Source organism: Bacillus sp. MN7755, assembly GCF_054771475.1.
This window is the reverse complement of the sequence record NZ_BTRL01000008.1, coordinates 259,929-317,599: the sequence shown is the minus strand read 5'-3', so window position 1 is coordinate 317,599 and position 57,671 is coordinate 259,929. Positions and strand designations below refer to the sequence as shown.

Annotated in this window: 66 protein-coding genes, 1 tRNA gene, 1 pseudogene and 2 other annotated features; of the genes and pseudogenes, 22 read left to right on the top strand and 46 right to left on the bottom strand. The window is 36.0% G+C overall.

Annotated elements, in window-relative coordinates; translation table 11 throughout:
• The first annotated feature begins 244 nt into the window (after window positions 1-244).
• Together ACYVEC_RS08705 and ACYVEC_RS08700 are read left to right on the top strand one after the other, a co-directional pair.
• Entirely contained in the window at window positions 245-379 is a 135-nt protein-coding gene (locus ACYVEC_RS08705; RefSeq protein WP_060630024.1) for an anti-repressor SinI family protein, read from the top strand.
• A 79-nt stretch (window positions 380-458) separates the two neighbouring features.
• A complete protein-coding gene (locus ACYVEC_RS08700) occupies window positions 459-782 on the top strand; it encodes a helix-turn-helix domain-containing protein (RefSeq protein ID WP_000578883.1) in 324 nt (107 codons plus the stop codon).
• 75 nt (window positions 783-857) lie between these two features.
• On the opposite strand, the gene calY is transcribed toward ACYVEC_RS08700, so the two are convergent.
• From calY to ACYVEC_RS08670, 6 genes are all read right to left on the bottom strand, one after another.
• The gene (gene calY / locus ACYVEC_RS08695; RefSeq protein WP_098556543.1) at window positions 858-1,451 is read right to left on the bottom strand and encodes a biofilm matrix protein CalY; all 594 of its coding nucleotides are present in this window, start codon (window positions 1,449-1,451) and stop codon (window positions 858-860) included.
• A 323-nt stretch (window positions 1,452-1,774) separates the two neighbouring features.
• On the bottom strand, window positions 1,775-2,581 hold the full coding sequence (locus ACYVEC_RS08690) for a DUF4047 domain-containing protein (protein ID WP_098556541.1): 807 nt from the start codon (window positions 2,579-2,581) through the stop codon (window positions 1,775-1,777).
• A gap of 157 nt (window positions 2,582-2,738) precedes the next feature.
• On the bottom strand, window positions 2,739-3,329 hold the full coding sequence (locus tag ACYVEC_RS08685) for a CalY family protein (protein ID WP_098556540.1): 591 nt from the start codon (window positions 3,327-3,329) through the stop codon (window positions 2,739-2,741).
• A 62-nt stretch (window positions 3,330-3,391) separates the two neighbouring features.
• On the bottom strand, window positions 3,392-3,961 hold the full coding sequence (gene sipW, locus ACYVEC_RS08680; RefSeq protein WP_000767813.1) for a signal peptidase I SipW: 570 nt from the start codon (window positions 3,959-3,961) through the stop codon (window positions 3,392-3,394).
• Between the two features lie 190 nt (window positions 3,962-4,151).
• The gene (locus tag ACYVEC_RS08675) at window positions 4,152-5,438 is read right to left on the bottom strand and encodes a D-alanyl-D-alanine carboxypeptidase family protein (RefSeq protein WP_460506167.1); all 1,287 of its coding nucleotides are present in this window, start codon (window positions 5,436-5,438) and stop codon (window positions 4,152-4,154) included.
• Window positions 5,439-5,593: 155 nt separating this feature from the next.
• Window positions 5,594-5,821 carry a hypothetical protein gene (locus tag ACYVEC_RS08670; protein ID WP_000251858.1) on the bottom strand — a complete coding sequence of 76 codons (228 nt, stop codon included), beginning with the start codon at window positions 5,819-5,821 and terminating at the stop codon, window positions 5,594-5,596.
• A gap of 365 nt (window positions 5,822-6,186) precedes the next feature.
• On the opposite strand from ACYVEC_RS08670, the gene ACYVEC_RS08665 reads away from it, so the two are divergent.
• The 3 genes from ACYVEC_RS08665 to ACYVEC_RS08655 all read left to right on the top strand — a co-directional run bounded on the left by ACYVEC_RS08665 (window position 6,187) and on the right by ACYVEC_RS08655 (window position 7,718).
• Complete coding sequence (locus tag ACYVEC_RS08665; RefSeq protein ID WP_063224544.1) at window positions 6,187-6,942, top strand: class I SAM-dependent methyltransferase; 756 nt, start codon at window positions 6,187-6,189, stop codon at window positions 6,940-6,942.
• Between the two features lie 289 nt (window positions 6,943-7,231).
• Window positions 7,232-7,456 (top strand): hypothetical protein, encoded by a 225-nt coding sequence (locus tag ACYVEC_RS08660; protein WP_098556534.1) that lies wholly within the window; start codon window positions 7,232-7,234, stop codon window positions 7,454-7,456.
• Between the two features lie 189 nt (window positions 7,457-7,645).
• Window positions 7,646-7,718: transfer RNA gene (locus ACYVEC_RS08655), tRNA-Val, on the top strand.
• Between the two features lie 496 nt (window positions 7,719-8,214).
• Here the strand turns inward: ACYVEC_RS08655 and ACYVEC_RS08650 are convergent.
• From ACYVEC_RS08650 to ACYVEC_RS08600, 11 genes are all read right to left on the bottom strand, one after another.
• On the bottom strand, window positions 8,215-8,403 hold the full coding sequence (locus ACYVEC_RS08650) for a hypothetical protein (protein ID WP_098555463.1): 189 nt from the start codon (window positions 8,401-8,403) through the stop codon (window positions 8,215-8,217).
• A gap of 50 nt (window positions 8,404-8,453) precedes the next feature.
• Entirely contained in the window at window positions 8,454-8,702 is a 249-nt protein-coding gene (locus ACYVEC_RS08645) for a DUF4176 domain-containing protein (RefSeq protein ID WP_098555462.1), read from the bottom strand.
• A gap of 2 nt (window positions 8,703-8,704) precedes the next feature.
• Window positions 8,705-8,908, bottom strand: a complete 204-nt coding sequence (locus ACYVEC_RS08640; RefSeq protein WP_000476182.1) for a hypothetical protein — start codon at window positions 8,906-8,908, stop codon at window positions 8,705-8,707.
• 6 nt (window positions 8,909-8,914) lie between these two features.
• Window positions 8,915-9,790, bottom strand: coding sequence for a WXG100 family type VII secretion target (locus ACYVEC_RS08635; protein ID WP_098555460.1), 876 nt, complete (start codon window positions 9,788-9,790; stop codon window positions 8,915-8,917).
• 132 nt (window positions 9,791-9,922) lie between these two features.
• The gene (locus tag ACYVEC_RS08630; protein WP_231428410.1) at window positions 9,923-10,213 is read right to left on the bottom strand and encodes a hypothetical protein; all 291 of its coding nucleotides are present in this window, start codon (window positions 10,211-10,213) and stop codon (window positions 9,923-9,925) included.
• 35 nt (window positions 10,214-10,248) lie between these two features.
• Window positions 10,249-10,335, bottom strand: coding sequence for a hypothetical protein (locus ACYVEC_RS08625; RefSeq protein ID WP_231428569.1), 87 nt, complete (start codon window positions 10,333-10,335; stop codon window positions 10,249-10,251).
• A 140-nt stretch (window positions 10,336-10,475) separates the two neighbouring features.
• Window positions 10,476-10,745 (bottom strand): hypothetical protein, encoded by a 270-nt coding sequence (locus ACYVEC_RS08620; protein WP_142332711.1) that lies wholly within the window; start codon window positions 10,743-10,745, stop codon window positions 10,476-10,478.
• 18 nt (window positions 10,746-10,763) lie between these two features.
• Window positions 10,764-11,123 (bottom strand): hypothetical protein, encoded by a 360-nt coding sequence (locus ACYVEC_RS08615; RefSeq protein ID WP_098555459.1) that lies wholly within the window; start codon window positions 11,121-11,123, stop codon window positions 10,764-10,766.
• Between the two features lie 136 nt (window positions 11,124-11,259).
• Window positions 11,260-11,442, bottom strand: coding sequence for a DUF3976 domain-containing protein (locus ACYVEC_RS08610; RefSeq protein ID WP_001178300.1), 183 nt, complete (start codon window positions 11,440-11,442; stop codon window positions 11,260-11,262).
• A 28-nt stretch (window positions 11,443-11,470) separates the two neighbouring features.
• Complete coding sequence (locus ACYVEC_RS08605) at window positions 11,471-11,848, bottom strand: hypothetical protein (RefSeq protein WP_063224556.1); 378 nt, start codon at window positions 11,846-11,848, stop codon at window positions 11,471-11,473.
• 2 nt (window positions 11,849-11,850) lie between these two features.
• Window positions 11,851-12,060, bottom strand: coding sequence for a helix-turn-helix transcriptional regulator (locus tag ACYVEC_RS08600; protein ID WP_000428510.1), 210 nt, complete (start codon window positions 12,058-12,060; stop codon window positions 11,851-11,853).
• 825 nt (window positions 12,061-12,885) lie between these two features.
• Between ACYVEC_RS08600 and odhA the strand changes: the two genes are divergently transcribed.
• From odhA to ACYVEC_RS08575, 5 genes are all read left to right on the top strand, one after another.
• Window positions 12,886-15,753 carry a 2-oxoglutarate dehydrogenase E1 component gene (gene odhA / locus ACYVEC_RS08595; RefSeq protein ID WP_098555457.1) on the top strand — a complete coding sequence of 956 codons (2,868 nt, stop codon included), beginning with the start codon at window positions 12,886-12,888 and terminating at the stop codon, window positions 15,751-15,753.
• A gap of 132 nt (window positions 15,754-15,885) precedes the next feature.
• The gene (odhB, locus tag ACYVEC_RS08590; protein WP_063224558.1) at window positions 15,886-17,145 is read left to right on the top strand and encodes a 2-oxoglutarate dehydrogenase complex dihydrolipoyllysine-residue succinyltransferase; all 1,260 of its coding nucleotides are present in this window, start codon (window positions 15,886-15,888) and stop codon (window positions 17,143-17,145) included.
• A gap of 125 nt (window positions 17,146-17,270) precedes the next feature.
• Complete coding sequence (locus ACYVEC_RS08585; RefSeq protein WP_460506160.1) at window positions 17,271-19,190, top strand: putative thiazole-containing bacteriocin maturation protein; 1,920 nt, start codon at window positions 17,271-17,273, stop codon at window positions 19,188-19,190.
• Window positions 19,187-21,136, top strand: coding sequence for a TOMM precursor leader peptide-binding protein (locus ACYVEC_RS08580; RefSeq protein ID WP_098555454.1), 1,950 nt, complete (start codon window positions 19,187-19,189; stop codon window positions 21,134-21,136). The genes ACYVEC_RS08585 and ACYVEC_RS08580 overlap by 4 nt, the downstream gene beginning before the upstream one ends.
• Window positions 21,137-21,151: 15 nt before the next feature.
• Window positions 21,152-22,693, top strand: coding sequence for a SagB family peptide dehydrogenase (locus ACYVEC_RS08575; RefSeq protein ID WP_460506158.1), 1,542 nt, complete (start codon window positions 21,152-21,154; stop codon window positions 22,691-22,693).
• 30 nt (window positions 22,694-22,723) lie between these two features.
• Here ACYVEC_RS08575 and ACYVEC_RS08570 read toward each other — a convergent pair whose 3' ends face one another.
• The 3 genes from ACYVEC_RS08570 to ACYVEC_RS08560 all read right to left on the bottom strand — a co-directional run bounded on the left by ACYVEC_RS08570 (window position 22,724) and on the right by ACYVEC_RS08560 (window position 25,205).
• Complete coding sequence (locus ACYVEC_RS08570) at window positions 22,724-23,134, bottom strand: DUF3908 family protein (protein ID WP_098555452.1); 411 nt, start codon at window positions 23,132-23,134, stop codon at window positions 22,724-22,726.
• Between the two features lie 146 nt (window positions 23,135-23,280).
• Complete coding sequence (locus ACYVEC_RS08565; protein WP_063224563.1) at window positions 23,281-23,769, bottom strand: GNAT family N-acetyltransferase; 489 nt, start codon at window positions 23,767-23,769, stop codon at window positions 23,281-23,283.
• A gap of 101 nt (window positions 23,770-23,870) precedes the next feature.
• Complete coding sequence (locus tag ACYVEC_RS08560; protein ID WP_063224564.1) at window positions 23,871-25,205, bottom strand: CoA-disulfide reductase; 1,335 nt, start codon at window positions 25,203-25,205, stop codon at window positions 23,871-23,873.
• Window positions 25,206-25,405: 200 nt separating this feature from the next.
• On the opposite strand from ACYVEC_RS08560, the gene ACYVEC_RS08555 reads away from it, so the two are divergent.
• On the top strand, window positions 25,406-25,837 hold the full coding sequence (locus ACYVEC_RS08555; RefSeq protein ID WP_063224565.1) for a hypothetical protein: 432 nt from the start codon (window positions 25,406-25,408) through the stop codon (window positions 25,835-25,837).
• Window positions 25,838-25,881: 44 nt separating this feature from the next.
• Here ACYVEC_RS08555 and ACYVEC_RS08550 read toward each other — a convergent pair.
• Both ACYVEC_RS08550 and ACYVEC_RS08545 read right to left on the bottom strand, forming a co-directional pair.
• Window positions 25,882-27,115, bottom strand: a pseudogene (locus ACYVEC_RS08550) (TcaA 3rd/4th domain-containing protein).
• A 19-nt stretch (window positions 27,116-27,134) separates the two neighbouring features.
• Window positions 27,135-27,920 carry a zinc ribbon domain-containing protein gene (locus tag ACYVEC_RS08545; RefSeq protein WP_460506154.1) on the bottom strand — a complete coding sequence of 262 codons (786 nt, stop codon included), beginning with the start codon at window positions 27,918-27,920 and terminating at the stop codon, window positions 27,135-27,137.
• Window positions 27,921-28,117: 197 nt separating this feature from the next.
• On the opposite strand from ACYVEC_RS08545, the gene ACYVEC_RS08540 reads away from it, so the two are divergent.
• A complete protein-coding gene (locus tag ACYVEC_RS08540) occupies window positions 28,118-28,951 on the top strand; it encodes a hypothetical protein (RefSeq protein WP_063224567.1) in 834 nt (277 codons plus the stop codon).
• Between the two features lie 14 nt (window positions 28,952-28,965).
• On the opposite strand, the gene ACYVEC_RS08535 is transcribed toward ACYVEC_RS08540, so the two are convergent.
• The 10 genes from ACYVEC_RS08535 to trpE all read right to left on the bottom strand — a co-directional run bounded on the left by ACYVEC_RS08535 (window position 28,966) and on the right by trpE (window position 38,157).
• Complete coding sequence (locus tag ACYVEC_RS08535) at window positions 28,966-29,649, bottom strand: YukJ family protein (protein WP_275718907.1); 684 nt, start codon at window positions 29,647-29,649, stop codon at window positions 28,966-28,968.
• Window positions 29,650-29,740: 91 nt separating this feature from the next.
• The gene (locus tag ACYVEC_RS08530) at window positions 29,741-31,240 is read right to left on the bottom strand and encodes an L-lactate permease (RefSeq protein WP_063224569.1); all 1,500 of its coding nucleotides are present in this window, start codon (window positions 31,238-31,240) and stop codon (window positions 29,741-29,743) included.
• Between the two features lie 115 nt (window positions 31,241-31,355).
• Window positions 31,356-31,715, bottom strand: a complete 360-nt coding sequence (locus ACYVEC_RS08525; protein WP_063224570.1) for a DUF4029 domain-containing protein — start codon at window positions 31,713-31,715, stop codon at window positions 31,356-31,358.
• A gap of 73 nt (window positions 31,716-31,788) precedes the next feature.
• Window positions 31,789-32,565: a tryptophan synthase subunit alpha gene (trpA, locus tag ACYVEC_RS08520; RefSeq protein ID WP_460506150.1), complete on the bottom strand. Its 777-nt coding sequence runs from the start codon at window positions 32,563-32,565 to the stop codon at window positions 31,789-31,791.
• Between the two features lie 3 nt (window positions 32,566-32,568).
• Window positions 32,569-33,762 carry a tryptophan synthase subunit beta gene (trpB, locus tag ACYVEC_RS08515; RefSeq protein WP_098555447.1) on the bottom strand — a complete coding sequence of 398 codons (1,194 nt, stop codon included), beginning with the start codon at window positions 33,760-33,762 and terminating at the stop codon, window positions 32,569-32,571.
• Complete coding sequence (locus ACYVEC_RS08510; protein WP_199677673.1) at window positions 33,759-34,373, bottom strand: phosphoribosylanthranilate isomerase; 615 nt, start codon at window positions 34,371-34,373, stop codon at window positions 33,759-33,761. Before ACYVEC_RS08510 ends, trpB begins: the two co-directional genes overlap by 4 nt.
• Entirely contained in the window at window positions 34,370-35,131 is a 762-nt protein-coding gene (gene trpC / locus ACYVEC_RS08505; RefSeq protein ID WP_063224574.1) for an indole-3-glycerol phosphate synthase TrpC, read from the bottom strand. Before trpC ends, ACYVEC_RS08510 begins: the two co-directional genes overlap by 4 nt.
• A gap of 1 nt (window position 35,132) precedes the next feature.
• A complete protein-coding gene (trpD, locus tag ACYVEC_RS08500) occupies window positions 35,133-36,158 on the bottom strand; it encodes an anthranilate phosphoribosyltransferase (protein WP_063224575.1) in 1,026 nt (341 codons plus the stop codon).
• Entirely contained in the window at window positions 36,155-36,742 is a 588-nt protein-coding gene (locus ACYVEC_RS08495) for an anthranilate synthase component II (protein ID WP_275718911.1), read from the bottom strand. Before ACYVEC_RS08495 ends, trpD begins: the two co-directional genes overlap by 4 nt.
• Complete coding sequence (gene trpE, locus ACYVEC_RS08490) at window positions 36,739-38,157, bottom strand: anthranilate synthase component I (protein WP_199677675.1); 1,419 nt, start codon at window positions 38,155-38,157, stop codon at window positions 36,739-36,741. Before trpE ends, ACYVEC_RS08495 begins: the two co-directional genes overlap by 4 nt.
• A 52-nt stretch (window positions 38,158-38,209) precedes the next feature.
• Window positions 38,210-38,454, bottom strand: a binding site (T-box leader).
• A 42-nt stretch (window positions 38,455-38,496) separates the two neighbouring features.
• Window positions 38,497-38,734: a binding site (T-box leader), on the bottom strand.
• A gap of 306 nt (window positions 38,735-39,040) precedes the next feature.
• On the opposite strand from trpE, the gene putP reads away from it, so the two are divergent.
• The gene (putP, locus tag ACYVEC_RS08485; RefSeq protein ID WP_098555444.1) at window positions 39,041-40,513 is read left to right on the top strand and encodes a sodium/proline symporter PutP; all 1,473 of its coding nucleotides are present in this window, start codon (window positions 39,041-39,043) and stop codon (window positions 40,511-40,513) included.
• A gap of 163 nt (window positions 40,514-40,676) precedes the next feature.
• Window positions 40,677-41,075 carry an Ig-like domain-containing protein gene (locus ACYVEC_RS08480; RefSeq protein ID WP_063224579.1) on the top strand — a complete coding sequence of 133 codons (399 nt, stop codon included), beginning with the start codon at window positions 40,677-40,679 and terminating at the stop codon, window positions 41,073-41,075.
• Between the two features lie 24 nt (window positions 41,076-41,099).
• On the opposite strand, the gene ACYVEC_RS08475 is transcribed toward ACYVEC_RS08480, so the two are convergent.
• Window positions 41,100-41,495 (bottom strand): PH domain-containing protein, encoded by a 396-nt coding sequence (locus ACYVEC_RS08475; protein ID WP_098555443.1) that lies wholly within the window; start codon window positions 41,493-41,495, stop codon window positions 41,100-41,102.
• A gap of 76 nt (window positions 41,496-41,571) precedes the next feature.
• Entirely contained in the window at window positions 41,572-42,483 is a 912-nt protein-coding gene (locus ACYVEC_RS08470) for a DMT family transporter (protein ID WP_063224581.1), read from the bottom strand.
• Between the two features lie 203 nt (window positions 42,484-42,686).
• On the opposite strand from ACYVEC_RS08470, the gene ACYVEC_RS08465 reads away from it, so the two are divergent.
• From ACYVEC_RS08465 to exsF, 6 genes are all read left to right on the top strand, one after another.
• On the top strand, window positions 42,687-43,418 hold the full coding sequence (locus ACYVEC_RS08465) for an alpha/beta hydrolase (RefSeq protein ID WP_063224582.1): 732 nt from the start codon (window positions 42,687-42,689) through the stop codon (window positions 43,416-43,418).
• Window positions 43,419-43,510: 92 nt separating this feature from the next.
• Window positions 43,511-44,029, top strand: a complete 519-nt coding sequence (locus ACYVEC_RS08460) for a YjcG family protein (protein ID WP_063224583.1) — start codon at window positions 43,511-43,513, stop codon at window positions 44,027-44,029.
• Between the two features lies 1 nt (window position 44,030).
• A complete protein-coding gene (locus ACYVEC_RS08455; RefSeq protein ID WP_242250983.1) occupies window positions 44,031-44,453 on the top strand; it encodes a GNAT family N-acetyltransferase in 423 nt (140 codons plus the stop codon).
• Between the two features lie 99 nt (window positions 44,454-44,552).
• Window positions 44,553-46,619 (top strand): ATP-dependent helicase, encoded by a 2,067-nt coding sequence (locus ACYVEC_RS08450; RefSeq protein ID WP_063224585.1) that lies wholly within the window; start codon window positions 44,553-44,555, stop codon window positions 46,617-46,619.
• A gap of 142 nt (window positions 46,620-46,761) precedes the next feature.
• A complete protein-coding gene (gene cotY, locus ACYVEC_RS08445; protein WP_063224586.1) occupies window positions 46,762-47,232 on the top strand; it encodes a spore coat protein CotY in 471 nt (156 codons plus the stop codon).
• 167 nt (window positions 47,233-47,399) lie between these two features.
• Window positions 47,400-47,903: an exosporium protein ExsF gene (gene exsF, locus ACYVEC_RS08440; protein WP_063224587.1), complete on the top strand. Its 504-nt coding sequence runs from the start codon at window positions 47,400-47,402 to the stop codon at window positions 47,901-47,903.
• A gap of 77 nt (window positions 47,904-47,980) precedes the next feature.
• Here exsF and ACYVEC_RS08435 read toward each other — a convergent pair whose 3' ends face one another.
• The gene (locus ACYVEC_RS08435; RefSeq protein WP_063224588.1) at window positions 47,981-48,166 is read right to left on the bottom strand and encodes a hypothetical protein; all 186 of its coding nucleotides are present in this window, start codon (window positions 48,164-48,166) and stop codon (window positions 47,981-47,983) included.
• A gap of 101 nt (window positions 48,167-48,267) precedes the next feature.
• The gene (locus tag ACYVEC_RS08430; RefSeq protein ID WP_063224589.1) at window positions 48,268-48,627 is read right to left on the bottom strand and encodes a DUF1360 domain-containing protein; all 360 of its coding nucleotides are present in this window, start codon (window positions 48,625-48,627) and stop codon (window positions 48,268-48,270) included.
• Between the two features lie 125 nt (window positions 48,628-48,752).
• Here ACYVEC_RS08430 and ACYVEC_RS08425 point away from each other — a divergent pair, with 125 nt between their 5' ends.
• Entirely contained in the window at window positions 48,753-49,211 is a 459-nt protein-coding gene (locus ACYVEC_RS08425; protein ID WP_063224590.1) for a CotY/CotZ family spore coat protein, read from the top strand.
• A gap of 55 nt (window positions 49,212-49,266) precedes the next feature.
• Here ACYVEC_RS08425 and ACYVEC_RS08420 read toward each other — a convergent pair whose 3' ends face one another.
• The 10 genes from ACYVEC_RS08420 to ACYVEC_RS08375 form a co-directional block, all read right to left on the bottom strand.
• Window positions 49,267-49,806, bottom strand: a complete 540-nt coding sequence (locus tag ACYVEC_RS08420; protein ID WP_063224591.1) for a spore coat CotO family protein — start codon at window positions 49,804-49,806, stop codon at window positions 49,267-49,269.
• Window positions 49,807-49,947: 141 nt separating this feature from the next.
• Window positions 49,948-50,718, bottom strand: a complete 771-nt coding sequence (fabI, locus tag ACYVEC_RS08415; RefSeq protein ID WP_000421885.1) for an enoyl-ACP reductase FabI — start codon at window positions 50,716-50,718, stop codon at window positions 49,948-49,950.
• A gap of 109 nt (window positions 50,719-50,827) precedes the next feature.
• Window positions 50,828-51,682 carry a dTDP-4-dehydrorhamnose reductase gene (gene rfbD, locus ACYVEC_RS08410; RefSeq protein ID WP_199677676.1) on the bottom strand — a complete coding sequence of 285 codons (855 nt, stop codon included), beginning with the start codon at window positions 51,680-51,682 and terminating at the stop codon, window positions 50,828-50,830.
• 11 nt (window positions 51,683-51,693) lie between these two features.
• The gene (rfbB, locus tag ACYVEC_RS08405; RefSeq protein ID WP_063224593.1) at window positions 51,694-52,662 is read right to left on the bottom strand and encodes a dTDP-glucose 4,6-dehydratase; all 969 of its coding nucleotides are present in this window, start codon (window positions 52,660-52,662) and stop codon (window positions 51,694-51,696) included.
• 15 nt (window positions 52,663-52,677) lie between these two features.
• Window positions 52,678-53,223: a dTDP-4-dehydrorhamnose 3,5-epimerase gene (rfbC, locus tag ACYVEC_RS08400; RefSeq protein ID WP_063224594.1), complete on the bottom strand. Its 546-nt coding sequence runs from the start codon at window positions 53,221-53,223 to the stop codon at window positions 52,678-52,680.
• Window positions 53,224-53,231: 8 nt separating this feature from the next.
• Complete coding sequence (locus tag ACYVEC_RS08395) at window positions 53,232-53,969, bottom strand: sugar phosphate nucleotidyltransferase (protein ID WP_336448295.1); 738 nt, start codon at window positions 53,967-53,969, stop codon at window positions 53,232-53,234.
• A gap of 14 nt (window positions 53,970-53,983) precedes the next feature.
• Window positions 53,984-54,664 carry a glycosyltransferase family protein gene (locus tag ACYVEC_RS08390; RefSeq protein WP_000654997.1) on the bottom strand — a complete coding sequence of 227 codons (681 nt, stop codon included), beginning with the start codon at window positions 54,662-54,664 and terminating at the stop codon, window positions 53,984-53,986.
• Window positions 54,665-54,676: 12 nt separating this feature from the next.
• On the bottom strand, window positions 54,677-55,363 hold the full coding sequence (locus ACYVEC_RS08385; protein WP_001271201.1) for a glycosyltransferase family protein: 687 nt from the start codon (window positions 55,361-55,363) through the stop codon (window positions 54,677-54,679).
• On the bottom strand, window positions 55,360-56,049 hold the full coding sequence (locus tag ACYVEC_RS08380; protein WP_063224595.1) for a class I SAM-dependent methyltransferase: 690 nt from the start codon (window positions 56,047-56,049) through the stop codon (window positions 55,360-55,362). The genes ACYVEC_RS08385 and ACYVEC_RS08380 overlap by 4 nt, the downstream gene beginning before the upstream one ends.
• Before the next feature lie 140 nt (window positions 56,050-56,189).
• Entirely contained in the window at window positions 56,190-57,287 is a 1,098-nt protein-coding gene (locus tag ACYVEC_RS08375; protein WP_063224596.1) for a glycosyltransferase, read from the bottom strand.
• Between the two features lie 165 nt (window positions 57,288-57,452).
• Here ACYVEC_RS08375 and ACYVEC_RS08370 point away from each other — a divergent pair.
• Window positions 57,453-57,671: exosporium leader peptide-containing protein (locus ACYVEC_RS08370; RefSeq protein WP_460506137.1), on the top strand; the 219-nt coding region annotated here is incomplete at its 3' end.

Below are 57,671 nucleotides of genomic sequence, written 5' to 3'. Positions count from 1 at the left end.
AATATATTTGTAAAAATTCCATAGTTAGCATACGAGTATATCACAATTCAACAATGTTTTCTGAAAATATTGAAAATATTTGTCAGAAACTTTATAATCGCCATAGAGGGAATTTAATGGGGATTTTATCTTTGTTTTATCTACAAAATATTTGATAATTCACTACATAAAAATACAAAATCCGATTGCATTATCACGTATTCTGTAGCAGCAGTTATGACCGATAATTAGGGAGGAATTACATTTGTACAAAGATAAGACTGACGCATTGGATCAAGAATGGATTGATTTAATACTTGAAGCTCTAGACGCTGGTATCGCTCTACAAGATATCGAACATTTTTTCCAACGTACGAAACCATCAAGCCAGGCTCAATAGGTTTGTTCTTTTTAGCGAAGTTTATGTTATAATAATGACATCATAAGACGACGACATATTGATAGAAAGGTGCGCAAATATGATTGGAGAACGTATAAAACGCCTGCGTTTACAAAAAGGTATTTCATTAACTGAACTTGCCGAAAAAGCCGGTGTTGCTAAATCTTACATTAGTTCTATAGAACGAAATTTACAAAAAAACCCTTCCATTCAGTTTCTTGAAAAGATCGCAGCAGTTCTACAAATTCCAGTTGACACTCTACTTCATGATGAAACAACAAAGGAAAATCACCTAGACTCCGAATGGACACAACTCGTTAAAGATGCGATGAGCTCCGGCGTCTCCAAAGAACAATTTCGTGAATTTCTTGAATTTACAAAATGGAAGCAAAATCAAAAATAATAAATAGAAAGAAGTGCTTACAATCGGCACTTCTTTTTTCTTTATAAAAAAAAGCGGGGGATACCCGCTTTTTTATTATTTTTCTTCTCCAGCTTCTTGGTTAGCATTGAATGTCCATTCTAAATTCAATGAATCACCTTGGAAGATATTTTGTTCTTTTCCATCATCTACAAATTCAAATTGTACCCATAAATAATCCTCTGTACCAGCTTCTAATCCACCCTTTTCTCCCCACTCAGGAGCAAAGATGTCTTTAGCTAAAAGATCTGGGTCAGTTTTTTGTAGGTCTGCTAAAGTTGTTTCATATACAGGCTCACTTTGTTTATCCCAGTTCCAAAGGAATTTCACTTTAACGTGCTTACCAAAGTCTTCACCAGCATTATCACCTTTTGCATCTTTTACAGTATACTTTGTCGCTAGTTTAACATCTTTAATTGTTAATGAACCGCTATTCTTTAATAAGAACTCTTTCTTAATAGAATCCCCTGGTTTTAAATCTTTAATATCTACAAGCGTTTTAGGGTCTAATGTAAGATCTAACGTCCCAGCTGCAAATGTATTGTTCGATACTTCTTTATCGCTAAAGTAAGCGAATGTTCCTCCACCAATTAAAGATAACCCCAATGCTGCTGATGCAACTCCCATACCTAATTTCTTTTTCAGACTCACAATCAATTCCCCCTAGCTGTTTTTTATATTTTTTATTGCTATCTCTTATTTAAAATAAGAGATATAACTAAAACTATATTAGCTTAGCTAATATTTGTTCTTTTTTAAAAACCTTATGTTCATTATAACGAACAAACCTATATAAATACAACACATATTTATTAATATTTTCAGTTATTTTCATTTCTCAATATTATTTTGATTTTTCAGTAAAATGTTGAAAAATCAAAATAATATGAAAAGGACCCGAAAAATAGGCGAGTGATAGTGCTCTCGCACCTATTTGTTTATGATCCCTATCTACTCTGGAATGTTACTATATTTTACTTGCTATCTTTATTTTTCTGTTCTTCTTGTTTTTTACTTTCTTCTAGCTTTTTCGCTTCTTCTTGTTTCTTCTTTTCTTCTAGTTTTTTCGCCTCTTCTTGTTTCTTCTTCTCTTCTAGTTTTTTCGCCTCTTCTTGTTTCTTCTCTTCTAGTTTTTTCGCTTCTTCTTGTTTCTTACTCTCTTCTAGTCTTTTCGCTTCCTCTTGTTTCTTCTTCTCTTCTAATTCCTTTTGTTTCTCAGCCTCACTCACTTGTTTTGCTGTTTCATCTACTAGTAACTTCTCAAAATCTTGAATTTGTTTATCAATCACTTGTAAATTAACTTCTTTATCAATATACTCACATTTTTCTTTCACTATATGGAAGCCAGCATTCACATACGAGAATACTTGCTTATTCGATTCAGTTGTATTTATTTTTAACTCTTCTTGTACTTGATTATAAGGTTCTTCTATTGATTTATACACTTTTTGTAATGATTCTCTCTCAGCAACTATTTTCTCACGCCCTTGCTTCCACGTAACAAGCGCCTGTTCTAATTCTTGAGCGGAGGTAACAGTTACTTTTAATTTCATCTCTTCGTACTCATGCAAAATAACTTCCTTATGTTGCTTAGCTTGTTCTGTTAATTGATCAACTGTTTTTGGAAAAATACTTGCTGTAGAAATAGTAGCCTCAACTTTCGTTTCATGAATAAAAGCTGCTTCTGTATACGTCATCATTTGAGAGCCTAAATAAAAAGTAATAGAACATATACATGGCAATAAAAGCATCTTTTTGAATTTACTAGGTGGCTTCAGCATTTTAACCTCTCCTATCGAACAACTCGTTCTTTATCAAGAACTATATCTTTATTATAATAAAGTGAATTGCAAAATGATATAAAATTATATTTCTTTTTACATTTCTCTTTTAGCATAAAAAGAGACTACCGCTTTTGATAGTCTCTTTTTGGTGTCCTTATTGTTTTCCTTCAGCATCGCCTTGTTGTGCATCAAACGTCCAAGTTAATTGCAGCTTATCACCTTGGAATTCATTTTGATCTTTTTTATTATCAACAAACTCAAATTTCACTTTGAATTTATCAGATTTACCTGCAGAAATACCTTTTTCATCCCAGAACCAAGCAGCTAAATCGTTGTTTACCGCAGTAAGTGTGTCACCCTTCAATTTATCTAGCGTTGTTTCCTTTACAATTGTTTCATGCTTGTCTACATTTTTTAAGAATGTTACTTTAATATGCTTACCAAAATCATCTTTATTATCTTTCTTCACATCTTCTACTGTATAATCTGTTTTTAATAGTACTTTTTTAATATCTAATGTCCCTTTATTTTCTAATTTAAATTCTTTTTCAACTGTATCACCAGGTTTTAAATTCGATACGTTAACAACTGTTGATGGATTTAATGCTAAATCAAGCGTACCAGCCGCAAATGTATTGTTTGACACTTCTTTATCGCTGAAAAATGCAAACGTTCCTCCGCCAACTAATGCAGCCCCTAATACTGCTGATGCGATACCCATTCCTAATTTTTTCTTTAAAGTCATGTCCATATCCCCTTAATCTATATATTTGTCAACTTCCTAACCGGAAAGTATAACCAAACAAACTAGACCGATTGTTCTACTTTTTTCTCTTTCTTTTCTCCGTCAATGCTACGAATCGCACTAAAAATAGTAATAGCGGAATAGCCTAGTAAAAAGACTCCTGGAATAATAAGAAGCAAAGCAGCTCCAGCTTTTGAATTTGCATAATTTAATGCATACCCTGCATAAGGAACTGTAATATCCGCATATTTCCCAATGACATTCTCAGCAAGTACTGGTTCTAAATCAGGACCGTTGTTGTTATCCCCTTTTGTTTCATACATTACTTTTCCATTTGTATCTTTCACACCAATAATACGGTGAGTGATAATTTTTTCATCTTTCTCTTTAAAGGTAATAACATCACCTTTTTGATATTTAGAACCATCTTTCGTCGGCTCTATCGCAATGATTGATCCTGTTAAAAATGTTGGTTCCATCGACCCTGAAAGAACGCTCTTAAATTGATATCCCATTACCGTTGGATCACCACCGCTCGCTTTTGAAGAAATAACTACAAAAGCTAAACAAACCATTAACGCAAATAAAACAAATGAGATAACGTTGCTAATCACCTTCCAAATTAATTTCATCGTTTCTCTCCCTCTCCGTTGTTTTATATTATTTGAAGTATGCAATATTCACTTTAGTTCTTTAACAAGAACACAAGTAAATAATATAACGAACAAAACTGAAATGCAATAAGAAAATTTACAATTATTAGTTATTTTAAACAAAAAAAGACTGTGACAATATCTCTTCACAGCCCTTTAAACTAGTAATTTATTTTTCTTCTGATTTCATTCCTTTTGTATTTCGGCGTAGCACTACAAATAAAATGGCTCCAAATAGTATGGCGGCACCTATTCCAATACTTATTATTTTCACGTTTGATTCGTTTACTTCAGGCTCGACCGTATCTTTTTTAGGCATCGCAAAAGTAACATCTTCCTTAGAAAGAACATTTACCGTCGCAATTGTTTGATTATTCTTCATAATATCAACTGCCCCAACTACCTCACCACGATGAATTCCTTTATGATACAAAGAATCTTTATCTAATGCAGCCGCACGGAAAGTCGTTTTCACATTTTTCCCTTCATCTTTCTTAAGCATCAGTTCTGCACTTTTTTCAAGCTCGCTATCAATATCTTTATTTAAATACGTTGTCTTTTGATGCCAACTATGTTTATCCAGTACAGTTTGCTTCACAAATTGACCAAAAGAATAGTCGGCCATCTGCTTTAAATCTTCATAAATTTCAGGTCTTTGAGAAGCCATCACTACATTTATAATACGATTTCCATCCTTCTCATTTAATAAAACGAGTGTATTACGCGCTTCATTTGTAAACCCTGTCTTACCACCAATACTAAATGGATTTTCAAAATAAGTAGATTTATTAAAAATAGACACCGTCTGCCTAGATGTCGTAACTGTCGTCCTTTTCGTATTCATCGCTTGCAAAATCTCAGGGTACTTTTGCACACCTCTCGTAATCATAGCCATATCATATGGCGTAGTATAATGATTCGGATCATGCAATCCATTCGGTGTTACAAAATGACTATCAGTAGCCCCTAATTGCTTCGCTCTCTCATTCATCATATTAGCGAAATTCTCAACACTTCCACCAATACGCTCCGCAATCGCATATGAAACATCATTCGCACTTAACACCATTAAAATTGTAAGCGCTGTATCTCTATTTATCGTCTCACCGGGTTGAAACTCAATTTGATAATTACTCTTCTCTTGATCTAATGCTAATTGTGAAAACGTAAATTGATCCTCTGGCTTCGTATGTTCCATAAGTAAAATCGCCGTTAACACTTTCGTCATACTAGCCGGAAATGCACGATGATGTGCGTTTTTATCATACAAAACATCTCCAGTTTTCGCATCAATCGTAGTTGCAAACTGACTAAAAACATTCGGCCCTTCCTTAGGTGGTGGGGCTACTTGTTCTGGATTCACTCCAATATTTGTCTCAGCACGTAACGTCATAGGTGTGGAAAAAAACAAACAAATAACGGTAATAAAAACCAAAATTTTCTTAAATTTTACCATATGACTCTCCCTTTTCACTATACTCTCACAGTTTAAAAATTGAATCTACCAATCTATATGTAATTTGTATTAAATTGGAAGAACATTCGCTGTTTTTTACTATATCATACTTTTACGATGAAGAACATAAATATACAATAAAAAATAAGAAAGAATTATTCTTTCTTATCCTTCTCATCAATCAATGAATCTATTAGATTTTGACTAGCTTCCTCAGGTGTAATCTCATCTGTCATCCCCATAAACGACCAACCTTTAGAATCGACCCACTCAACAAACTCTTGCAAAAACTCATCATGTGTAACATCCACATCAAGAATTGAGCCGTTAATTGAAATCGTCCTATTTTTAGATACACGCATCTTGAACGTTTTCCTTACCATTACAATAATTCTCCCTCTACTCTTGAATATTTATAAAATAATCTTGTATCTCTGTTATACATGATTTTAAGTAAATTGTAAAAAGGATATATTGGCCAATTTGGATATTGAAGATGGAAATCTCTTATCCTACATAACCCTCGTGCGATATACGAATGGTTATATTATTCAACAATTAGACCATTTAGATGAATAAGAAATCATGGTCTTTTGGAAGATATCATGCAAAATAGTATAATTTGAATAAGAGAACTAAGGCAGCTCCATTTAGCTGGACTTTTACGTTGTAGACTTAGAGACTGATGCGGAAATTACTATTTGGTTCCTATTTCTGCACATAATATCGCTGGAAAGAAGGTAGTACTGTGAAAACAACAGAAAATTTTACTGACAAGGCCGATATATATGCGAAATATCGCCCTAGTTATCCTAAAGAATATATTGATTATTTGCTTTCGGCTAACGAACTGAATAAGAATCAGATTGTGGCCGATATCGGTTCAGGTACGGGGATATTTAGCCACCAGCTGCTTGAAAGTGGTTTACATGTTATTGGAGTTGAGCCAAATGATGACATGAGAAAAATGGCAGAACAATCGTTAAGCCATTTTTCTCGTTTTCAATCAATAAAAGCAACTGCCGAACATACCACTTTAAAAGAAAATAGTCTGGATTTAATAACTGTTGCTCAAGCATTTCATTGGTTTAATAAAAAAGCTTTCAAAATCGAATGCCAACGAATTTTGAAACAAAAAGCAAATATTGCTCTTGTTTGGAATAGTAGAGATGTAACTAGTCCGATTATTAAAGAAAATGCAGAAATTTGCCAAAAAACCTGCCCAAACTTTAAAGGATTTAGCGGTGGAATCGAGGAAACGCCAGAAATTTTTAAAAGCTTTTTTAAAGATGGAAAGTATGAGTTTAAAGAATATCAAAATGATTTACTTTTTGACTATGAAGGTTTTCTAGGAAGAAATTTATCAGGATCCTATGCTCCGAAAGAAAATGACGAAGAATATAAAAACTTTATTTCTCTCCTATCAGAGTTATTCGAAAAATACAGTAAGAATGGAAAAATTGTTCTCCCAAACTTAACGCGAAGTTATATGGGCAATGTGTAAACAACCAGACATAAAGTAGAACTTTAAACAGTCCTCACCAATCGGGCACGATCATTGCATAACCCTTAGCTTTATTGTTATATGTTGAGTACACTATATCAAAAATTACACAACTCTATTTTAACCCCGTCCTAAATTCATAACGGGGTTATGCTTGTTTTAGGTGATTAAATGTAATAGCTTTATTATCTTTTTACAAACAAATCACATTTTACCACACCAAATACACTTGACTTTATTACAATGGAATGGAATATATTAGGAAGCAACTATAACGAGGAGGAATTTCATGGCGCGTTGTACGTATTGTAAAACGAAATGGAAAGTAAAAGATGTATGGTCGATACTCATGGCATTTGAAAAAGATTGTCCGTATTGTTTCGGAAGGCAATATTTATCAAAGAAAACCGTAAACGCTATGCCAGAACTTTTAAGCTTACCTTTACACTTCTTATTACCTTTTCTTGTTGATTTGAGTGATGAAGGTCCTTTGGATTGGTATCGAAAAAAATAATATAACCGTTTTATTCGAACCCACTTTTAATTAAACTTTCTATTTATATATTCCTTAATACACTACTAACGTGATTCCAAATACTTTCCTTTCAAAAGATTAATATAAAAATATTGTAAAATTTCATTCAATTATATATAATTACTTTAGCGTAAACATAAAAGATGCTGTTACATAAGCATTTTTGAAGATCCCGTAGCTCAGCAGGGAGAGCGCCACCTTGACAGGGTGGAGGTCGTGAGTTCGAGCCTCTCCGGGGTCATAAAACCTAATAGTATCAAGGCTTGAGAGAGTATTCTCAAAAGCTAAAACTGTGGAGGTCTCCATCAGACACCACAAGTTAAAAGAGGACTACTTCTAGTCAGCAAACCAGCTGACTCAGGGGTAGTCCTCTTTTTGTTTCCATAAAACTGAGAAAGGACTGAAAAGAAAATGCTACTTAAGTTTGCTATGAAGGATTTCAAGGAGGAAAAAGAGTTCGCTAATCTGTCCCCCTCGTACAATTGTAGTTAGCATACGAGCTGGAAAAATCTCTGAAACTCTTAGTTTTAATCTAGACGAATTAACTGAGGAGGTAAACAACGATACGTTTAATAGATAATACCTGCCGAGCCGACTCGAACATCCTAATTTAACGATACCCTACTTAGTACTTCTATACAAAAATAAAGCAAGGATTTCTCCCTGCTTCTGTTAATTTCTTTTATTGAGAAGATTAGCCACCAATATTCTTATCTGCCATTCTATACAATTTATATCTATTTTGCCCTCTTCTTTTTTCGATTTCTAAATATAATCTCTAACGCTACTACTGTGATGAATCCAACAGTTAGTTGTATGCCTGTAAATAGCAACTTATCATTTAGCGGAATATCAGGTGCACTCCACAGCAGCACTGGAGGAACAAGTATGCCAATGATTACAATAGTTCTCATTATCTTTCCCATTTTGTTTCCCCTATCGTATTTTTAAAATCTATATGTATTTTCCAACTAACCTATAATTCTACTAATTTCTCACGTAGAATCAATTCACTCTCATTCAAATACCCTCTATGTATTTCCTCTACAATCTTATCATGATTAAAGCATAACACTTTTTCATCACCTAAATAACCAACCGGATAAAGAACCCCTACATAATCAAAATCACGTTTATCCGCTGAAATGACCATTCTTCCAATAATCATAACAGGTTGGTTTAGATCTTTTAGCTTTACAACTGAACCAATCGGGAAAAGCTCCATCGTCATTCTCCGTTCTTTTTAGATATATTCTTCGACTTGTTACTCAAAATTTCTAATAGATAGGAAATTCCAATACCTATTCCACCAATAATCAATGCTGCAATAGCTGTTAAAAACCTTTTTTCCATTGGCTGCGGAAAAAAGAATGAAGAAAAAAATAAAACCGCGGTAAAAATATACATCAAAATACGTCCTTGTTTAAACATGTGTGATTACTCCTTTTTTTCAGGTTTCAAGAAAAAACCTCCTCCAAAACCTTCGTATGATGCATAAAAACCTTTCTCTTGACCCATGTGAAGCTTATACCCATAAGTCCCTACTCCCAATTCTAAGCGGATTGTTATATCGTGATCACTGAAATACGGAATAATATCCGGAACATCAATTTTCTCTAAAAGCAATTCATACTTGCGCGAACTATATTCCGCACCTACCTTCACTGTATACTCATCATAACCTACAATACTACTAAAATCGTGCATTTTTTGAGTTACAGTTATATCTTCCATATAAGGAATATCCGTTCTTACATAAGATGTTTCTTGAGCGCGTGCCTCCACTTTTCCACCAATCAAGTTACCACTAGAAGCATCTTCGCGGAGTGTTTCTTTACTATACGGAATATTTAGCTCTGCAGAACCAGTACCGAACTTTGTATTTATTTTACTATCCTTACTTAATTCAAACTCACCATTTACTACTGTACCTTCTAATTTCCCTCCAAGTCGATCTCCTTCAGCACCTTCTGCCTTACCTGTAAGATATTCGACTTTATCATTATTTTTATTAAGAATACCAGAAGCCATCGCAATGGCAACATCCATGTTATCTACTTGTTCAAATTTATTAGCAGAATCAAGAAGAAACTTCTCAAGTGGCTCCAATATGATTATAAATTGTGCCATCTTAAAGGATGAATCACGGAAATCCGTATTAAATTTCATATAGGTTGAGCCCAACCAATTACTAGAAATCATATCAATATCTCGTTTTAGTCGCTCCTGTGTTGCAGTTGCATTCGTGATAGTTGATCTAATAGTCCCTGCCACTTTTCGCAACTGTTCAGGAGTAACTTTTATATCCCCCATAGCCATTCCCCTTTTAAATATTTATATGGAATATTTTACCACAATAGAGTTTTCGCAACTATGAATATTTTATATAATCTTAAAAATCCGAAGTCTTTTTCTCCTCAGGGTTACCCTTATAGCACTTTGAAATTATAACTTATGCATTCGTGCTAACTCTGTAATATAACCTACTTTTTTTATCTTTTTAATAATAATTTCTGCCTGTCCAAATGTTCTTTGATTTATTTCTTCTCTTATTTTCTTCAATATTTCTCCCGTTTCATCTGGTCCTCTCACATCTATCACGACAGTCCTGTGTGAACCTTCGGACAAATGTTTCAATCTATCTTCAAACTGTTTTACTACAATATTTATTAATGAACGTCTACCACTAGATGTCATAGCATTGTAGTTTTTAACTTCTATTAAAACAGTAAACATTTTGGTTTTACTTCGCTAAATCTCTGATAAAATTGTTATCTACTCGCTCCATTCCATTGTGTAGCGATATTCTTAATTTGATTGCATAGGTCATTATGTAAATATTCTAAGAAGTGCCTGATGTTACTTACTGTCTTTGCAGTCTGTTCTAACCGTTCAGACGTTACTTTTATCTATACCATTCCTTCTTTGCATATTGATTTATATGTTTCTTCATTATAAATATCAAAATAAAAAAACCAGCAACTTTAAAATTACTGGCTTATCTCTTATTCATATTCGAAAACACAATCACAATTGCCCCAAGCACATAATGCCCCGCTACCATCCACATACTCCGATCAAAGATCATAAGCGATAACCAAAGCGATATATTAATAGCAGCAAATAATAAGTATAAAATGAAGTCTCTCTTTTGTAGTGCCCCTCTATTCATTGCAATGTAAATGGCACCAATAGGAGGAAGGGTAAAGCAAAGAAAAAAGACAAACATTTTTCTTAACGACCATGGATATGAAATTACTGTCTGCATACGAATCTCCTTTTCACTTTATAGTACCCTTAACATTGGCCTTACTATTCTATATTCGTCACTATAAGGCTCCTTTATCGTTAAAGATGAGTGAAGATCTTTTGCTTCTTCTATCATTGTGAATACTTCTGTTTTTTCTTGTAATATGTTGGATTCACTATTTTTAGTAGGTTTTTTACTTGTTTCAATTTTCTTTGTAACTTCTCCGAGCCTTTGCCCCACTTTTTCAGTTTTAGCAGGTTCATTCGTTACGTAGTATTCCTGCCCCTCCCATACTAACATAGGTGGCACTTGTTCTCGTTTGTTACATATTATATAGGTAGTACTAGCTACAAGTAGTAGACATGTTAATAAAAAGAAGATAGTTTTTTTATTCATATACTATTCTCCCTATCCATCATTTTATTAAATTATATAATATCCATTATATGCAGTAAATGGATTATGCGGGAATTTTCGGATTTTAAACCAAAAAGGAAAAACCTTACTAATAGTAAGGTTCCATTTTTACATTCTATAGTGACTGATTTATTAAAACGATCATTACGATAATCGCTATAAACATAACAACTAAACAGCCGATCATTTTATAAAAGCCTCTTTTCGTTAACGTCCCACCTTGCACGTCTTTACGAATAAATAAGAATACGGCTAAAAATAATACAAGCCCAATGCCAAAAGCATACATCATTTGCATATGTTAATCTTCCTTTCTCTCTTCCATCTTAATATCTTTTTGCCAAAACAACAAACGAGATAAAGACGGTACTCATCGTGAGTGCCATAAGTATATTCAATAGTTCAGTAGCAGATAGTGTAATTATTTTTAAGTTTAAGCCGATAGAGAAAAGAAGATAATATGCTGTTAACGCAAAAAAGCTGAAGAACATGCCTTTATAACGAATTAATTTCATCCGCTCGTCTTTTTCTTTAAATTGTGGGTGTAAGTAGCTTAGGCAGAAACACATAATCATCATTGCAAGAACTGTATAAGTTGGAGTCGGTGGTGCTGAATGCGTCATTATACCTGCTAATACCATAGTTCCACTCATAATAAAAAAAATAATTCCCATGATTAAAAAGTACTTTTGTGAATAGTTCATCTTTACTCCTCCCCTTCTTTTCCTTCATAAATAAATACATGTTCTATCGTTGTCTGAAATGTTTTTGCTATTTCAAATGCTAACGGAAGTGATGGATCATATTTTCCCTTTTCAATTGAAATGATGGTTTGTCTGGAAACTCCAAGTTTCTCAGCCAATTTTTCTTGAGATAGTCCAAATTTTTTTCGGTATTCGACCATTTTATTTTCCAAGGAAATTTCTCCCTCCTTCCTTATACCGAGTATATATGTAAAGCAAACTTTACGTCAAGCTTCCTTTACATTAGTTTTGATTATTATTCACGCTATTTATATAGAAGAAACTTTTTCAATTTCAGTACGTCTATTTTGAAACAAAACACGGAACACTGTAAATAACCGTTACTATATCTCCTCCTCTCTTTTTTTAAAATTTAATATCTCCATATTTGTTTTACCCTTTTAAAATATTTCATTTATCCCTTTATTCTACGAAATGTGTTATTAGTTTTACGGTGTTTTTCGGCATATTTATAGAAACTAACTGTTTATGAAGCATTTTTTATGTTTAGCCACTTTTTTTGTAGAAATCCTTCACTTTCCTTTCGATATTTAACACTATCTAAATAAAGTTTACGATAAATTCATAATTTTTTATTTTTTATACTATATTCCGTTATATTGTTGTATAATATCAATGAAAGCGCTTATTATTTCAATATACATAATTCGAACTCATTTTTATCGAAACATTCTAATTATTATACTTATATTTACGTGCAATAATTTTAGCTATTCGTATAGGTATACCAAATATATCCACCCCATTTTTCTGTAAAATTACTTTATAACATGAAAGATTAACTTGGGTGATAAGTTATTGTGAATGTTTTTTTACAAAACAGATAAGTAATAGTGTTTGGTATTATGTAAATTATTGTAATAACATAAGAGTAAAGAAAACATTTACATTGATTATTGGTTCATTAATTATTGAAAAGAGCAAAATGCACCTTTTTGTATGGAAAAAGGATTATATGCATTGGGAGGTTTAAACAAATGACGAGGAAGAATACAACGACAAACCCTTGGGCCAAGTTCCACGGTCCGAACCTTGGTTATGTTATCGAACAGTATGATCTTTACGTAACTGGAGCAGGTTCTGTTGATCCGGAATTACAAGAGCTTTTTGAAATTTTTGGAGCTCCTTCGTTTCAAGATGATGTCGTAACAGGGGACAACACAGCAACACATTTTTCTCCTCAAAACACAGGGAACATTGAAAAAATTCTTAAAGTCGTTCAGCTTGTTGAGCAGATTCGTTCTTTCGGACATACGTTGGCTCACATCAATCCGATGGAAGATGCTGCAAATGGACAATCTCTTCTTGAGAAAGCAATGAACGAACTGAGCGATGCTGATTTGAAAGCGATTCCAGCAAAAACAGTATGGCAAGATGCACCAGAAGGTATTCACACTGCACTTGATGTAATTCATAGATTAAAAGAAGTGTATACACAATCTTTAGCTTATGAATTTTCTCATATACAAGATAGTGAAGAACGCGCGTGGTTGCATCAAATGGTGGAATCAAATTCATTGCGTCAACCACTATCAAATAAAAAACGAACTGCTCTTTTAAAACGTTTAACAGCTGTTGAAGGTTTCGAGCAATTCTTGCATAAAACATTCGTTGGGCAAAAGCGTTTCTCTATTGAGGGCGTTGATATGCTTGTACCTGTTCTAGATGAAATTGTTCTAGAAGGTGCCAAGGGCGGCGTAGAAGATGTCATGATTGGTATGGCTCACCGCGGTCGTCTAAGCGTACTTGCTCACGTATTAGAAAAACCTTATAGTCACATGTTTGCTGAGTTCAAACATGCAAAAATAGAAGACGCAGTGGCAAATTCTGGCTGGACTGGCGACGTGAAATACCATTTAGGTAGAGAACAAGTCGTTGGTAACGATGAAGTTAGCACTCGCGTTACATTAGCAAATAACCCAAGTCACCTTGAGTTCGTTAACCCTGTTGTGGAAGGTTTCGCACGTGCGGCTCAAGAAAATCGTAAAAAATCTGGTCTTCCAGAACAAGATACTTCAAAATCATTCGTAATTTTAGTTCATGGTGATGCTGCATTCCCTGGTCAAGGTATTGTATCTGAGACATTGAACTTAAGCAGATTGAACGCGTATCAAACGGGCGGAACAATTCATGTTATCGCAAACAATGCAGTTGGTTTTACGACTGATAGCTATGATTCTCGTTCTACGAAATATTCAAGTGACCTTGCAAAAGGTTTCGATATTCCGATTGTTCATGTGAACGCTGATGATCCGGAAGCTTGTCTTGCTGCTGCTAACCTTGCGATTCAATATCGTACATTGTTCAAAAAAGATTTCTTAATCGATTTAATTGGTTACCGCCGCTACGGTCATAACGAAATGGATGACCCAGCAGTTACTCAACCACAAGTGTACAAAAAGATTAAAAATCACCCAACTGTAAGAGCACTTTATGCAGATCAATTACAAGCTGCTGGTGTTCTAAATGCAGATGAGATTGAAACAATTACACAGTTTACGCAAGAGCAATTAAAATCTGACTATGCACAAGTACCACCAGCTGATACGAGCGATGCAACAATTCACGTTAAAGTGCCAGATGTTGTTGCAAAAGGTATTCAGCCAATTGATACTGGTGTTGAGCTTGACTCACTTCGTGCAATTAATGAAGGTCTACTCTCTTGGCCAGAAGGCTTTAACGTATATCCGAAAGTGAAGAAAATTCTTGAGCGCCGTAAAGATGCTCTTGAAGAGAACGGTAAAATTGAATGGGCACTTGCTGAGTCATTAGCATTCGCTTCTATTTTACAAGAAGGTACGCCAATTCGTTTAACTGGTCAAGATTCACAGCGTGGTACATTCGCGCACCGTCATATCGTATTACACGATACTGATACAAATGAAACATATTCACCATTACATCGTTTACCAAACATCAACGCTTCATTCTCTGTTCATAACAGTCCGTTATCAGAAGCTGCTGTTGTTGGTTACGAGTATGGTTATAACGTATTCGCTCCAGAAACTCTTGTTATGTGGGAAGCGCAATATGGTGACTTCTCAAATACTGCGCAAGCATTATTTGATCAATATGTTTCAGCTGGAAGAGCAAAATGGGGTCAAAAATCTGGTTTAGTTCTTCTATTACCACACGGTTATGAAGGTCAAGGACCAGAGCACTCTAGTGCACGTCCAGAGCGATTCTTACAGCTAGCTGCTGAGAACAACTGGACAGTTGCAAACTTAACGAGCGCGGCACAATACTTCCATATTTTACGTCGTCAAGCATCTATCTTAGGAACCGAAGCTGTTCGACCATTGGTACTGATGACGCCAAAGAGCTTATTACGTCACCCACTTACGCTTTCAACTGCTAGCCAGTTAAGCGAAGGACGTTTCCAACCTGCATTAGAACAAGAAAACCTTGGCACAAAACCAAACAAAGTAAAACGTCTTGTTTTAAGTACAGGTAAAATGGCGATTGACTTAGCAGCAGAAATCGAGTCTGGTAAGCATGAGTACAATTTAGATGAAGTTCATGTCGTTCGTATTGAACAATTGTACCCATTCCCTGCTGAAAAAGTTCAATCTATTATTAAACGCTTTAAAAACTTAGAAGAAATTATTTGGGTTCAAGAAGAGCCTCGTAATATGGGCGCATGGCATTACATGGCTCCAATTCTGTTCGAACTAGCTGGAGATAAAGTGAAAACAGGTTACATTGGACGCCCAGATCGCTCTAGCCCATCTGGCGGCGATCCATTCGCTCACAAAGCTGAGCAAGAACTAATTGTTGCACACGCTTTAGACGTGAAGTATAACTTCCGTCAAGATAAACAAGAAATTGAAGTTTTCAGCAACTAAAAAGTAACAATGAAGGTTTCTAGCTTGTTCTTGGGCAGATATTCTGCCCAAGGTCAGGCTAACAAATGGAGATTACCGAAGACAAAAGAAGAAAAAACACACCGTTAGGCAAATAAGGGGAGGACATTTAAAATGATCGAAATTAAAGTACCTGAGCTTGCAGAATCTATTACTGAAGGAACTATCTCACAATGGCTTATCAACGTAGGCGACAAAGTTGAGAAAGGTGGCAGCGTTGTTGAGCTTGAAACTGATAAAGTCAATGTAGAAATCATTGCAGAAGATTCAGGTATTGTATCGAAATTACTAGGCGAACCTGGGGATACGGTTGAAGTTGGCGCAACTATCGCAATTTTAGATGCAAACGGAGCACCAGTTGCAGTAAGTACACCTGCTCCATTGGCTGAGCAACCAAAACAAGAAACAACAGAAGCACCGAAAGCAGCAGCTCCAAGTGCTGAGCAAACTGCAACTCTACAAGGTTTACCAAATACAAACCGTCCTATCGCATCACCAGCTGCTAGAAAAATGGCTCGTGAATTAGGAATCGACTTAAACGACGTACGTAGCACAGATCCACTTGGACGTGTGAGACCACACGATGTACAAGCTCATGCTGCAGCACCAAAAGAAGCACCAGCTGCTCCAAAAAGTCCAGCTCCTGCTCCAGTTGCAAAAACGGAATTCGAAAAACCAGTTGAGCGCGTGAAAATGTCCCGCCGCCGTCAAACAATTGCAAAACGTCTTGTAGAAGTTCAACAAACATCTGCAATGTTAACAACATTTAACGAAGTTGATATGACTGCAATCATGGAATTACGTAAAGAGCGTAAAGATGCTTTCGAGAAAAAACATGATGTACGTCTTGGTTTCATGTCATTCTTCACAAAAGCAGTTGTTGCAGCATTAAAACAATTCCCATTATTAAATGCTGAAATTCAAGGCGACGAGCTTATCATTAAAAAATTCTATGATATCGGTATTGCAGTAGCAGCTCCAGATGGATTAGTTGTTCCAGTTGTACGCGATGCTAACCAATTAAACTTCGCTGAAATCGAAAGCGAAATTCGTAATTTAGGTATGAAAGCACGCGATAACAAACTTTCATTAAAAGAACTACAAGGTGGTACATTTACAATTACAAACGGTGGTGTATTCGGTTCTCTAATGTCAACACCGATCCTAAACAGCCCACAAGTCGGTATTTTAGGAATGCACAAAATCCAAGTACGTCCAGTTGCAATTGATAACGAGCGTATGGAAAACCGTCCAATGATGTACATCGCTTTATCTTACGATCACCGTATTGTTGATGGTAAAGAAGCAGTTAGCTTCCTTGTTGCTGTTAAAGATATGCTTGAAGATCCAAAATCATTATTATTAGAAGGTTGATAGATTAATAATCTATTACAGGCTGTAGAATACATCATTCTACAGCCTTTTTTTATTGCGTTCATACGGGACAAATTGCATGACATAAGCTAATAACGTATGCCTAAAACGTAAGGAGGATTAAAATGCGTAACCTTCCAATTCATGCAAAACTTAAAGTAAATAAGGATACTTTCTTCCTCCCCGACTCAAACGGGGGTGTCTATTTTCGAAATAACGCCAGTTCATTTCGCATGGACGGTGATGGAATTTATAGCTGGATCGAAAAATTAATGCCAATGTTTAACGGTAATTATTCTTTAGCAGAAATAACGGATGGTCTCCCTCTTCCCTATCAAAATCGTGTATTTGAAATTGGAGAGATTTTATATACAAATGGGTTTGTCCGTGATGTAAGCCAAGATGCACCTCATGAATTAAACAGTGCATTACTTGACAGGTATGCTTCGCAAATTGAATTTCTAGAAGCTGATTCCCATTCAGGCGCTTTAAAATTTGAAACGTATCGCACTGCGAATGTACTTATAATTGGTTCTGGAGATATGCTTACCTCCTTAGTTTCTTCTTTATTAAAATCCGGATTACCTACATTTCATTACCTTGTGACAGATTATGCGGAAACGAATTACGACCGTATTCACGAGCTAGTAGAACTTGCACATGAAGTAGATGATACTGTACTTGTTGAAGAAATAGACACGACAATTGATCGTCCCCTGCATGAAGTGTTCGAACCTTTCGACTGGATTTTGTACGTTTCTCAAAATGGAGATATTGATGGCCTAAGAGCAGTTCATACAATTTGCAAGGAAATAGGAAAGAACTTCATACCTGCCGTCTGTTTATCAACACTTGGTATATCTGGTCCTGTCGTAACAGCTAATCGTGAAGAATGCTGGGAATCCGCATGGCATCGGCTACATGAAACAGCTTTACAAAATGAACATTCATCAGCATCATTTTCACCAGTTACATCTGCAATGTTAGCAAATATAATCGTTTTTGAATTATTTAAACATGTTGCTGATGATTCACATCGAGAAAAGAATCCACAATTCTTTTTATTAAACTATGAAACACTTGAAGGTACATGGCATCCTTTTATAAAACATCCTCTCGCAACTGATGAAAGCTTTACAATTGATACGATAGAAAACCTTTCTGAAACACTTGAGCATCGGTCCAACCAACATACCTCAACTGATTTATTCCGGTTTTTCGATTCATTAACTTCTAAAGAAGCTGGTATATTCCATGTGTGGGATGAACAAGATTTATATCAATTACCGTTATCACAATGCAGTATTCAAGTAGCTACCCCACTATCAGATGGGCCTACTTCCCTCCTGCCTCTTATGACTTTCGGCGGATTAACTCATAATGAAGCGCGACGAGAAGCTGGTTTAGCAGGAATTGAAACATACGTAGCGGAAATTATGCACCGCCTTATTCCTGAACATAATGATATCGGTATTGGTGCTGGAGAAACGATGACAGAAGGTGTATACCGGGCGCTACAACAACATTTAAATAACAAATTGTATGAACGGCAGTCACATATGCTAGAAGAGATTACAACAATCGATTTAACTGAAATTCATGATAAACATTGTAGATTTTATTACGATGCCCTCACTACAATTCATGAAACTCCTAAAATAGCAATGGGTGAAGAGATTCTCAGCTTCCCAGTCGTTTGGATCGGTATAAATAATCGATGGTACGGTGCATCTAATATAAATATGACGTTAGCGTTACGAAACGCACTACAACTATCACTTCTTCACATTCAAAATGAAGAAACTCCTTACAGAGCTAATATTTTGCCTGAATCATCTATTATTTTATATGACACAGATTCTTTTAGAGTGGAAATACAAGCGGAAGAAGGAACTCCAAGTGTGCAATCTTTACAGCTTGCCTTACAACATTTAGAAGAACATAAATTTTATCCATTCGTGTTTGATTTAGCGATTGAATCATTTTTGAAAGAAAACCTAGATGGTGTGTACGGGGTATTAATTGCAAAGGAGGACGGTCTATGAGTCAAAATATATTGCTTATAGGAGATGGCCTACTTGCAGACTATGTACATGATCAATTGCGCGAACAATATTCCATCACTCGCCAACATACAATTGCAAACGAACTCCCTGAAAATATCAACCTTGCTCTCGTATTACATGACGGCTCTCCTTCTACTATTCATCATGATGCTGAGCTAATTTTTCGTTCCAATCATATTCCGTGGCTACGTGCGTTTACTTCATTTGGTGAAGGTATTATCGGTCCTTACATTCATCCCCTTGCAGAGGGATGTACCAATTGCGCCGATGGACGACGCTTTATCGCTGGATTTGATCAACAAGAAATGTGGGAACTAAAGCGGAAATATGCAGTAAAAGAAGAGAACTTGACGAGGCGCGATGTACGCGCCACTCAAAATGGCATTCTGCAAATGTGTCATCTTATTCGTGCAGAAACAGAGAAAATATTAACTCATAACCATTCTTCATTAGAAAATAAACTCCTTTTACTCAACTTACAAACACTGCAATGTACGCGGCATTCTTTTCTTCCAGATCCGCTCTGTCCTGTATGTAGCAATTTACCTGATGATACGGCAGATGCAGCAGAGATTTCTTTACAACCGAGCTTAAAAACAAGTGATGCGACATATCGCTGTCGTTCGATTCATGAACTCAACACATTTTTAACAAAAGATTATTTAGATTACCGAGTCGGTATGCTGAACGGAAAAATGCAGCATTCTTTATTGCCGTTTGCTGACGTTATTATAAACATGCCGTTAATGTTTGGAAATGAAGGCGTTGCAGGTCGAACTCATTCATTTGCAATAAGTGAAGCAACTGCTATTTTAGAAGGTTTAGAAAGATATTGTGGTATGTCACCGCGCGGGAAAAAGACAACTGTACACGGCAGTTTTCATGATGTAGAGGATCACGCACTGAACCCTATCACACTCGGTGTACATACAAACGAACATTACAATCGTGATAATTTTCCATTTAAACCGTTTGATCCTGACTATGACCAAAACTGGGTCTGGGGATATTCATTATCACAAAACCGGCCAATTTTAGTTCCTGAATCAATTGCTTATTATAGCCTTGGTCATCGAGATGCTTTCGTATATGAAACATCAAATGGATGTGCCATTGGTGGTAGTTTAGAAGAAGCAATTTTTCACGGCATTTTAGAAATTGTAGAGCGTGACGCCTTTTTGCTCACTTGGTATACAGAATTACCTCTTCCCCGCCTTGATCTTGATTCAGCAAATGATACGGAATTACAATTAATGATTCAGCGGCTGTACACGATTACTGGATATGAATTACACACCTTTAATGCGACGATGGAACATGGCATTCCGAGCTTATGGGTAATTGCGAAAAATACGCGTAAAAACGGAATGAACGTTGTTTGTGCAGGAGGCTCTCATTTAGACCCAATTCGCGCTCTAAAGAGTGCCATTCATGAAATAGCGGGCATGTTACTAATAACAGACGATGAACTCGAACAAAAAAGAGTGCACTACGAAAACTGCTTACAAGACCCTTATCTCGTAAATAAAATGGAAGACCATAGTATGCTGTACGGATTGAAAGAAGCAGAAGAACGTCTTCACTTTCTTTTACGTGACGATGCACCAGTACAAACGTTCCAAGAAATGAATGTATTACAATCGTTTGATATAGATTTAACATCCGATCTTCATCAACTTGTAAATCGTTTGCATCAATCTGATCTTGAAGTAATCGTTGTAGATCAAACCGTACCCCTTATAGAAAAGAACGGATTACATTGTGTAAAAGTCATTATCCCTGGCATGTTACCGATGACGTTCGGTCACCATCTCACCCGGATTACAGGGCTGGACCGAGTTTATACTGTACCGATGACACTTGGATATACAGCCGAACCTTTAACGAATGAACAATTAAATCCACATCCGCATCCGTTTCCATAGTAAAGGAGGGATTTCATGCAGCTAGATACTTTTTTACATCATCTCCATTTTTCTATTGATGAAATTATGCCAAATCATGAAGTGGATTGGGAAGATGCACCGCTTCCTTATAAAATATATCGAAATGTACCTGCAATTCCTCTCTCTTTAGAAATCCCATTATCTTTACCTAACCCTTCTACTACACCTACTTTGGAGGAAATTGGTCATTACCTTTGGTATTCATTTGGTTTAACACAATTGTGCCAACTAAATAGCAAGAAAATTTTATTCCGAAGGTCTATTCCTTCAGGCGGTGCTTTATATCCAAATGAATTGTATATATATTTAAAGATTGACGATTATCCATACGGCATTTACCATTACGACGTCGCACATCATCGACTTATCTTACTACGCGAAGGAAATTTCGACTCTTATATTACAGAAGCACTTGGCAATCGTTGTAACATACAGTCTTGTTTTGGTGCTGCATTTGTATCCACCATGTTTTGGAAAAATTTCTTTAAATACAATAATTTTTCATATCGTCTTCAAGGATTAGATAGTGGTGTTCTCATCGGCCAATTACTGGAATGTGCCAAGCAATTTGGTTACACAAATGGCGTATATTTTCAGTTTTTAGACCGTGCAATAAATCATTTACTCGGACTGTCAGAAAGTGAAGAAAGCGTGTATGCTGTTGTTCCTTTAAGTACAGAACTACAAACTGATTGGTTTCACAATGATTACCGTGAAAATAAAACAGTTACTTCTCATGACCTGTTGCAGCAAATTCCGCCGTTAGCACATGAACATCTCGTTCGCTCAAAACATGTAGATGAATATCCAATGATATCAAAAATAAATGAAGCTTCTATGATTGAATCGACAGCACACTTCCAAACATTCGCTCATGAAGAGCGCTCTCAACATAATGCGCACGCTGTACAGCTACCGAAAGTAGAGCGGTTATCATACGATTTCTTACAACTTTGTAAACAACGGTATTCCCCTGATGCTGACTTTATTTTAACGAAATGGGATGCAACCAGTCTAGCTACTTTACTACAAGAAGCGAGACTCTCCTTCCCTTATTACAACGACCTTGATGGTAAGTATATAAATGAAAATGCACGTGTCTCATTATATGGATGTTTTTATAACGTAAAAGATATAGAAAACGGTGCTTACGCTTATAACAGTAAAACTCATTCCATACAACCTATACGATACGGAGATCTTCGTTATCCCCTTCAATCCAGCATGACGATGGATAACGTAAGCCTTTTTCAAGTACCGCTTTGCCTACATGTAATCGGAAAGAAAGATTACTATACACGCGCATTAGGCTATAGAGGATACCGTATTCACCAAATGGAGGCTGGTATACTCGTTCATAAACTCGTTTTTGCAGCGACCGCGATGGGGATGGGCGGGCATCCTTTACTTAGTTTTGATACAAATTCATGTGATCAGTTGTACAGGATAGATGCTGGAAATGAAACGTCACTTATTCAAATTCCTGTTGGAGCCTATCGAGCGCGGAATTGGTTAAAAGGGGATTTACGTATTTAGAAGCACGCCGGCTATCGGCGTGCTTTTTTACTAGATTAATTTAAAGATACTCTTAATTTGTCTTGCAAATAACCAATTTTTCGTACCGTAGTTATCATTTAAACTATCTAAATTGATAGCTTGTCCGTTAGCAAACTTTAGTTCTAACGTTGTATTTTTGTCATTTGTTTTTAAGTTGCTATGTGTAATGGCATCATACTTTAACTTTTCAATTTCAATATATTCGTCTTTTTCTTGTCCGATCACGACATGGTCTTGGAAGAAGAACAATACTTCTACTTTCTTACCGAAACAAAATACATTTTTCGTATAAATTAATGTCGCATTATCAAGTCCGACACATACTTCTTTCATCTCTTCAACAACATTTCCAAAGTCTTCTTCATGTCTTGCGTTTGATTCAGCAATCCATTCTTCGATTGTTTTCATGTTAATTGCCATACTGTGCCCCCTGGTTCGTTCATTGCTTTATTTAAAAATAAATACTATATGACAATATAAGCCATATGTACTATGTTTTCAAGGGTGAACGGTATATTCAAAATAAAGTTAAATTTCAAAGTAATATACTAGGAGCATCCATCTCATTATATTTTAAACGTTTGAACGAGACATTCTTCATCATCGATTAACTGTGTTTTCTCATCAAATTCGATGTTTAGCTCCCTATATACTTTCTTCCAAAAAGAAACTGCTGGTATATTTTTCACAAGTTCGATAACGAAATATTGTCCTCGTTTCTCTTTTAGTACATTCTTAATAACTTGTTTACCGATTCCTTTCCCCTTGTATTGATTCAATATGAAAATGTCATTAATACCAAAGTCATTTTCCTTCTTTAAGAATGGACGTTCCAGTAGTAATAAAAATCCTACAATATCATTATCACTTTTAATAAAATACGGAGTAATTCCATCATTTACCCAAAACATATGCAAATCTTCGTATTCAAAAAATCCATTTGTCCCAATCGTTATATGAGGAGTGAATGTAGAGAGGTCATGAAGATATAGTGCATACAAATTACGTAATATTTCTTTTTCTGATTCTTGAACTGTTTGAAGTGTTACACCCATTTTTAATGATCCCCTTCCCTGTATGTAACTATTTCCCAATCCTCTCCATTCGACAAAAATGATGATTACCCTTTAACGAAAAAAATAGCACTTAAAAAGTGCTATTCCGCTCGTCTTGCCGCTTGCTGAATTGGATCCCAAACGCTGTTATATGGTGGTGCGTAACTTAAATCGACATCTTCTAAATCGTGAATGCTCATTTTATTGAAAAGTGCCATTGCGATCACATCAATACGTTTATCTACGCCTTCTTCTCCAATTACTTGTCCGCCTAATAATTGTTTTGTGTCAGAGCGATAGAGTAATTTCAAGTAAAGTGGTTTTGCATTTGGATAATAGCCCGCCATATTTGTCGAATCTACTTTGACTGTTTTATATGGGATATGTAGCCCTTTCGCTTCTTTTTCATTTAAGCCTGTTCTTGCAAGCGTCAGATCCATAAATTTAATAATGCCTGTACCTAACGTTCCTTTAAAGGCTCTTCGTTTATCAAGCATATTCAGTCCAGCAAGTCGCCCTTGTTTATTGGCAGTCGTTCCGAGCGGGATATGATCATGAATTTCCTTTATAACGTGGTAATGTGTCGCACAATCACCAGCTGCATATACGTCTTGCACATTCGTTTGCATATATGCATTTACCTCAATTGCCCCTTTATGATTTGTACGTATATTTGTTCCTTCAAGAAAATCAGTATTTGGCTTCACTCCAACAGATACTAAAACAAGGTCTGCTTTATACGTTCCTTTATCAGTTTCAACTGCTTCTACTCGTTCATTCCCTTTAAACGCTTTTACATTTTCATTCGTTAAAATTTCAATATGATGTTTATCTGCTTCTTTATGTATATACTCCGCCATATCTGCATCATAAATCGTACCGATATGATCATTTCGCTCAATCATTCTCACTTTTTTACCAAGTTCGACGAATGTTTCTGCCATTTCCAGCCCAATTGCACCGCCGCCAATAATGGTTACATTCTCAACTTTATTCGTTTCTAGCGTTTTTAATATGCGCTCAGCATCCGGAATTGTTTTTAAAAGATGAATGCCTTGTAACTCTCGTCCTTCCCATTCTGGCATGACAGGACGTACTCCGGTCGCAATTAATAAACGGTCATACGAAAATTCAAAAACATCTTTCGTCTCCGTATGCTCTGCGTACACCATTTTCTTTTCCGTATCTACTTTCGTTACTTCATGTCGTACTTTCGCATCAATTCCGTATTTATCACGAAACGTCTTTACATTACGCGCGATTAATTTTTCCGTTGAAGCGATAGCACCACTAATGACATACGGTAATCCACACTGAGCGTACGAATAAATTTCACCTTTTTCTAACGTCACAACATTTGCATTTTCATCGTTTCTAACAATTTGCATAGCTGCACTCATACCAGCTGCATCTCCGCCAATAATGACATAGTTCACTTTACCACTCCTTCTTTTTTTACATACTCTTTACGCTTTCCATATTTTATAGAAATAACACCTACTTCTATTGTAAAGAAAGATAATTTCATCTTCAAATTTGGTGCACAAACCTATACTTTAATAGGTAACCGTCGTGTCTTATAAACAACATGTTTAATATGCTATAACAGTAACAATTGAAAGTAGGTGAAACATACATGTGCGCCGGCCTTCTCGCTCAGCTTCCAGATGAACCGCAAGAACCAAAAGAACCGAAACCCGCCCTCTCCCTTGACCAAGAATTTTCCATTAATGCAACAATATACAGCGCTCGTGCTTGGTTATCTAACGATGATACGTTTGCGCAAGATATATGGAAAGCTACCCAATTCGCTTCAGCATCACATGCTGGCAAGTCCATCTTTCCAGTCGGTTCTGTTAAAATTCTAAACTTTTCTGACGATACAATAACTGTTACTGCTTCACCAGAATCAGATCATGCGCTCAAAATAGTCGTACCACCCCATTCCGAGGCAGCTTTAACGTGTGGTCCTTTATCCCATATACAAGCTAGTACATCTGGAGGATCAAGTAAAGTCACATTTCTCTTTCACATCTTTTTCTCAAGGGATCCTGGTTCAGATAAATAACTATAAAAAAGGTACAGTTATGCACTGTACCTTTTTCACGTGTTCTATTCTCTTGATTTAATGAGTTCAACATTATAAGATTCAATATCCGTTAGCTTTCCTGTATAATACGGATTTTCTCTATACCAAGACTGTTTTGAAAAATACGCTTGCATATCTTTCGTTTGAAACATATGTCCATGTCTTGCGTATATTTCGTTTCTCGCTATTTTCAATTGTTCTTTCGATAAATATGCTAAGTCCCCACTCGTTAATTTTCGAATATCACTATCAGGAAAGATGAAGCCATTATATACATACTGAGTCGTAGCTGGCGGAGTACATTGTAAACAACTGTTTTTTCTGTACTTTTCTTTTGGAATGGAAGATTATAAGTTGAAAATGCTGTTACCGTTTCTACTTTTGTCGTTTCCCGTCCACTTTCTCCATTTCGCTCTAAATAAATTGTCGTACTTCCATCAGTCGCTACCGGTCCCCACGTAATTTCTTCTCCCACCAGCGCTGTAACTGGCTTTTGATTCACATATAATGTCGCACTAGGCACGTTCGTTTGCACTGTAATATATTGTCCTTGCAACGTTAAATCTATCGTTACGTTATTTTGGCTTTGTTTCATAAGTACAACCTTTTCCTCACGTGATAGTTTTACATAGTCATTTTTATATTCTGATTGAAATACTTGATTTCCTGGAAGAAACGGTCCATATTGCTTCTCAAACTTTTTGTCATCTGTTTTATCAATTTCTTTTCCGTTCATTTTTAAAGTTGTACCTTTTTCATTTGAAAGCAACGTCGTATAATACGTCTTCGCTTTCAATTTATACCGATCAAATAAAAAGAAATACTTTCCGTCTTTCGTTAACGAAAAATCTGCTCTTTCGATTCCGTTCCCTTGTTTTTCACCTATCCTCAAATGTTCTCTCAATTCATTCACGTAGGATGGATTTTCTTTTATATATGAAAATAGAGGCGTTAAACTCTCTCTCGTTACAGTAACTGATGGATCATCTGCTGTGACGATTTCACTAACTTTTCCCCGTCCTTCTCTTGTAAAATCTTAATCACCCGGTCCACTTGTGCCGCCTGCTTATAATACGATGATCCATACAAATACAGTCCCACACTCGCTATAACAAATAGCGCTAACAGCGTAATGCCAATCTTTGCACCACCGCTCATGTTCTTCTTTACTGCTGGACTTCCCCTCTTCATCCCGCAGTTTTGACAAAATTGAACACCGTCTTCAAACTGAGTCCCACACTTTGTACATCCATTCATCCATTCAACCACCTTTTCATTAGAAGCCAGTTAATCCCTGTGTAAAGGCTTGAATTATCGTGCTAATGTAAGACCACAGTACAATGAATGTTGCAATTCCGATTAAAACATTTGCGATAAGAAGTGTGTAAATAGGATCTAATCCGCCGTTATCTAGTTTTACTATAGCTACAATTATACTAATTGACATATACGTTGTAGCCAGACCTAATAAGATTGGTAAGAAAAAGATTAATAAAAAGCTAAACAGAAAAGAAAGTACTAATATAGCAATAGCAGGCGTCGCTATCGTTCCCCATATACCGAATACTTCAAGAAACGAAAAAGATGATTTCATCATCTTCCCACTTACAAAAATAATAAATCCGACAAATAAAGTTAAAATTAATAAAAATAAAAAGACCGTTACAGAGTCCAAAAAGAATGTAGGAGTAGGTATATCTGGTGCAAATGTTTTCGTAACAGCTGCTGCAGCACTCATCATTCTATAAAAAATACATGCCCCTAAAAAACAAATAAGAACAAGACTTACAATTCCATTTCGTACTTCAACCTTGCCGCTTTTCATAATCGCTGTCGGTGCTTTGAAAGCATGTTTAAAAAACTGAAAATACCCACTCGCAAATCGCTTCGCTTGCTCTACCGTTTCATTCGGTCGAGTTTCCTTTGCTTGTGCTACACGCGCTTGTTCCGGCTCTTCTTCTTGGCCACTACTTACCACTACTTCTTCCTTTAACGAATGTCCACAATTCCCGCAAAACCTTGCCTCTGTTGTATTTTCCGTATGACACGCCGAACATTTCATTCTCTCATCCCTCCTTTAAGCATATACCGTATAGGGTGTTACAAATTCAATATATGACTTTGGACATAAAACATGACTACAAGAAAAAGATTATGAAATCCTTCGTTCAAAAGAAAATATATATGCTAGCAATCTTGAGAAATAATGCTATTATGAAACAGAGCAAATAACATTTTTAACAGATTGGATGAAAAACAATGGAATTTGTAAACTCAATTGTTCAAATACTCCTTACAAGCGTAATCCAATTATTTTCTTTAATTGGCATTATTATTGTAATCGGATTTCTATTAGGCTATTTAGAATCTCTCACACGAATGTATTGGTCGAGAGCTTTCGGAAGAAAAGGATTCCTTTTAACAGCGTGGATTGGTGTCCCTATTCACGAACTTGGACATGCCATTATGTGTGTACTATTTCGTCATAAAATTGTAGCAACGCAGTTTTTCCCAACAGATACAAGTCAAGGTGCTTTAGGTTACGTACAACATCAATACAATCAAAAAAGTGTATATCAACGAATTGGGAACTTCTTCATTGGAATTGGTCCTATTATTTCGGGTATTACAGCATTAATCCTTTTAATGCGCTATTTCGTACCAGATTCATATTTCTTATTTAATACAACTCTCGAAAAGACAATCGCTTCTACTTCTATTAATATAGAAATGGTTCAAAACATGCTCTTGTCGACGTTTGTATTGTTGAAAAGCTTATTTACAATAAGCAACTTATTAAATCCTTCCTTTTGGTTATTTTTATTTATCGCCATTTGTATTTCTGCACATATCGCTTTAAGTAAACCAGACATTAAAGGATCCATAGACGGTGTCATCGTCATGTTTATCGTGTTATTTTTATTCAATATAATAGCAGGACTTTTTCAGTACGACAGTAACCAGCTAATTGGACAGGTTATGAAATATAATATGTACCTCATTGCGTTTTCTAGCGTGGCACTGCTTTTCTCTTGTATTTCTACACTTGTTAGTTTTGGGTTTTCTAAAATAAGAAGAGGGCGTTCTTTTTGAACGCCCTCTTCTTATTAATTATTTCTCTTATAATCACAATGCTCAACCGGAACTCGAGCATGCCCCTCTTCATCCGTACACCATGACTGTGATTGGAAGGCAAGAAAGATACCGATCCATTTTTCTTCCTTCTCAAAGTGAATGAGTATGCCTCCATCTTGCCATATACCATTATCACCTTTCCATTTCTCTACGTTCCCTTGATTCATATGAATATCGTGTATCCCGTTTCCTGGTTCAAAATGAAAGTAAGAATCAGGTGTATTTTCTTCTGGTCCCCATCTTTCACCAAACGCATAAATAATTGCTATTTCTTCTATTGCTCGTTTTATATAACGTTCTATTTTTTCATTTAAATCATTATCTACTCCTGCTTTTTCAGCAGGTAAAGGAATCATTTGTTTCGAATCAAATAAATTACCTCTTACATAATCTAAAGCTAATTCTGGCTCATTGTTTTTTATTTCTGTAAAACCAAATGGCAATGTCTTTAAAATATGAATCGCCTCTGACCTAATATCGTTACTCGCAAAATATAAAACTTCTGACGGATAACTTTGCGACTTTACGTTAATTGCAATACGGTAATCTACTTCTGCTTCATCTTGTAAATGAACTTGATAATGAGGTGTTTTCCCTTTTCCAATCTTTGATTGTATAACTGTACCTTTTAACACACCGTAGTTTTTTAAGGGCATACATTTCATCTCCTATTCATTTAGTAGAAGCTTTTCATATTTAAAACATTATCCAATCACAAAAAAAATCCTCCTATGTTAGGAAGATTTTTTAATTTCTCAACATATACCAGAAAATAACTTCCACTACTATAAGTAACACCGCTCCAAAAATCATTAACGTCGTCTTCTTTAATAGTTCATTTTCACGATATGGTATGTTACATAAATACGCCCCCAGTGTAATCCGTGACGGGCAAGCGATTGTCGCTACTGACGATGCGGTGTTTTGCAGTGTTGTGACGTATTGCCACGGGAGTGCTACGTTTTGCGCGGTTTGCATTTGTAGTTTTATGAACATCGCATTTGATCCTGCATTGCTACCTGTTAAAAAGCCACCGATACCACCGATGAATGGAGCAACGAAAACGAAAAATGTTCCAAATGTTTCACCAGCTGTTTTTGCTAGTAATGAATGCATGCCAGATGCACCCATTAGTTCTGAAATGGCGATAAACATTGTCGTCGTAATAGCAAAAGGAATCCATTGTTTTATCGTTTGTGAGAGTGATTGTTTCATAATATTAGATGGAATGCGGAAGAAAATAATAGTAAATAAACAAGTCATACCGAGCCAAAACCCTGGCGAATACAGCATTTCTAATTTGTAAGAGTATGATTTTAAATCAAGAACCGCATATGATCTGAATACATCATGGAATGCTGGAACGAGGCGAGAAAGCAAAATACAAACGGTTAAGAATATATAAGGGCTAATAATTTTTATAATAGATACTTCTCTCTCCGTTGCCGCAGCATGTTCTGTCATTAGATTTTGCCCACTTTTTCCTTTTAATTTAATGATAAGAAAGCCAAATGTAATGGTAACGATAGAACTTAATATACCTGCTAGTTCAACACTTACGTACGCATTAGACAGATAGATTCCGAGAGAAAATAATAGAAAGAAACCAAGTCCTTCCTTCCACTTTTCTATAACCGCTTGCCAGCCGCCAACAACGTGTAAAGAGAGAATGACGAAGTAAGCAAACATTGGGATACTTAATAGTGCTGTATTTGTACCAAGTATTGTAAGCGGCATATTGATAAGCTGCGAACCAATAATCGTACCAGTTGCCATTGCGCCCCACGAACTAGCTAGTAAGCCGATAAAAGAGAGCAGTACAGCTTGAAACGGTTTATAACCTAATGAAAGAAAAATAGGTGCTGCAACCATAAAGCCGATTCCGAATCCACTTACTGATTCAATTAGTGGGCAAATACCGAAACACATAAGAAGCATTTGTAATAAACGATCATGCGTAACCTCTTCTAGAAAACGTGCTACTTGGTCGATGTACCCCATTTTGTTCATGAGGTGAAATAAAAAAATACCGAAAAATAAAACGTACCCGACAATAAAACAAATTAACCATCCTTTAATCGTTGCGTGCACAGTTTCACTTATCCCTAGTTGAAACGTTGGCGAGAGTAAAACGATTCCAACACATACCGCATAAGAAATTAACGAGGATCTTAATGACGTTTGTTTAAATAAAAATAAACAAATGAAAATCATCATAATTGGGATAAGTGCCAACAATATGGCCATGTTATCATCTCATTTCATTTAAAATACAATTTTTAACTATTATATAACAGATGTCATATTTTTCAATTGTTTTTACAACAGATTCAAAAAAGGAGCTGTTTAGCTCCTTTTTGAATCACTCCCATTTTCTATTATCCTGAAAAACTGTTTGCTTCCCAATTATTTTTCCTAACACAACAAATACAATATAAACACATATTGCTTGCATTACAATATTCCCAAATTTCATTAATTCAAATGAATGAATCCATCTGAATAATTCATTTAATAATACAATCGAAACGATACTAAATAATTCTATACTAATCGAAAATATACATATTTCTAAAATAGATTGCTCTTGAATCCGATTTAAGTTGGAAAAGATGAATACATATCCTAAAAATAGAGCCATCAACTCTATTTTCGTCATGCTAATAAGCCAAGCGTATAGTGGTACAGTTAAAAGTAGATATAGTAGTTTACGTCTTAGCATGCCTTCTCACCTCTAAATTATATGTATTTTCTGTATATTTTAACATTTATTACTCAAAACAAAAAGAAGAGACTCATGCCTCTTCTTTTTGTTTTACTGCCTGTATTAATTCACATATTTCTTCTCGTTTTTCATTTTCTAAAAGCTCAATAACTTTACTTCCAACGACAACACCGTCACATATTGTAATCATTTCTTCTACATGTTCCTTTGTTGAAATACCGAACCCTGCCACTACCGGTAAATGCGTATGTGATTTTACTTTTTCTAAGTAACTATGAATCTCATCTTTAAAGTTTTGACGTACTCCTGTTACGCCCACTACTGTAACGGCGTAGACGAACCCTTCTGATTCACTCGTAATTTTTTTGATTCGCTCAATTGGGCTCGTAACGGTAACGAGTGGGATTAAAGCGATATTTGCAGTGCGGAGAAGCGGTGCAATAATGTCTTGTTCTTCATACGGTAAGTCTGGAACGATAATACCATCCACACCGGCCTCTAAGCATCTCTCAATGAATCGTTCTTTTCCGAATGCAAGTACTGGATTTAAATATGTCATGAGTACAAATGGAATTTGTAATTCTTTCCTTACTTCTGCTAGCGCTTGAAAGATACCTTTTACTGTTACACCACTATCTAACGCTCTTTTTCCTGCTCTTTGAATCGTTGGACCGTCTGCAACTGGATCTGAAAATGGAATGCCAATTTCAACGATACTTGCCCCTGCTTCATCTAGAAATCGAATTCTTTCTTTTAGTTTTTCAAGGCCACCATCTCCACCCATTACATACGGAATAAATGCTTTTTTACCATTTTCAAACGCTACTTTAATTTTTTCTACTCCCATTTTTTACACCTCTTCCATATAACGTTTTATACTCTCTACATCTTTATCACCACGGCCAGATAAGCAAATGACAAGTCCTTCATCTTGCTTCATTTTCGGAGCTAATTTTAATGCATATGCAACAGCATGTGAACTTTCTAACGCTGGGATAATCCCTTCTTTTTTCGTTAATAATTGAAATGCTTCTAACGCTTCATTATCTGTAATCGAATGATAAGAAACACGCCCAATATCTTTTAATAAACTATGTTCTGGTCCAACGCCTGGATAATCTAGTCCTGCTGAAATAGAATGAGCTTCTTGAATTTGTCCTTCTTCATTTTGCAGAAGATACATCATCGATCCGTGTAAAACACCGACACTTCCTTTCGTTAAAGTGGCTGCATGTTTTTCTGTATGAACGCCTTTTCCAGCTGCTTCAACGCCGTAAAGAGCAACTTCTTCATCGTGTACGAACGGATAAAACATTCCCATCGCATTACTACCACCGCCAATACAAGCAACGACCGCTTCTGGTAACTTTCCTTCTAACGCTTCATATTGTTTTTTCGTTTCTTTCCCAATTACACTTTGGAAATCTCGGACAATTTGCGGGAATGGATGCGGTCCGAGAACGGATCCCATAATGTAGTGCGTATCATGCACATGTGAAACCCAGTAGCGAAGCGCCTCGTTCACCGCATCTTTTAATGTACCGCTACCTGCCGCTACACTTTCTACTTTCGCTCCGAGTAATTCCATCCGGAACACATTTAATTTTTGACGTCTCACATCTTCTTCTCCCATAAAGATGACGCATTCTACTCCGAGAAGGGCACATACAGTAGCTGTTGCAACTCCGTGTTGTCCTGCCCCCGTTTCAGCGACAACTTTTTTCTTACCCATTCTTACTGCAAGAAGTGCCTGACCGATTGTATTGTTAATTTTATGAGCTCCTGTATGGTTCAAATCTTCACGTTTTAAATAAATCTTTGCACCGCCGCAATACTTCGTCATATTTTCAGCGAAATAAAGCGGTGTTTCTCTCCCTACGTACGTTTTTAAATAATGATTTAATTCCTTTTGGAACGCTTCATCTTGCATCGCTTCTTTATATGCTTCTTCTAGTTCCAATACAGATTGCATTAACGTTTCTGGAACGTATCGTCCTCCGTATATACCGTAATGTCCTTTTTCATCTGGATATGCGTAGTTCATTTGGAACACTCCTTCGCTTTTATAATAAATTGTTTTATTTTCTTTAGATCTTTTTTTCCTTCAGTCTCTACTCCACTACTCACATCCACCATATATGGCTGAATAGCTCGAATTGCTTCTTCTATATTAGAGATGTTTAATCCACCAGCTAATATCGTTTTTGATCGCAACTCGTTTGGCATATGTGCAAGTAGTTCCCATGAAAATTTCTTTCCATTTCCTCCGTGAAACTTTTCTTTTGGGCTATCAAACAATATATAATCCACTTCATATGTTTGAGCGTTTTTCATATCCTCTTCTGAAGTTACTCCGAGCGCTTTTATAGACAGAATATTCAATTTTCTAATCTGATAATTATCTTCATCCCCATGTAGTTGCACATGTGTTAACCCGCACTCATCTGCAATTTTTTGAATTACTTCAACTGATTCATTTACGAAAACACCGACCTTTAACACATTTGCTGGAAGCTCCTGAATGATTTCTTTCGCTAGCTCTGGAGGGATTTTTCGCTTACTTTCTGCAAAAACAAATCCGAGTGCATCTGTTCCGTATTCGCAAGCACGTTTTGCCGTTTTCATATCAGTGATCCCGCAAATTTTCACTTTCATACGTTCACCTTACAATCTTCAAAAAAAGTGCGAATAGAAGATGATGTCATAAGCGCTTCTCCAACTAATACACCTTTTGCTCCTGCTTTTTTAACACGAATAATATCCTCTTTTGAATGGATACCACTTTCGCTAATCCAAAGTAATTTCTCCTCATTTAATCGTGTTCCAAGCTTTTCTGTTTGGCCTAAATCGACTTCAAATGTTTTCAAATTACGGTTGTTAATACCAATAACGTGTGGATTTAATTGGATTGCAATTTCTAATTCCTGTTCATCATGAACTTCAACGATCGCTTCTAATCCTTTTTCTAGTACGTAGCTATACAGCTCTTTTAATTTCTCTTTCGTTAAAGCGGCTACGATTAGTAAAATAATATCTGCACCAGCTTCATACGCTCTATCGATTTGAATCTTATCGATTATGAAATCTTTACATAAAAGAGGAATGTTACTTTCTTCTCTTGCCGTTTGTAAATCATGAAAAGATCCTTTAAAAAATTGTCCGTCTGTTAAAACCGAAACTGCTCCTGCGCCGCAATCTTCATATGTTTTTACTTGTTTTCGTACATCAACGTGTAAATTAATATCTCCTTTTGATGGTGATGCTCGCTTTACTTCTGCAATGACAGTAAACTGCTGTAATGCTTCTACAAGTGAATGTGTCTTTCTACTTTCTTTTATTGGTGTATACGTTTCATATAATGCCGCAACTTCCGTTTTCTTTTGGTCTACAATTTTGTCTAAAATCGTCCCCACTTTAATTCACCCTTTCTAATTTTTCATTACTTGCTGTAATTAATAAGTTTAGTTTCGCTAATGCTTTTCCAGAGTCAATGCTATGTGCTGCGAGTTTAATTCCTTCTTCAATTGTTTCTGCTTTTCCATTTGCGAAAAGGGCCAGACCTGCATTTAATAAAACAGTATCGCGATAGACGCTCTTTTCTCCGCTTAATACTCCAAGCGTAATCTTTGCATTTTCTTTCGAATTCCCACCTCTTATCTCTTCGTTTTTCACTATTGGAAAACCATATTTCTCAGGTTCAATACTCGTTTCTACTATTTCATTATCTTTTAAAATAACAACATGATTTTCTCCTTGCAATGATGCTTCATCTAAAAATCCACTTCCGTTTACGACAAGTGCTTGTTTTCTTCCTAGTTTCTGTAATACTTGTGCAACTGGTAGTAACATATCTCGTTTATAAATGCCGACAAATTGTGTTTCTAAATTCACCGGATTTGTTAAAGGGCCTATTAAGTTAAAGATCGTCGGAACATTTAATTCTTTTCTTATTTTCATAATGCGCCTTAATGCTGGGTGCATCGCTGGTGCGAATAAAAATGCGACTCCGACATGCTCTAATAAATAATCAATTTCGTTTGGCGTACTACTAATATTTACACCGAGTTCTTCTAATAAATCCGCACTTCCTGTTTTACTAGAAACAGCACGATTACCATGTTTTGCAACTTTTACACCTGATCCCGCCAGTACAAATGCCGATGTTGTGCTAATATTAAACGTTTGGGCACCGTCACCACCTGTCCCGCAATTGTCCATCGCACCTTGTATATGATTCGAAAACGGTAATGCCTTTTCGCGAAGAGCTCGAACAAGACCGTATATTTCTTCTGCTGTTTCACCTTTCGCTTTCAGTAAGACTAAGAAAGCTGCAATTTCACTTTCCAATATATTTTCATTTAATAAAAGAAGCCCTGCTCTATACATCTCCTCTTCTGTTAAATGTTGCCCCTCCACTAATTTACGAAGATAGTTATTCATACTCTTTCCTCCTCTTTCACTTCGCCTAAAAAGGCACGTATTAAATTTCCGCCTTCTTCTGTTGCGATTGATTCCGGATGAAACTGTAATCCAAAGAGCAGATAATAATTGTGACGAACTGCCATAATTTCTCCGTCGTCCATCGCTGTCGCTAGTATGTCAAAACACTCTGGCAAGCTCGTTTGTGCTGCAACAAGCGAATGATAGCGCATCGCCGTTAATGGCTGTTTTACATATGAAAAGATTGAAGTCCCATTATGTTTCACACGTGATGTTTTTCCATGTTTAATGCGTTCCGCTCTAACAATTTCTCCTCCAAATGCCGATATAATTGCTTGATGACCAAGGCAAATACCTAATATGGGAACGTTCTTATAAAAATGACGGATGACATCAATACAAATCCCAGCATCTTCTGGTTTTCCTGGTCCTGGTGAAAGCACAATTCCTTTTGGGTTCATCTCTTCTAACTGCCCTATCGTTATTTCATCATTTCTTACGACTACAATTTCTTCTTCGTATTCCCCTAACAATTGATACAAGTTATATGTGAATGAATCATAATTATCGATCAGTACAATCATTTCATTACCTCCAAAAGCGCTCTCGCTTTATTTAATGTTTCTTCATATTCAGCTACTGGATCTGAATCGTAAACGATACCCGCTCCTGCCTGAACGTATGCTTTTTCATCTTTTACGACCATTGTTCGAATGGCAAGCGCCATATCAAGATTTCCAGAAAAACTAACGTATCCAACTGCACCGGCATATACATTTCTTTTTTCATTCTCTAGTTCATTTATAATTTCCATTGCCCTAATTTTCGGTGCGCCTGAAACTGTCCCCGCCGGTAAGCAGTACGCTAATGCATCAAATCCACTCATCCGTTTTCGCAATGTTCCGTAAACTTCAGATACAATGTGCATAACGTGAGAGTATTTTTCTACTTTCATATATTTATCTATCGTAACTGAACCGATTTCACTCACTCTACCAATATCGTTTCGCCCAAGATCTACAAGCATCATATGCTCCGCTCGCTCTTTCTCATTTTCTAGCAGTTCTTTTTCAATTTCCGTATCTTCCTGCTTCGTTTTCCCTCTCGGCCTCGTACCGGCAATTGGATTCGTCATCACTTTCTCGTCTCTTACTGATAACAAACTTTCTGGCGAAGAACCGAGTACAACATAATCTTGAAAATCGATATAAAACATATATGGTGATGGGTTTGCAATGCGCAGTTTGCGGTATAAAGCGAAAGGATCACCAATACATTCACTTTGCAAACGCTGAGATAATACGACTTGGAATATGTCCCCGGCTCGAATGTGTTCTTTCGCCGTTTCTACCATCGCGCAAAATTCTTTTTCCGTTATAGAAGAAGTGAATGATAATGTTGATTTTATTTCAGTTACTTCAGCTTCTTCTCCCTGTAGCAATTCCTCTTTGTATGCTCGTAGCCTTTCGTATACTTCTTCATAAGAAGCTACATCATCTTCCCTGCATACATATACAAATGATAATTTTTGGCGTAAGTGGTCATATACGATAAACTCACGATATAGTAAAAGGTGTACTTCTGGAATATTTAATGGGTCGTGTAAATCCACGCCTATATTTTCATATTGCCGAATGACATCATAGCCAATATAACCAACTGCTCCTCCGCAAAATGGAAGTGGACTGTCTACTTGTGTTGACGCGATTACTTCTTCTAACAATTGTAGTACGTTACCTTGCAATTCTTCTGTTTGACCGTAAATCGTTCGTTCCACTTCTGTACCGATACTTTTCACTTCACCATACGGATTACATCCTAAGTAAGAATAGCGTCCTTTATCTTGATGAAGTTGTGAGCTTTCTAATAAGAACCTCTTCTTACCTTTCATACGTCTATATAAAGAAATTGGCGTAATGCTATCTCCTTCTTCTTCAGCGATTACTAAAAATGTTTTTCTTTGTTCTTTCTGTTTTATAAATTCCTCTTTTGTCATCATGTCTTTCACCTCATCCTGAAAAATAAAAAAGTCCTCTACATATCAAAAATATGTAGAGGACGATAAGTTTACCGTGGTACCACCTCATGTTGGACGCAAAAGCATCCCGCTTTATTCAGGTACAAAATATATACCTTATCCTTGTAACGGCGGAACCCGGGTTGCCTACTGAAAATAATTGTTCAGCATACCTCTCGTAAGCCCATTCCGCATATGGCACCGCACCGGGCTCCCACCTATCCCCGGCTCTCTGTAACGTCTCCAATATACGTACTCTTCTTACTTAAACGATTTCATTTATTTAATTTTTTATACACAAAAAGGGAGTACTCATCCTATAGAAAGGACGGGTACTCCCGTGGTGCCACCTTAATTCGTTACGAACGTAACGCACTTTACCGTATCAAAAACAATACGTGTCTCTTGTATCGATGAGATCATGTCGCCAAAGCCTACTTCTTTCGTTTCGGTTTGGAAGCTCCGAAGCCCATTCCACATCAATTCCATACTGATTCGCACCAACCATCAGCTCTCTGACATGTTCATCATGTGTACTCTTCTTCATCAACGCTTGCATTTTTTTAAGTTGCACTCATTATAGACCTAACTTTTTTCACAAGTCAATACTTTTTAAAAAATTTTATTTTTCTCTCCTTTCAATATTATATTGACAAAACAACCTCTTTTTATGTAAATATAATAAATACTCTATTAAAATTAAGTTTTTTTGTCTGAATGTTATATATTAAAAAAGTAAAATGACGTCAAAAAACGCTTACATTTCTGAAAATTCATATTTCTGTATGGATTTTTCAGAATAATCATGATAGATTATAAATATGCATAACGCATCAAAAGACATGACAAAAGGAAGGGGAACTACATGAGTACGCAGATGTTAACTTTAACTTCAATCTCTATCTACATGCTCGGGATGTTAGTAATTGGCTATTTCGCCTATAAACGAACGTCCAACTTAACAGATTATATGCTTGGCGGGCGTACACTAGGCCCCGCAGTAACAGCATTAAGTGCTGGAGCAGCTGATATGAGTGGTTGGCTTTTAATGGGCTTACCCGGTGCAATGTTTAGCGTTGGATTAAGTAGTAGTTGGATTGCGATCGGCCTCACATTAGGCGCATACGCAAACTGGATCTATGTCGCTCCTCGCTTACGTACCTACTCTGAAATTGCAAACAACTCTATTACTATCCCAGAATTTTTGGAACACCGTTTCCACGACAAATCCCATATGCTACGCCTAGTATCTGGACTTGTTATTATGATATTTTTCACGTTTTATGTAGCTTCAGGATTTGTCTCTGGCGCTGTATTATTCGAAAATTCATTTGGACTCAATTACCATGTTGGTCTTCTTATCGTTGGTGGAGTTGTCGTAGCTTACACATTATTTGGTGGATTTCTAGCTGTAAGTTGGACAGACTTCGTGCAAGGAATCATTATGGTAGTCGCTCTTATTCTTGTTCCAGTCGTAACAATTATGCACGTAAATGGACTTGGTCCAGCATTTGAAACAATTAAATCTATCGATCCGGCATTATTAGATATTTTTAAAGGCACTTCTGTATTAGGAATTATTTCATTATTCGCATGGGGCCTTGGTTATGTTGGACAACCACATATTATCGTACGTTTTATGGCGATTTCTTCTGTGAAAGAAATTAAAAGCGCACGACGCATTGGTATGAGCTGGATGATTTTCTCTGTTGCTGGAGCTATGTTTACTGGCCTTATCGGTATTGCATACTATTCAAAAGCAGGTTTAAAACTTTCTGATCCAGAAACGATTTTCGTTGAACTTGGCACTATTTTATTCCATCCACTTATTACTGGATTTTTATTAGCAGCGATTTTAGCAGCGGTTATGAGTACAATTTCATCTCAGTTACTCGTTACTTCTAGTGCTATAACAGAAGATTTATATCGTACATTCTTTAAACGTTCTGCTTCTGATAAAGAACTTGTATTTGTCGGTCGTATGGCTGTTCTTGTTATTGCATTAGTTGGGTGTGCATTAGCGTTTAAACAAAATGATACGATTTTAGCTCTTGTTGGATACGCTTGGGCTGGATTTGGTTCTTCATTCGGACCTGCTATTTTATTAAGCTTATATTGGAAACGCATGACAAAATGGGGCGCACTTGCTGGCATGATTTCTGGTGCTGCGACTGTTATTATATGGACACAATTTAAATTCTTAAAAGACTTCTTATATGAAATGATTCCTGGTTTCGCTATTAGTTTACTAGTGATCATAATTGTTAGTTTACTAACGCAACCTTCAAAAGAAGTTGAAAAACAATTTGAGGATTTTGAAAAACAACATAATCTATAAAGGGAAAGCTCTGCTGTTATCGTATCAGCAGAGCTTTCTTTTTATCAAAGTTCGACAATCTTCTGTTCGAATTTAACAATTTCTTTATGTTTCGTTAAATTAAACATAACACTACTCCTTTATAGTAATACTATCAGCACTTATACAGAAAGGGGACTCCAACATGTTAGCAGCTTTCCAGCAACAACAAACACGAAAATTTTCACCTATCACAAATACTTCTGCGTCTTGTTTGAACATACAACCTAATCCACCTAAAATTTCAATTGCTCCTTCTGTTATTTCAGTCATCGGTGTTCATATGGAAAAAAATAAGTTGAAAGTAAGAACGGGACAAAGCATTGAGTTATCAGCTTCCGTTTTGCCAGTGCAAGCAACGAATAAAGAACTTATTTGGACAAATATGAATGCTGATGTCATCACGATGTATCCAAAAGGTGATACGGTAACGATTACTGGAAAAAGTGCCGGAAGAGCAGTCGTAATTGTCACAACTGCTGAAGGCAAATTCCGTGACCTTTGTATCATTCATGTACAACCTTATATGACAAATCCAAAGTAAAAGAGTGGCTACGAAACCACTCTTTTACTTTGTTTCAATGTGTGGATTTTTACTTTTAACTAAATTGATGAATTGTTTCTTATCTTTAGGAGAAATAATTTCTGTTTTATGTGTGCAGTAAACAATTTCAAGTCGGTCAAATGATAAAGCATGAGCTGCTATTGGATTTTTCGTATTTGAAATTTGTTTTATATCTCGTATAAATATACGTTTTGTAACGAGACCCGATCTAATCGTAATTATTTCTTCCCCGACAATATATTTTGTTGAAAACCAACTCCAGCTAAACAATATTGCTAATGGAATCGTAAAAAGCAAAAGAAAATATTCTCTCCCTACAAAAATTGGCGCAAAACAAGCACCCAAAACAATGAAAAAAATTGGATATAACCATGTATCTTTTTTTGATGGAAATTCCATTTCCCTCCCCCTTCTATACCCGTATTTCTATAAAACAAAAAGAGAAGTATCACAACTTCTCTTTTCTCCCCTAACACTATAATTCCTGTGTATACACCGGCTCGTTTACGACATTTTTTGCTGTTCGCTTTTGTTGCTGTAATAAGAAAACAGATACACCAAACAATACGAGCATGCTACCGATCATTTGCATTGCATTTAATTTTTCTCCAAGTAAGAAGAACGCAAGTATAGATGCTCCAACAGGTTCTCCTAAAATACTCATTGAAATTGTCGTTGCATTTACATAATTTAACAGCCAGTTATTAATTACATGTGACACTGTTGGCACAACCGCAAGTAAAAGAAAAACGGTCCAATCCCACTTCGTATAACCTGTAAAAGGTACTTGCAACACTATATTATAAATCCCCATAAAAATACCTGCGAATGTAAAGACTGTAAAGCTGTAAATCCAGTGTGATACTTTCTTTACTGTCGTTTGCCCGATAAATAAATAACCGACAACCGCTATTACACTTAAAAAGGATAATATATCTCCATAAATTGCTTGTTCACTTAGTCCTAAATCTCCCCACCCAATACACATTACGCCTAGTATCGCAATTCCCATTGTCGCAATAGCTGAGTATGTTGTTCTTTCTTTAAATAAGAAAAACCCCCCAACTAAAGATATGATCGGTTGAAGCGCTAAAATAATCGTCGAACTAGCAACTGTTGTATGCTTTAAAGATTCAAACCATAAAAGAAAATGAAGTGCTAAAAAGAAACCAGATCCAATTAAAAAGCCCCAATCTTTCATTTGAATCCTATTAAATTCCTCTCTTTTTTTCCATACGATAGGCAGCATAATAAATACGATAATCCATAAGCGGTACATACTTAATATTGAAGATGGTGCTGAGGACATCTTTACAAAAACTGCTGCAAAGGAAATGGCAATTATAGAAATAGCCAATGGTAGTGCGATTGATTTTTCTTGTTTCAAATCCTGTCTCCCCTCTCACCTGTCAAAAATCCCACTTCATTATATCCGTTTTCTTTCGTAACTTAAATACTAATTTTTTAGATTCTTCGTACCATTATGGTAAAATAAAAATTAAGGCACCAATTAGTGAATATTTCTTTCCTTTTCACTACAAGCGTCGCTCTTACAATCGTTACAGTAAATTTTTATTTAGGGGGATCTACATGAGTCAAACAATAGGGAGAATTGAAGAAATTTCATTTTATAGCGCATCACTTCAAGAAGACGTTACACTTCTCGTTTATTTACCAGTAAATTACACACCACTGCACAAACATACAGTTGTAATTGCACAAGATGGTAGAGATTATTTTCAGCTCGGTAAAGCGCACCGTGTAATTGAGCGCCTTCGTGAAACCGAAGAAATTGACCGTACAATTATTGTCGGTATTCCATATAAAAATGTACATGATCGTAAAGAAAAATATTTTCCAAATGAAGTGAAAAATGCTGCATATATTCGTTTCCTTGCTCATGAACTTGCACCATATATTGATGAAAATTATCCAACGTACCAAATGGGAAAAGGTCGTGTGTTAATTGGTGATTCTCTTGGCGGAACAGTTTCCTTTATGACTGCACTTATGTATCCGCATACATTCGGTAAAGTCGTTATGCAATCACCATTTGTGGACGAAACAGTGATGACCTTAGCAAAAGACTTCAAAAATCCAGAGGCACTAGAGCTTTATCACGTCATTGGGACAGAAGAAACAGCTGTAAAGCGCACTGATGGGCAAGTATCTGATTTCGTACAACCGAACCGTGAGCTCAATACACTTCTGACAGATAGAAATTTCATCACGCATTACGAGGAGTTTGAAGGTAATCATACGTGGAAATATTGGCAAACTGATTTACCGAAAGCTTTCTCTCGTATGCTATCAATGAAATAATAGAGAGCAGTATTCAGAATAATTTGATATAATAGGTTAAGAGAGTTATTTTCTCAAAATCTAACTAGACTTACAAAGGGAGGAATTGGAACATGAAATTAGGCATTGTAATTTTTCCATCTAAAATGATTCAAGATAAAGCGAACGGATTGCGTAAACGTTATGATCCGCACTACGCATTAGTTCCGCCACATATTACATTGAAAACACCCTTTGAGACGCAGGATGATCAACTAGAATCGATTGTAAACGAGTTACATACAATCGCAAGTAAAACGAACCCTTTCACCCTTCATGTCGGAAAAGTTGGTTCATTCGCACCTGTTAATAATGTTCTTTATTTTAAAGTAGAAAAAACACCTGAACTTACTTTCTTAAATGAGGAAATGCATAGCGAATTCTTCACACAAGAACGCGAATACGCTTTCGTACCTCATTTAACAATTGGACAAGGCCTATCAGATGCAGAGCATGCTGATGTATTAGGTCGATTACGTATGAAAGATTTCTATTATGAACAACCAATTGATCGCTTCCATCTTCTATATCAATTAGAAAATGGGACATGGACTGTACATGAAACATTCCGCCTTGGAAAGGGGAACAACTAATTTGCACGCACAGATCGTACAAACAGACGAACAACTAAGAGATGCATTCTCTGTACGTAAGCAAGTATTTGTGAATGAACAACAAGTTTCTGCCGAAGAAGAGTATGATGAGTTTGAAGAAACTTCGATACACGTTGTTATATACGATAATGATATTCCCGTTGGTGCTGGTCGTTTTCGCACCATTGATGGCATTGGAAAAATGGAGCGTATTTGTGTACTAGCTTCCCATCGCAAAAAAGGCATTGGAAAAATTATTATGGATGCACTTGAAGCACATGCGAAGGAACACTCGCTACCAAAATTGAAGCTGCATGCCCAAACACATGCTGAAGACTTCTATAAAAAACTTGGATATGTAACGAATTCTGATGTATTTATGGAAGCAAATATTCCTCACATCGTTATGATAAAAGAATTGTAATTTGAAAACAGGAGGTATCCCCTCCTGTTTTTTACATTGCTATTTTCTTTTTCTTCCGCTAAAGTTAAATGTTGATGCTATAGTTTTGAAGGTGAATATATGACACAAGAAAAATTTTCACAAAAATCATTAACGCACGCTGATATTCCACGTGCAACATATCATATTCCGAAAACATCTACCCATTTAATTATGGAAGAAGATGCAGATGCGGCGTATTTCCGCGCGCTCGAACAGCAAAATGTATTTTTAAACGAAAAACAGTTAGAGGCCGTCCGAACGACAGAAGGTCCTGTTCTTACATTGGCTGGTGCTGGAAGCGGAAAAACATCTGTTTTAACAACCCGCGTAGGTTATTTAGTAAATGTAAAACAAGTTCATCCGCGAAATATTTTATTGCTTACATTTACACAAAAAGCGGCTGAAGAAATCCGAAATCGTGTAGCGAATTTACCGGGTATGAATCATGCGGCAAGTAGCTACGTTGTTGCTGGTACGTTCCACTCTGTCTTTTTAAAATTGCTTCGTAGTCAAGGATATAATCAGCAAATTTTAGCAAACGAAAAACATAAACAAATTATGATAAAGAAAATTTTAAAAGAGTTACGTTTAAAAGATGATTATGATGCTGAAACGATGCTCGCGATGATTTCACTTGAGAAAAACAAATTGAATCGTCCGAAAGATGTAAAAGCAAAAACACCCGTTGAACAAGAATTTAAAGAAGTATATGAGCGTTTTGAAGAAGTGAAACAACGATATAATTATATCGATTTCGATGACATCTTATTAGAAACATATTATATGTTAGAAAATAATGCTCCTTTGCTTACTCAATTACAACAACGTTTCCACTATATTGAAGTAGATGAGTTCCAAGATACATCGTATGCACAATATGAAATTGTAAAATTGTTAGCTTCGCCAAGAAATAATTTGTTTATCGCAGGTGATGACGACCAGGCGATATATGGCTGGCGAGGAGCAAGTCACCAAATTATTTTATCTTTTCCAAAAGAATTTGATAACACTACGATTATCGCACTTAATACGAATTATCGATCCAATCCTTTTATCGTCGGACTTGGAAATGAAGTTATCAAACTAAATCAAGAGCGTTTTGATAAAGAGCTATATTCTGTGCGCGAAGAAGGTGTACAACCTTTTTACGCAAGACCGGCTACGACTCTTGATGAAGCAAACCAAATTTTACAGCTCATTCAAGAAAAGGTAGATAGCGGTGAACGAAACTATAAAGATTTTTGTTTACTGTATCGCACACATTCTGTAAGCCGTTCGTTACTCGATCAGCTTACAATTCATAAAATCCCATTTATTAAGCACGGTGCGAGTCAGTCATTTTATGAACATTCTTTAATTAAGCCTGTATTAGACCATTTAAGACTGGTGATTGAGCCGTTTCGATTAGAATCCCTTTCAAACATATTGCCAACGATGTATATCGGGCGTGATGATTGTATTTCATTTATTGAACGTGAACAATGGAAATATGGTGAAGGTCGTTTTCCTTCTCTTCTTCATTTCTTACTATTAAATCCAAGCTTGAAGCCTTTTCAAGTGAAAAAGGTAAATGAGCGTATCGATTTTATTAAATTTATTAAAGAATTAGAACCGAAAAAAGCATTAAAAGAAATTATTCATGGTAAAGGAAAGTATTTAGAGTACTTACAAAGTAACGATCGTTCTTCCTTTACGATGCATAAAGATATACAAGAAGAAATGTTAGAAGAATTAATGGAGTCCGCAAATCGTTTCACCGATATTCCAGCTTATTTACAATTTATTGGTGAAGCAATTCAAGGTCAAAAGGAAATGGAAGCATTAAAAACAATGCCGCAAAAAGATGCTGTTTCGCTTATGTCTATCCATAACGCAAAAGGCCTTGAATTTCCATGCGTCTTTTTACTTGGAGCGAGCGATGGTATTCTACCCCATACTTCTTCTTTAAAAGATGCAAATGATCGTGTTACAGAGACTTCTGAAGCGTTAGAAGAAGAACGCCGACTACTTTATGTCGCAATTACACGTGCGAAAGAAGAACTTTACATTTCCTCTCCGCAATTTTTCAGAGGAAAAAAATTAGATATATCTCGTTTTTTATATACAGTGCGAAAAGATTTATCTGAAAAGACATCCACTAAATAAGGATGTCTTTTTTTATATTGCATTATGTACATCTCTACTATATAAATTCCCTGCTTTTATCGTAAGAATTAACGTAATATCAACCATATCTCACTCATATTGTAATAGTGTATGTCAGAACTCAGGATAAGGAGTGAACATAATGAGCTGCAATTGTAACGAAGACCATCATCACCATGATTGTGATTTCAACTGTGTATCAAATGTCGTTCGTTTTATACATGAATTACAAGAATGCGCAACTACAACATGCGGATCTGGTTGCGAAGTTCCATTTTTAGGAGCACATAACACTGCATCAGTAGCGAATACACGTCCTTTTATTTTATACACAAAAACTGGAGATCCTTTTCAAGCATTTGCACCATCAGGAAGTCTTACTAGCTGTAGAACTCCAATTTTCCGTGTTGAAAGCATTGATGATGATGATTGTGCTGTGTTACGTGCATTAACTGTAGTACTGGGTGATGGTTCCCCTGTCCCAATTGATAACGATCCAATTTGTACGTTTTTAAATGTACCAAATGCAAGGTTAATATCGACATCTATTTGCCTTACTGTTGATTTAAGCTGCTTCTGCGCTATTCAATGCTTGCGTGATGTTACAATTTAAAACTAAATAATGAGTTAAGCATGGATTGGGTGGCAGAATTCTCTGCCACCCAATCCATGCTTAAAAGGTATTATTATGTATTTTTTATAAAATTGGGAACTTGTCTAGAACATAGAACCTGTCCTTTTCATTAACTGAAAGTAGAAACAGATAAAGGAGTGAAAAACATGTACTCTTCTGATTGCGAATTTACGAAAATCGATTGCGAGGCAAAACCGGCTAGTTCACTACCTGCCTTCGGTTTTGCTTTCAACGCTTCTGCACCTCAGTTCGCTTCACTATTTACACCATTACTATTACCTAGTGTAAGTCCAAACCCCAATATTACTGTTCCTGTAATAAATGATACAGTAAGTGTTGGAGATGGTATCCGAATTCTACGAGCTGGTATTTATCAAATCAGTTATACATTAACAATTAGTCTTGATAACGCACCTGTTGCACCAGAAGCTGGTCGTTTCTTCTTATCATTAAATACACCAGCTAACATTATTCCTGGATCAGGTACAGCGGTTCGTTCTAACGTTATTGGTACTGGTGAAGTAGACGTATCCAGTGGTGTTATTCTTATTAACTTAAACCCTGGTGACTTAGTTCAAATTGTACCAGTTGAATTGATTGGAACTGTAGACATCCGTGCGGCAGCATTAACAGTTGCACAAATTAGCTAGTAAAAAGCGGTATTTCTTCACTAGAAATACCGCTTTTTATATGTATAATAAAAAACACTCACAGTAACATGAGTGTTTCATTCTTCATAGTGTTTTATTGTATTCTTCTTTTTCCCACAATTACATCCTTTTTTCTTTACAAATCCTTGTTGTTGCAATTGTTCTTGATATGCCTGTTGTTGCAATTGGTGTTGTTGCTGTATATGATACCATTGCTGCAGGTCATATGAATTTTGCCTTGGATTATTGCTCACAGCAAACATCTCCTCTACTGTCAATTCTGTCTATTTACTATATGAACAACTCTTTATTTCCGTTCCCTCATTCTTTTAAACTCCGCTTTTTCTCGTATTATGTAAATATACTATTCTCCCATAAAATATCCTGTAATCGTTTCAATGATTGCTGCGGCTCCTGCAATAGCTAATAATGCAAGTAACGGTTCTGCAACGATAGGAATCCAATTATATAAAACTAATAAAAAAGCACTAACCCATACACCTGTACACCAATAACAACTTAATAATTCGCCAATCCACTTTCTTAATCCTTTCCCTTTTACTTTTGTAAACGTTGATACACTCCCATCCGGCTCTGTAACCTCTAACTCATCAATAAATGGTCTTCGCAAAAAAGCTGTAATTTTATCATAAACAATTAAACGAGTGAGCCTAAAAGCAGCTAACGCGAAAATAAAAAATAAAAGCCAGCTTGTAAACAGCATAATTCCACCTTCCCTTATCTTCTTTCGCCTATTTAAAAAAAAAGGTCTTGAGATTGTGACCAAATCTCCTCGACTCCAATATCTTATTAATGTAAATACAAACAAGAAGATAAGGAGTGACATTAATGAGTTGTAACGAAAATAAACACCATAGCTCTTCTCATTGTGTAGTTGACGTTGTAAAATTCATCAATGAATTACAAGATTGTTCTAGTTCAACATGTGGTTCTGGTTGTGAAATTCCATTTTTAGGAGCTCATAACACTACATCAGTAGCAAATACACGCCCTTTTATTGTATACACAAAAACTGGAGACCCTTTTCAAGCATTTGCACCATCAGGAAGTCTTACTAGCTGCAGATCTCCAATTTTCCGCGTTGAGAGTGTAGATGATGATAGCTGTGCTGTGCTACGTGTGTTAACTGTAGTATTAGGTGATGGATCCCCTGTACCAATTGATAACGATCCAATCTGTACGTTTTTAAATGTACCAAATGCAAGATTAATATCAACATCTACTTGCATTACTGTTGATTTAAACTGCTTCTGTGCTATTCAGTGCTTACGCGATGTTACTATTTAACAAGTAAACTAAAAAACTATTGGGGTGGTAGAAGCTTTCTACCACCTTTACATATTTAAAAACCGGCCATATCAATCGATTTGATGTCTTCTATAGATAACCTAATATCTCTCATACTATTTGGCGGCATAATAGCTACAATTCCACTACGATACGATATGATTGATCCAACATATGAGACTGTAGCCGTTTTTATTCTGCACCTTACTTTCGGAATGTAATGAGGGCGATTTAATAAAAAATGAATTTTCTCTTCATTATTCATGTCCTTAAATGATTTATTATACGGAACAGTTCTCACTGGCTCTTTCTGTACTTGTTCTTGTACTTGTTCCTCTTCTTCTATTTTTTCTTCTACTTGCTGCTCTTCTTGTTGTTCCTGTTCTTGTTCTATTACCTCTTCCACAGCACTACTTACAACATTTTCATTTCCATTACTTTCCTCTTTCCGATCCTCATTTTCAAAGTTTGTTAAAATAATTCTTTTTATTTTCGGTGCAGCAAGTTCCAAATTTACTTGTGCAATATATAACAACGGTTTTCCAACTGTTGAACTTTTATTTTTATTCTTCACACTCGTCCCTCCCACTTCCATACGTAGCTGTATAAATCGTGTACTATTATAGTTATATTCATAACGTGGTAAGAACTTTCGTTAAAAATCGTTCTTTCTAAGAACAAATAAAAAGGACAATCTCAACATGTAGAGATTGTCCTTTAAAAATTAATATTATATTTATCCTAGGATATGATACCCTGAATCAACGTGAATGTTTTCTCCTGTTACGCCGCGTGCTAAATCACTGAATAAGAATACTGCCGTATCCCCAACTTCTTCTGGAGTTGTTGTACGACGAAGTGGTGCGCGTTCCTCAATTTCTCTTAAGATTGAGTTAAAGTCGCCTACACCTTTTGCAGATAACGTACGAATTGGTCCTGCAGAGATAGCGTTAACGCGAATGCCATGTTGACCTAAATCATTTGCTAAATATTTCACGCTCGCTTCTAATGAAGCTTTCGCAACACCCATAACGTTATAATTTTTCACAACGCGCTCGCCGCCAAGATATGTTAACGTTAAAATATTTCCGCCTTCTGTCATTACTTTCTTCGCTTCTCTTGCTACAGCTGTTAAAGAGAATGCACTAATATTTTGTGCAAGTAAAAATCCATCGCGAGAAGTATCTACAAATTCACCTTTTAAATCGTCACGATTTGCAAAAGCAATACAGTGTGCAACACCGTGAATTGTACCAACTTCTTGCTTGATTGTTTCAAAACAAGCTGTAAGTTCTTCATCATTTGTTACATCACAAGGTAATACAAGTGATTCTTGTCCTTCTAATGTATCCGCTAATTCACGAACGTTTCTCTCTAAACGTTCTCCTGCATATGTGAAGATTAATTTTGCACCTGCATTATGCAAAGAGCGAGCAATTCCCCACGCAATACTTCTTTGGTTCGCAACGCCCATAACAACAAATGTTTTCCCTTGTAATAGTTCCATGATATATCCTCCCAGAAATACTTATACTTGTTATTAGTACCTGATACTATAATTATAGTACCATAAAACCTCTTAAAGGCAAACAAAAAAGTCATTAACGTAAATTTTGTTAATGACTTTTTGTTTCTATAAAAAACCGCTCTAATCCTTCCTCCCAAGAAGGCATTTGTAAAAAACCATTTAATCGTAGCATGTTATGTTGGAAAATAGAATATTTTGGCCGCGCTGCTGCCGCCCCAAATTCTTCGGTTGAAACAGGTAATACATTCACTTTCATTTTTGCATACGAAAATATTTTTTGGGCAAATTCAAACCAAGAACATGAACCTCTATTTGATACATGATACGTACCGTATAAAGAAGTATGAATGAGCTTATTAATCATTACATTTAAATCCGCCACATAAGTAGGAGAACCGATTTGATCCGCTACAACAGATACTTCCGCTCTTTCTTTACCTAATCGCATCATCGTTTTCACAAAATTATTTCCATACTTACCATATAACCACGATGTACGAACGATAAAGTATTTATTATGTAACTCTTTGACAAACTGCTCTCCCGCATACTTAGAAGCTCCGTATATATTGATCGGCGCCGGATTATGAAATTCATCGTATCCCTCCGGTCTATCGCCCTGAAATACATAATCAGTACTAATATAAACTAACTTCGCTCCTACTAATTGTGAAGAAACCGCTACATTTCGAGCTCCTATTGCATTGATTCTATAAGCTAGATCTTGTTCTTTCTCAGCATGATCAACCTTCGTATACGCCGCACAATGAATAATTATATGTGGCCTTATTTCTTGTACCACTTGCTGCATTCGGGATATATTTGTTATATCTAGTAACTTTTTATCAAATGGATATATGTCATATTCTTCAGGATTTAACTCTTCTTGTAGTTGCTTTCCTAATTGACCATTTGCTCCTGTTATGATAACCCGCTCTTTCATTTATATGCCCCTTACTGTTTTAATGGTTTCCACCATTCCTTATTCTTCTCATACCATTGCACTGTTTCTTGTAATCCTTGCTCAAACGTATACTTCGGTTCCCAATCAAATTCATTCTTCATTTTCTCTGCATCAATCGCATAACGACGATCGTGTCCTAAACGGTCTGTCACATATTCAATATCTTTTTTCGTTTTTCCTAAGAGAGTAATGATTTGTTCCACAACATCTATATTTGTTTTTTCATTATTTCCACCTATATTATATACTTCTCCTATACGCCCCTCATGCAGAACAACGTCAATCGCACTACAATGATCCGTTACATGTAACCAATCTCTTACATTTAATCCATCACCATATAACGGTAATTTTTTTCCTTCCAGCGCATTCGTAATCATTAACGGAATTAATTTTTCAGGATATTGATACGGCCCATAGTTATTGGAGCAACGCGTTACTATAACTGGTAATTGATATGTTTTATAATAAGATAAAGCTATCATGTCGGCGCTCGCTTTGCTTGAAGAATATGGACTATTTGGAGCTAACGGGGTTTCCTCGGTAAATCTACCTATCTTACCTAACGAGCCGTACACCTCATCTGTTGATACTTGCACGAGTTTAATATGTGGATATTTTTTTACTAATTCTAATAAGGTGACTGTCCCAATTACATTTGTATCATAAAAAGGAATCGGATTCTCAATACTACGGTCCACATGTGATTCAGCTGCGAAATTTACAATTACTTGCACGTCACGTTCCTTAATAACATATTCCAGCAGCTCTCCATTTTGAATTTCCCCTTTTACAAAATAGTAATTCGGATGATCTTGAATAGACTTTACATTATTTAAGTTTCCACTATATGTTAATGCATCAAAATTAATAATCTTATGTGTTTCATAGCTTTGTAACATGTAATGAATAAAATTACTTCCAATAAATCCGGCCCCACCTGTTACTAATATATTCATAAGCAACTCTCCTACTCAAAAGCTATCTTCATATTCCTGAAGTAACGGTAATATTCGATCTTTATCAGACAAAATAGGACTTGTTACCGGCCATGGAATTGCTAATTCTTTATCGTCCCAAATTACCCCTGAGTCATGATCGGCACTATAATACTCATCTACTTTATACATAACAATAGTATGCGGAACAAGTGTACAAAAACCATGTGCAAATCCTTTTGGCACTAATAATTGCCGATGATTATCCGCACTTAAAATATATCCTCTCCACTGTTTAAACGTTGGTGAATCTTTTCGTAAATCAACGATAACATCATAGATTGCCCCTTGCATAACTTGAATAAGTTTCGTTTGTGCTTTCGGATTTTTTTGAAAGTGTAATCCCCGAATCGTTCCCGCTTCTGTTGAATAAGAAATATTATCCTGTACAAATGAATACGTAACCCCTAATGTTTCTAGCACCTTCTTATTATAACTTTCAGTAAAAAAGCCACGCTCATCTCCAAATAACCTCGGTTCCAACAATTTTGCGTCGGTAAAGTTTGTTTCTAGAACTTTCATATTCTCACCTATTCTCCGTTAAACTGTTTACCAAAGTTTATATCCCGCGCTAACGTATTCGCCCTTTGAAGAGAAACATGAGTTCCCGCATCAGTCCACCAACCACTCATTTCATTATAAGTAAGTACCCCTCGCTTTAAATACCAATTATTAATATCTGTAATTTCAAGTTCTCCCCTTGCGGAAGGTTTTAATTCTTTTATATAAGAAAAGACTTTCGGGTCATACAAATAAATTCCTGTAACTGCATAGGAACTTTTCGGCTCTTTCGGCTTTTCTTCAATTTCAATTATTTTTCGGTTTTGAATATGCGCCACGCCAAATCTCTCCGGATCATCTACAGATTGCAGCAGTACTTTCGCACCTTCTTTTTGATTTGCAAACTCTTCCACGTACGGACGAATGTCATCTGAAAAGATATTATCCCCTAATATAACTACCATACGATCTTTCCCAACGAAATCCTCACAAAGCCCTAATGCTTGTGCAATTCCGCCAGCCTTATCTTGCACACGATACGTAAAGGACACCCCAAACTCTTGACCGCTTCCTAAAAAACTAACAACATCTCCCATATGCTCTTTACCTGTAATAATCATAATATCTGTAATTTCGCATTGTTTTAGCTTATATACCGCATGATAAATCATTGGATAACGTCCAACAGGAAGCAAATGTTTATTCGTTACTTTCGTTATTGGATATAGCCTCGATCCAGTACCGCCTGCTAAAATAATCCCTTTCACTCTGCATCTCTCCCTTATGATGGAGATAATATATCTTTATACTGTTCTACAAACACTTTTCGATCTTTCTCATATGTATCCGCATCAAATTCATCTCCGTTATAATGAATACACCATAAATTTGATTGATTTGGGATACCAATTAAATAACCAGCCCTTTGAAACTCTAAAGACTGTGATACATCATAAAAGTGGAACCCTTGAAACAAATCTTCTCGCCACGGAATATCATACTGCGTTGCCATGAATAGGCCATCAATTGCCTGCACCGACATAAAAGATTGGCTTCCATAAAACCCCTGATCTAAATTTAATAATTGATAATTCCGTCTTCTATACTCAATCACTTTTCCTACTAAATTTTTCCCTTCCCACCATATCCCGTTACTCGGTAAAAACTGTGCACCAGCTACCCCAATTAAACCAAGTTTTTCGTTATCTTTAAAAAGAGAAATAAGTGTATAAAACATCTCTCGATTAATAAGATAAGTATCCTGATGTATATAAACCTTATACTTCGCGGGATATGAAAGTGCTCGGTTATATGCACTTGCCATACTTTTTGCATCTCGTATCGGAAAAATTTGTACGACATAATCAGGGGGAACAAAAAGATTTCTTATTTGTCTCTCGCATTGTTCAAATAGCTCTTCATTATTTACACAAACAACAACTAATATTGTACGATCCTTCATTTTGTAGCCCCTCTATTCGTCTTGATTTACATCTGACATATAGTTCTCCACAAATATCTTTCTATACTTGTCATAGTTGGTCATATTCACATCAATATGATAGTGAATGCACCACGCATCACGTTGTACAGGAACCCCAACTGTATAGCCAGCTTTTCTAAATTCAAATGACTGAGATACATCATAATAGTCAAACCCATCAAACAAGTCTTCTCGCCACGGAATATCGTATTGCGTTGCCATCAATAAACCGTCGATACATTCCACAGGCATAAATGTTTTTGACTCATGGTACGGCTGTTCTTGAGTTGCCATATAAAATAAATCGTTCATATAACCAATTACTTTCCCAACAACTCCTCTGCCTTCATTCCATATCCCGTTTGGAGGAACATATTGGGCTCCAATCATTCCAATCATTCCAAGATGTTCATGTTCGTTAAATAATTGAAGTAATCCATATAAAAATGCCACATTCATAATGAAAACATCTTGGTGTATATATACTTTATATTTCGCTGGATGCGAAAGCGCTTGATTATATCCGCTCGTCATACTTTTCGCATTCCGAATTGGCATAAATTGTACAATATATCCTGGAGGCACTCCCAATCTCAATATATGCCGCACGCACTGTGCATACATTTTCCGATCATTTATACACGTAACAAATAATATTGTTTTTTCAGCAGCACTCATAACTGCGATTTTTCTGCTTCAATAATATACTGAAATACGACCGTCTCAGCCATGAAGCCACTTCCAAGACGATATTTCTTACAAATTCCATATAACTCCTCAATTAACGGTTCATACATTTTATGATCAATATATACACGATCTACTTTACTAATCGAATATCCTGCTTTTAAAAACATTCGGAGCATTTCATTAAATGTAAAGAAACGAATATGCGTTTTATCTAATAAACCATATTCTGTATACGTCCAATTTCCAGCAAGTAACGGCGCTAATACTGAAATATGAGCAACGTTTGGTATACTTGCTAAAATTACACCATTTTCTTTTATATATGGCTTTACTTTTTCTATTACAGCCCAAGGATCAAATAAATGCTCTAATACATCCCCAAATATGACGCAATCAAATTGCTCCTCCTCATAAGGAAGATCTATTTTTTCTATATCCCCTAAAATCACATGATCAAGTCTTTCTTTTGCTTTTTCTGCCGCCTCTGGGAATGCCTCAATTCCAGATACACGTGTGCCATTTTCTTTTATAGCTGCTCCCAATGCACCGCCCGAGCAACCAATATCAAGAACTTCTTTCCATTCCTTTTTTATGTGCTTTAATAAATTCGGATTCGCTGCATTGTAATAATGCTCGGACTTTTCTTCATATAGAGAACTTTTTTCACGATTCATTTTACACACTCCTTATGCAAATTGAATTTGAAATATAAATCTCATTCACCTAATATTGGTTCCATTTCTGATACACTAATATATAACCAATCTATTAGAGTTAGAATAACGATAAACCATTTCTAACAAAACGAAACTTATTACACTTTATATTGTTTATCAAAAACATCCCGAAAATATTTGCGGTTATATTCGATTGCAGCATTATTTGGAACATAAGCAGCTGCTAATTCGTTGTAATAATAAGCTTTGTCTTGCTCTCCTAACTTGCTATAACAAATACACATTTGTAAATAGGGAAGCCATGTGTAGCTCGCTGGACTATGAAATGGACTCTCCGTTGCCATTGGTACTTCTGTTGCAAGTTTAAACCAAAATATCGCTTCATTATATTTTTGTTGTTCCATATATATATATCCTATTCTTGTACAATTCTCTCCTCTAGGGACATCATACCGAAACGACTTCACGCAAGATTCAACTGCCTTCTCCCACATTCCAATCTTTGCATAGCAATCTCCTAACTTGCCACATGCATAAATTTTCTCTTCATACCATCCTTCGTCTTGATTAAGGAATGTTTCATATAGAATAACTGCATCATCATATTTTTGGTTATCCATAGATTCATTTGCGTAATAAAATAAATCTCTCGGACTCAATTCTTCTCCAGCTGCTACAGCATTTTGAAAAATTTTCAAATTACGATTTGTTACCTTTTTTTCTTTTTTATGTGTAATAGCAACATTACTACTAAAAGTTTCACCAGAAATAGCTAAATACTCATGAACCTTTCCAAACCATTGAAATTGTTTTTCACGCTTTACAAGTCGATTTCTTTTTGTACAATATAAAGGTTTCCCGTTAGAATCCATTGCAAGATGATAAGGCATCGAAACAGCATCAATTTTAGGATCTAATTCTCTTTTTAAGAGTTTCAATGCTTCTTGAGCATCTTCTAATAATACGTCATCTGCATCTAGCCACAATATATACTCTTGCGTTGCTTTTGAAAAAGAAAAATTTCTCGCTGCCGCAAAATCATTAATCCATGGAAAGTCATATATGTTAGAGGTATATTGAGCTACAATTTCTTTCGTTCGATCAATAGAACCTGTATCAACTATAATAATTTCATCAACAATTTTTTCGACTGCATCTAAACATCGACCTATTGTATCTTCCTCATCTCGAACAATCATACATAAACTAATTGTAATTCCTTGCTTGTTCAACATAATCACCCTCTTCCAAATCAATCATATGTTATACATACAATAAACTTTCCACTTTTTTAACTTGCACAAGCAGTTTAAGATTTCTTTTCAATAATTCAAATGTCCGTGTCATTTTCTTCCGGTTTTGCATCTACTATATAATGAACGCTTTATGGAGGTGAATTTATGTCAAATAATAATTATTCAGATGGATTGAATCCCGATGAATCTTTATCAGCTAGTGCATTTGACCCTAATCTTGTAGGACCAACATTACCACCAATACCACCGTTTACCCTTCCTACCGGACCTACTGGACCTACTGGGCCGACTGGGCCGACTGGGCCAACTGTACCAACTGGGCCTACTGGGCCGACTGGACCTACTGGTGACACTGGCGCTACT

Coding starts and splice junctions, on each gene's coding strand:
- ACYVEC_RS08700 (WP_000578883.1), top strand. CDS start 459: ATGATTGGAGAACGTATAAAACGCCTGCGTTTACAAAAAGGTATTTCA.
- ACYVEC_RS08690 (WP_098556541.1), bottom strand. CDS start 2,581: ATGCTGAAGCCACCTAGTAAATTCAAAAAGATGCTTTTATTGCCATGT.
- ACYVEC_RS08685 (WP_098556540.1), bottom strand. CDS start 3,329: ATGACTTTAAAGAAAAAATTAGGAATGGGTATCGCATCAGCAGTATTA.
- sipW (WP_000767813.1), bottom strand. CDS start 3,961: ATGAAATTAATTTGGAAGGTGATTAGCAACGTTATCTCATTTGTTTTA.
- ACYVEC_RS08675 (WP_460506167.1), bottom strand. CDS start 5,438: ATGGTAAAATTTAAGAAAATTTTGGTTTTTATTACCGTTATTTGTTTG.
- ACYVEC_RS08670 (WP_000251858.1), bottom strand. CDS start 5,821: ATGGTAAGGAAAACGTTCAAGATGCGTGTATCTAAAAATAGGACGATT.
- ACYVEC_RS08660 (WP_098556534.1), top strand. CDS start 7,232: ATGGCGCGTTGTACGTATTGTAAAACGAAATGGAAAGTAAAAGATGTA.
- ACYVEC_RS08650 (WP_098555463.1), bottom strand. CDS start 8,403: ATGGGAAAGATAATGAGAACTATTGTAATCATTGGCATACTTGTTCCT.
- ACYVEC_RS08645 (WP_098555462.1), bottom strand. CDS start 8,702: ATGGAGCTTTTCCCGATTGGTTCAGTTGTAAAGCTAAAAGATCTAAAC.
- ACYVEC_RS08640 (WP_000476182.1), bottom strand. CDS start 8,908: ATGTTTAAACAAGGACGTATTTTGATGTATATTTTTACCGCGGTTTTA.
- ACYVEC_RS08635 (WP_098555460.1), bottom strand. CDS start 9,790: ATGGGGGATATAAAAGTTACTCCTGAACAGTTGCGAAAAGTGGCAGGG.
- ACYVEC_RS08630 (WP_231428410.1), bottom strand. CDS start 10,213: ATGTTTACTGTTTTAATAGAAGTTAAAAACTACAATGCTATGACATCT.
- ACYVEC_RS08620 (WP_142332711.1), bottom strand. CDS start 10,745: ATGCAGACAGTAATTTCATATCCATGGTCGTTAAGAAAAATGTTTGTC.
- ACYVEC_RS08615 (WP_098555459.1), bottom strand. CDS start 11,123: ATGAATAAAAAAACTATCTTCTTTTTATTAACATGTCTACTACTTGTA.
- ACYVEC_RS08610 (WP_001178300.1), bottom strand. CDS start 11,442: ATGCAAATGATGTATGCTTTTGGCATTGGGCTTGTATTATTTTTAGCC.
- ACYVEC_RS08605 (WP_063224556.1), bottom strand. CDS start 11,848: ATGAACTATTCACAAAAGTACTTTTTAATCATGGGAATTATTTTTTTT.
- odhA (WP_098555457.1), top strand. CDS start 12,886: ATGACGAGGAAGAATACAACGACAAACCCTTGGGCCAAGTTCCACGGT.
- odhB (WP_063224558.1), top strand. CDS start 15,886: ATGATCGAAATTAAAGTACCTGAGCTTGCAGAATCTATTACTGAAGGA.
- ACYVEC_RS08585 (WP_460506160.1), top strand. CDS start 17,271: ATGCGTAACCTTCCAATTCATGCAAAACTTAAAGTAAATAAGGATACT.
- ACYVEC_RS08580 (WP_098555454.1), top strand. CDS start 19,187: ATGAGTCAAAATATATTGCTTATAGGAGATGGCCTACTTGCAGACTAT.
- ACYVEC_RS08575 (WP_460506158.1), top strand. CDS start 21,152: ATGCAGCTAGATACTTTTTTACATCATCTCCATTTTTCTATTGATGAA.
- ACYVEC_RS08570 (WP_098555452.1), bottom strand. CDS start 23,134: ATGGCAATTAACATGAAAACAATCGAAGAATGGATTGCTGAATCAAAC.
- ACYVEC_RS08565 (WP_063224563.1), bottom strand. CDS start 23,769: ATGGGTGTAACACTTCAAACAGTTCAAGAATCAGAAAAAGAAATATTA.
- ACYVEC_RS08555 (WP_063224565.1), top strand. CDS start 25,406: ATGTGCGCCGGCCTTCTCGCTCAGCTTCCAGATGAACCGCAAGAACCA.
- ACYVEC_RS08545 (WP_460506154.1), bottom strand. CDS start 27,920: ATGAAATGTTCGGCGTGTCATACGGAAAATACAACAGAGGCAAGGTTT.
- ACYVEC_RS08540 (WP_063224567.1), top strand. CDS start 28,118: ATGGAATTTGTAAACTCAATTGTTCAAATACTCCTTACAAGCGTAATC.
- ACYVEC_RS08535 (WP_275718907.1), bottom strand. CDS start 29,649: ATGCCCTTAAAAAACTACGGTGTGTTAAAAGGTACAGTTATACAATCA.
- ACYVEC_RS08530 (WP_063224569.1), bottom strand. CDS start 31,240: ATGGCCATATTGTTGGCACTTATCCCAATTATGATGATTTTCATTTGT.
- ACYVEC_RS08525 (WP_063224570.1), bottom strand. CDS start 31,715: ATGCTAAGACGTAAACTACTATATCTACTTTTAACTGTACCACTATAC.
- trpA (WP_460506150.1), bottom strand. CDS start 32,565: ATGGGAGTAGAAAAAATTAAAGTAGCGTTTGAAAATGGTAAAAAAGCA.
- trpB (WP_098555447.1), bottom strand. CDS start 33,762: ATGAACTACGCATATCCAGATGAAAAAGGACATTACGGTATATACGGA.
- ACYVEC_RS08510 (WP_199677673.1), bottom strand. CDS start 34,373: ATGAAAGTGAAAATTTGCGGGATCACTGATATGAAAACGGCAAAACGT.
- trpD (WP_063224575.1), bottom strand. CDS start 36,158: ATGAATAACTATCTTCGTAAATTAGTGGAGGGGCAACATTTAACAGAA.
- ACYVEC_RS08495 (WP_275718911.1), bottom strand. CDS start 36,742: ATGATTGTACTGATCGATAATTATGATTCATTCACATATAACTTGTAT.
- trpE (WP_199677675.1), bottom strand. CDS start 38,157: ATGATGACAAAAGAGGAATTTATAAAACAGAAAGAACAAAGAAAAACA.
- putP (WP_098555444.1), top strand. CDS start 39,041: ATGAGTACGCAGATGTTAACTTTAACTTCAATCTCTATCTACATGCTC.
- ACYVEC_RS08480 (WP_063224579.1), top strand. CDS start 40,677: ATGTTAGCAGCTTTCCAGCAACAACAAACACGAAAATTTTCACCTATC.
- ACYVEC_RS08475 (WP_098555443.1), bottom strand. CDS start 41,495: ATGGAATTTCCATCAAAAAAAGATACATGGTTATATCCAATTTTTTTC.
- ACYVEC_RS08465 (WP_063224582.1), top strand. CDS start 42,687: ATGAGTCAAACAATAGGGAGAATTGAAGAAATTTCATTTTATAGCGCA.
- ACYVEC_RS08460 (WP_063224583.1), top strand. CDS start 43,511: ATGAAATTAGGCATTGTAATTTTTCCATCTAAAATGATTCAAGATAAA.
- ACYVEC_RS08450 (WP_063224585.1), top strand. CDS start 44,553: ATGACACAAGAAAAATTTTCACAAAAATCATTAACGCACGCTGATATT.
- cotY (WP_063224586.1), top strand. CDS start 46,762: ATGAGCTGCAATTGTAACGAAGACCATCATCACCATGATTGTGATTTC.
- exsF (WP_063224587.1), top strand. CDS start 47,400: ATGTACTCTTCTGATTGCGAATTTACGAAAATCGATTGCGAGGCAAAA.
- ACYVEC_RS08435 (WP_063224588.1), bottom strand. CDS start 48,166: ATGTTTGCTGTGAGCAATAATCCAAGGCAAAATTCATATGACCTGCAG.
- ACYVEC_RS08430 (WP_063224589.1), bottom strand. CDS start 48,627: ATGCTGTTTACAAGCTGGCTTTTATTTTTTATTTTCGCGTTAGCTGCT.
- ACYVEC_RS08425 (WP_063224590.1), top strand. CDS start 48,753: ATGAGTTGTAACGAAAATAAACACCATAGCTCTTCTCATTGTGTAGTT.
- ACYVEC_RS08420 (WP_063224591.1), bottom strand. CDS start 49,806: ATGGAAGTGGGAGGGACGAGTGTGAAGAATAAAAATAAAAGTTCAACA.
- fabI (WP_000421885.1), bottom strand. CDS start 50,718: ATGGAACTATTACAAGGGAAAACATTTGTTGTTATGGGCGTTGCGAAC.
- rfbD (WP_199677676.1), bottom strand. CDS start 51,682: ATGAAAGAGCGGGTTATCATAACAGGAGCAAATGGTCAATTAGGAAAG.
- rfbB (WP_063224593.1), bottom strand. CDS start 52,662: ATGAATATATTAGTAACAGGTGGGGCCGGATTTATTGGAAGTAATTTT.
- rfbC (WP_063224594.1), bottom strand. CDS start 53,223: ATGAAAGTTCTAGAAACAAACTTTACCGACGCAAAATTGTTGGAACCG.
- ACYVEC_RS08390 (WP_000654997.1), bottom strand. CDS start 54,664: ATGAAGGATCGTACAATATTAGTTGTTGTTTGTGTAAATAATGAAGAG.
- ACYVEC_RS08385 (WP_001271201.1), bottom strand. CDS start 55,363: ATGAGTGCTGCTGAAAAAACAATATTATTTGTTACGTGTATAAATGAT.
- ACYVEC_RS08380 (WP_063224595.1), bottom strand. CDS start 56,049: ATGAATCGTGAAAAAAGTTCTCTATATGAAGAAAAGTCCGAGCATTAT.
- ACYVEC_RS08375 (WP_063224596.1), bottom strand. CDS start 57,287: ATGTTGAACAAGCAAGGAATTACAATTAGTTTATGTATGATTGTTCGA.